Here is a 57,671-nt window from a genome sequence, read left to right on the forward strand (position 1 = left end):
CCTGACCAAACTTCCAAAATTGGGAGTGGATAGCGGTAGCATGACTGCCAATAGCAAAATACAGAGAATCGCTCCGGTCAAAAGTGGCCAATCTGTTTGAGGCTTCCTTTTTATAAATAAGAGTATTGAGAGAAAAATCAACACCGTAAGCACCAGATTTTCTGCTCTGTGAATCCAACCCCACGTAGGTGTCTCATCCATGATGCTCGGTCGAAATAATCCGGCATGCAGTGCTTTCGGAACCTCGTTCAGTACAGATGCCCAGGAATCATCTTCAATGACAATGTTGAGTTGACTGTCTTTGGATTGTTGATGGATAGCGCGATTGTTTTCATAAAGCGTCCAGGGTATCCTGTTTATCTTTAGATAGGGGTGGATGAATTGGGTAGACAGGCTGAATGTGGCTAAAACTACCAATGCAATTAACCACTTTCTATTCCCTTTGATGTTTTTTAGGATAAGCGATGCAGTAAGAATGCCCCCAAATATGAGCGAGGCAATCAATAAGTAGTGTTTGATCTTGAGAAGTAGAATCGCTGATAAGAGGAGTAGGAGGATATCTAAAATTGGAAGCCTGGTTGATTTGTAAAACTTCACAAAGAGGCTAATCAAAGTCATAGTCGCTGCAAAAGCGAGCGAATCCTTCATTATTCCTGAGGACCAAAAAACAATGGAAGGAAGGAATAAAAAGCACATTGCAATGGGGTATCTAATCCCATTAAACAACCGCGACAGTGTAATAACGGAAAACCAACTGGCTATAAAGCTGATGAATGAGAGCCATAAAGAGGTTATCCAGTAGGAGCCTCCTGTAGTCGCAACCAATGGGCGAAGTAGTGCTACAAAAAAATGCGTTCGAGGTGCACTTTTTAAATCTGCTGGATTTTTGTTTTTGGCAAACTCGAAAAATGAAATGGTATCTCCATGGCCATAATATTCGTAGAAGATGAGTCCAAGAATCATTCCGGCTGCAAGTTTAAGCACTAGGCCTGCCCAAAAAATAAATGCAGGGAAGTCACTTTTGAGGTGATGAAAAGCCAAGAAGGAGAGTAGTCCAAGTAGAGCTATATGTACAATCCAGTGCATCATTTGTTAAGAATTCCAACTCCTAAGTTACAATGAAGGCATCTCCTTTTCTGACAATATTGTGTTGTTAGTTGTATCAAGGCCTGGGAGTCAAAGGCAGATTTGGGGTTGACGTCCAATGGATTCCATTTTTTTGTAATGCGATTCCTTTCAGCAGGAAGCGATTCTAAAATTGCCACTGCTCGATCCATGTACTTTTGTTCGGAAGTATATTTTGCGTACGCGGCTAGTAGTGGTGCTACCGAGTTGATAAGTAGATTTTCAAATGAGCTAACGCCCATTTTCAAGCTTTGTTTTTTACGCCTTTTCCCAAAGTCGTAGTGGAGCTGCCAGTATTCGCTGACCTCCACCGCTAGTTTGTCCTTTATCTCTTTGATGCTTTCTGTTTTAACTAAAAAACCAAATAACTGAGGTTGGTTATGCAAGAGAGATGATAGTTGACTTAACCTGACACTTGGAAAATTTGCGGGCCTCAACTTGCCGAATTTCCAATGCATTTTTGAAAGTGATGGTTTGAGTTGAAACTTCTTGCTTAGGAACTCAAATTCAGATCTTAATGCTCGCTGATAATCGTCATTTTGGTCCTCAAGAAACCCGGACTGTCCGAATATTAGTGCTTCTGCTGCTTGCTGATTTTGCAGCGATTTTTTCAGTGTAGTAAAAGGTAATAGTTCGGTTAGCCGAATGAAAGATTCTTTATTGATGGAAAACCCAAAATTGGCCGCAATGGTACGGTATGTCACTTGCTCCCAGTCATTTGTGTAGAAGTCAAGCCAAGACAGTATTGATGCTGATTTTTCTTTCAATCGCTCGATTAAAACCCGATCCAACATGTTACTGAAATGGACAGGTGAAACAGAGTTTATTTGATTAGTGCATAGAATCTCATCAGTGGATTTAATGTACTTTTCATACTTTTCAGTTAGCAATGGATTTACTATTTGCTTTAGCTCAAGGGTAGGTATTGCTGTTTTATCAATGCAGATTTCTTTGTCATGATTCCAAACAACATGGAGAACGACACTTTCATAGGAAGGATCATTTTGATGCTTATGATGTAGCCAGTCAGAAGAATTGATGTGTATCTCAACTTGTCCTGCCCATTCTATCTCATCAATTTTAATGCGAGCCTCTTCAAAATCAGGGCCAGAATCGTGGTTGTGATTTCCAGTATTGAATACTTTAAGCACTTGCCCGTTGGTGAGTTGAAGTGCTTCTGATTCAAATTTTTGATACTTCCAGATGTAGTGAAGAAACTGCTCGTTCATAACGATAGGTTTCCAATATACGGTGCAGGCTATAATCGCTGAAGGATTTCAGCCATTTCTATCTGTATTTTTTGAGCTTGTATACCTGCTGATGACCCAAAATTTTCAGAAGAGTCTGAATATATAATACCTCTAGAGGAATTGACAAGCAATCCGCATTGTTCATTCATGCCATATTCGCATACTGCGTGGAGGTCTCCTCCCTGGGCTCCAACTCCGGGAATTAGTAGAAAGTGGTGTGGAACTATTTTCCGAATATCGGCAAGTGCTTCAGGTCTGGTTGCTCCTACTACATACATGAGGTTGTCCGCATCTCCCCATTTGGCACTTTCACGAATCACACGCTCGTAGAGCTTTTCTCCGTCGCTGGTAATTAAGTTTTGAAAGTCTAATCCGCCAGGATTACTTGTTGCAGCAAGTAGTATGACCCATTTGTTGTCGAATGCTAAAAAAGGTTTTACAGAATCTGAACCCATGTACGGAGCAACTGTCACAGAGTCAAAATTCATATTTTCGAAGAATGCACTAGCATACATGGAAGATGTATTGCCAATATCTGCACGCTTTGCATCAGCTATCGTAAAGATATCAGCGGGAATATATTCAAGAGTTTTCTGAAGCGAATCCCATCCCTTGGCTCCCTGAGCTTCGTAGAAAGCCGTATTGGGCTTGTAGGCTACAGCATATCGGTGCGTTGCATCGATGATCTGCTTGTTGAACTCGAAAACTGGATCTTTAGCTTGGAGTAGGTGATGAGGTATTTTTTTAACATCGGTATCCAATCCTACGCAGAGAAAGGACTCTTTTTCTTTGATCTTGTCAAAAAGCTGTTGACGTGTCATCAGTAGCGAGGATGATTTTAAGCTAAATTAAGAATAAAAACCTTTGGACATACCTTTTCCTATCCCCAAATAGGGACATGGTTCAAGCCATGAAAATTGAGATTATTTAAGCTCAGGAAGCTTATCATTTACGACTTTCCCTTTTTTCACTTCGCCATAGAAGTGGATGTCGTAAAGCTTTTCATACTTTTTGATGGATTGGTGTAATTCAGGAATCGTCTCACTTCTCAGTTTGATTCCTTTTCGCTCTCCTTTATGTCGAAGCTCTATGTAATATCCGTCTTTGAGTTTTACGGGAGTAGTTGCAGGTCTAGCCAAATCAATAAAATTTATATGTGCTTAACAATTATATAAAACAATGCTCGTGTAGAAAAGTTTCTACACGAGCAATTATATAAAATCAAAAACTTAGAATCTGTTTCTTGTGCTTACCCTCTAGGGTTTGCTTTCTTTACAACGATGGTTCTACCATCTAATTCTGTTTCGTTTAGGCTAGAAATAGCCTGGTTACCTTCGTCATCGTTTGGCATTTCAACAAAACCGAAACCTTTTGATCTCTGAGTGTCTCTGTCCATGATAACTTTAGCGGAATCTACTGTTCCGAATTCTTCAAATGCTTGTCTCAATGCGTCTTCTGAAGTTGCATAGTTAAGCTTAGCTACGAAAATGTTCATTAAAAAAAATAAAAAATTAAAAAGCGTCCAGACTTGTTCTGAACGGTGCAAAGGTATGCTATTTATTTGTTTTTAGCGATTATCTGAAATCTATGACTTCAACATCGGGATATTTAGACGTATCAAACGTGAAGTAACCGTCACTGAAAGGTGTTGGTGTAAAGGAGTTGATGGCGTACACATACTTATTTCCAGTCCGCTCGAAAACTTCAAATGATTTCAATTCATCTTTCACATTAATGGTCATTCTAATCTTGAAATAGCTTTTTTCTCTGCTTTCGGGATCAAGCTCTACCACACGATCACCATTGGTTTTGGTCTCTATTAATGCATATTTAAAACCCTTTTTATACAAGTCATAAACGTTGCTAAGTGTGATTTCAGATTCTTCAGCGTCATACGTGCTGATGGTCACCTCGTTAATTTCTTCATTATAGGTGTATACATCAGTGCCATTATTGAAGATTTTTTGTCCAATTACATCCAAAACGAATTTATCTCCTTTGACCGCTATATCTCCTGAGATGGTTTCGTCGAGACCGGCATTTTCATTCGTTAGTTTCTGAGAAAACGATGCTTTGAAAGATTCAACGTCTTTGTAATTACTACTCATAGCATCCAACACAGCTAAGGCAGACGGGTCGTACTGAGCATTGGTTTGCAACAGTATCAAAAGAGATAAAGATGCGATTATTAGCTTTTTCATTGGATGGATTTTCTTCTACTTAATATTTTATTTCAATTTCAGACAATAACTGTTCCAAACTATGTTCGTCAGGTATTAATACTTCTCGTGCTTTGCTCCCTTCAAAAGCTCCTACAACACCGGCCGCCTCTAACTGATCGATTAAGCGTCCTGCACGATTGTATCCCAGTTTCATTTTTCGCTGAATGAGTGAGGTAGAACCTTGCTGGTGCATGACAATGAGTCTTGCGGCATCTGCGAAAAGTGCATCTCTGTCTGATAAATCTACTTCTCCAATGCCAGTTTCACCTTCACCCACATATTCTGGTAATAGATAAGCATCATCATAGCCTCTCTGTTCGCCAATAAACTCACAAATCTTTTCTACTTCAGGTGTATCTACGAATGCACACTGCAATCGTGTCATGTCTGAGCCCATGGAAAGTAGCATATCTCCCATGCCAATCAATTGGTCGGCGCCTCCAGCATCCAGGATGGTTCTGGAGTCGATCTTGGAAGTAACTCTGAAAGAAAGCCGTGCAGGGAAGTTTGCTTTGATGATACCTGTGATGACATTGACGGAAGGCCGCTGGGTAGCGACAATCAAATGGATACCTATCGCTCGTGCCAATTGTGCAAGCCTTGCAATTGGTGTTTCTACTTCTTTCCCTGCTGTCATCATTAAATCCGCTAACTCATCAATGACGAGCACAATGTATGGGAGAAATCGGTGTCCTTTATTTGGATTAAGCTTTCGCTCGGTAAATTTCTTATTGTATTCCTTCAGATTTCTACACGCAGCACCCTTGAGTAAATCATAGCGATTATCCATTTCAATGCAGAGCGAATTAAGGGTATTCACCACTTTGGAGGTGTCAGTAATGATGGGCTCTTCACTGTCTGGGAGCTTGGCTAGAAAATGCTTCTCTACTTTGTTGAAAAGAGTTAGTTCCACTTTCTTGGGATCCACAAGTACCAATTTTAATTGGGATGGGTGTTTCTTATACAGAAGAGAAGTGAGAATAATGTTCAAGCCAACAGATTTACCTTGCCCTGTGGCACCAGCCATGAGCAAGTGAGGCATTTTGGCTAAATCTGTCACGAATACTTCGTTGGAAATGGTTTTTCCAAGCACCACAGGCAGATCCATCTTACTGTCCATGAACTTGCCAGTGGTAATTACTGAGCGTGCATCTACCATCTCTCGGTTCTTGTTTGGCACTTCGATACCGATTGTGCCTTTGCCGGGTATAGGAGCAATGATTCGAATGCCTAATGCAGCCAGACTCAATGCAATGTCATCCTCTAGATTTTTGATTTTGGAAATTTTGACTCCTGCATCGGGCACAATTTCGTAGAGCGTAACCGTTGGGCCAATGGTTGCTTTGATGCTGGAGATGCCTATTTTGAAATTGACAAGGGTTTCGATGATGCGATCTTTGTTCTGCTCCAATTCATCTTTAGTGACCGTCAACTCCTTCTCAGGGTATTCAATGAGCAGAGAAGGATTCGGAAACTTATACTTTGGCAGGTCGAGTGTCGGGTCATAATTGACGGACTCTTCTTTCACTTCTTCCTCAAATTCCTTTTGCTCTACCTCAAAGGACAAATCTTCCAGCTCTTCTTTTTTGGTGATTGGCTTTTCAATTTCTTCCTGCGGTGCTGCAACTGCTTCTGTTTCTTCCTTCTTGGCAAAAACCTTTTCCTCTACTTCTTTTGGAAGTGGTGGATCCACTTTAAACTCCGGTAAGTCTATCGTGAACTCAGGGTCTGTTTTTTCCTTTTTATTTGCTGGTTTTGGTGGGATTTTTTTCACCACCCATGTTTCAGATTCATCCTTGCTTGCATCTTCGTCTTCTACTTCCTTCTTGATTTGATCCAATACAGAAGAAATATCTGCGGTCTTGCCTTGCTTTTGTTTCTTCTCTGGAATCACCGCCTTTAGCTGATTAATTAAATTCTGGAAGGAGGGTCTGATTCCGCTAAATGCGGGTAAGCGTGTAATGTCAAAGAAAAACATGTTGAACACGACGAAGAGAAAAACCATAAATAGAATAGCGCCCCAGCCCATCAGGCTCTGGGCTATCATCGAGAGTTCATACCCGATTCCCCCACTAAGGAAACCCAACATTGATATTTCTTCCTGTGATAGTAAAAAATACCCCATTCCCATGCTGATCCAGATTAAGTAGAATACCACAAAGTTGAACGACTTGGTAATAGGCAAAAGAGCTTTATGCCAAATGATTTTATAAGCGACGATAAACAAAAAAGGAGGGATGAGAAGTGCGGCAATTCCAAACCATAAGAAAATGAAATAGTGAGCGGCCACAGCTCCAATGAGACCGAAAGCATTTTGAACTTCAATGCCTGACTCCTTGATATCTGTACGTAAGTATGCTTCAACCACACTTTGATCAGCTTGTCCGGTATTCAGATATGAGATGAATGAAACTCCCAGAGATATTGAAATCAACAACAGCGAAAGGCCAATGAATAGGTGGAATTTTCTATCGGAGATGAAATTGAATTTAAGGCTAGCTTTCTCCTTCTTTTCTGTCTTCTTCTTGTAGGTATTTTTTGCCATAGGTTATACTCCCAAAAATAATGGAGTTTTCAAGCTTGTTCAAATTCCATGTGATCAACGAATGCAAGTAATAGTAATTATTTATTCTTACCTGCTTTTATGCTAATAAATGAAAAGAAAGCATCTACTCTTATATTTTAAAATGGTTGAATTGGGTTGATGTATTATTGTTCCTAATTTAACGTAGATGCAACTTCAGATTGTAAATATCCTTCAAGTACTCCTTATTTTTCAAGGGGTTTTCTTTTGTTTTTTCCTACTTTCCTCCCCAAGAGCTAAGTATAGAAGCAATCGTTTTCTTGCTTCATTTTTAGGTCTTTTGTCTTTCCATATGACACTCAATTTGGTCTTTGAGACTTCTAGTCTTGACTTTCCAGACATTACACCAACTTTAGGGCTTCTGTATGGACCTTTGCTCTATTTATTTGTTATCTCTTTGATTCGAACAGATGGGCTGTCAACCCGCCTCTTAGCTGTACATGTTTCTCCTTGGATTGTATTCCTGCTACTGCATTTTATTTCTTTGGTAGAATTTCAAATGGTCACTGGCGCGGCAATTCTGTTCAGTATGGCTGGCTATATTTTTGGTAGTTTTCGAGCGATCGTAAAATATCAATCTGTCTTGAGTGATGTTCATTCCGAAACCAGTTCAATCAATCTTTCTTGGGTGATTCATTTGCTTTATTTATTAAGCTCCATTCTGATATTGGAGGCTATCCGCAATTTCCTTTTTGTGCCAGATTCAATTGGAGAGAAGATTGCTTATTCAGTAATGACGTTAGCACTTCTTGTTTTTGTAGTGACACTGGTCTATCGAGGATTGAAGCAGCCTAGCCTATTTGGTGGAATTTCGGTAGAGGACATTTCTATTTCAAAGGAAAAAGAAGAAAGGTATGCTTCTTCTACGATTACGGATAAGGAAATAATGGAGCACGCATCGAATCTTGAGAAGCTGATGAAAGAGAAAAAACCTTACATAAATCCGAGCTTGAAACTGAGTGAATTGGCAGAGACCATGGGGGTGAATCCTCGCCATCTATCACAAACAATAAATACTCATTTTAAAATGAATTTCTCAGAGTACGTGAATCAACATCGGATTGCGGATGCAAAAATACAACTAGCAGAATCTGTAGATTCAGGTAAGACGATTCTTGAAATTTTATATGAGACCGGGTTTAATACGAAATCCAATTTCAATCACACCTTTAAAGAACTGACCGGTAAAACACCCTCTGAATTCAAGAAAGGAGCTGAATTGGGATAAAAATGGGTCTTGAATCACGTTTCTGGTCGAAATAGCTTTTGTTACTTCTCATCATTGCCATAAAAAAATGATGAAACCAAAAAAGTTATTTGCCTGGGTTTTTAAACTCATATTCACTTTACTATTTATCACTGCACTTTCAATACCTCTTGGGGCATTTGATTTTGGGAAGAGCCCACTGACCTTGCAAAAGAAGAAGTATGCTTTTACTGGAGTTTCCATAATCACTTTGAATACATCTCCATTAGACTTTATTGCTGACACTACACTGGTGACTGAAACCTCCAGATTCGTTTCTGAAAAAAAGACTGTTCTTATTAACGATGGAAAAATTGTTTCCATCAATGATGTAGAAACTGAAATTGATGAAGGCTATGAAGTCATTGACGGGGAAGGGAAGTTTTTGATGGCTGGTCTCATGGATATGCATACCCATTTGTTCGATCGATCGGATCTACTTCTTTATTTGGCAAACGGGGTGACCACCGTGAGAAATATGATGGGCATGTCCATGCATCTTCGTTGGAGAGAGCAAGTAATAAATGGCGAATACCCAGGACCAACCATTTATACAGCGAGCCCTACGCTGAATAATGGTAAAAACACAGGCCCATTTCATAAGGTGGTAAAAACAGCAGAACAAGCGAAAAAGGCAGTTAGGAAGTATGCTGAGAAAGGCTATGATTTTATCAAGATATATGATGGTATTAATCATGAACAATTGATAGCAATAGCTGAGGAGGCTAATCGATTGGGACTTACGATAGCGGGGCATCCTTCATATGAAGTTGGCATTGATACGTTGGTCTCATCAGGGATGGTATCCATAGAGCATGCTGAAGAAGTATTGCAAGCTCTGCTGAATTATAAGTACAATGAAGGTAGGTCTCGTGAGATCGCTAGAAAAATCCGAGAGAACAATATTTATTTCACTCCAACACTCGCGGTTTATAAGCGCATTGTTGATGCGACCCTTAAAGGAGAAAAGATTTATGATGAAGATTCTTTGTACTTCATAAACCCATTGATGAGAACAATAGGTAAAAAGCAGTTGAAAGACTGGGTTGAGCTTGAAGACAACAGCAACGTACGCTTAAAGTATGATATCCTTCAGTGGATTGTTAGGGATTTTCGTGAAGAGGGCGTGTCCATATTGCTGGGAACAGATACAGGTCCAAACCTCACGATTCCAGGGTTTACGCTCCATGAGGAGATTGCACTTATGATCGAAAGTGGATTGACTACTTATGAAGTTCTATATAGTGGTACCGTTGCTTCAGCGAAAGCCCTTGGAATGGAGCATGCTAAAGGGGCTGTGGAGATAGGTATGGATGCTGATTTGATTTTACTGGAAAAGAACCCGTTGCTGGACGTCTCTACATTGAAGGTTCCGGCTGGGGTTATGAAGGATGGCGTATGGTATGATAAATCTTCGCTAACCATTCTTTTGGAAGAGGCTAAAGACCATGCAAGCGGCTTTAGAACCTTCGGAAGACTGCTGGGTCAAATCATTGGTAAATAACAGATTTCAATCTGTTGGAAGCGTATTCGCAAGGCCTGCATTGATTTTACGGATCAATGCGGGCCCTTCATATACTAATCCTGTATAAATCTGAACCAGTGTGGCTCCAGCTTGTATTTTATCAATAGCATCTTGAGCTGAATGTATACCACCCACTGCAATGATGGGAACATTCGGAAGGTGTTTTCTGATATATTTTAAAACCTCATTGGACTTTTTGAATACTGGCTTGCCACTTAGTCCACCGGCTCCAATTGCATCTATTTTCTCTGTGCTGGTTTTTAAATTTGACCGATCGATGGTGGTATTGGATACGATTAATCCATCGAGATTCACCTCATTCGTGATGGAAATGATATCATCAAGCTGAGATTCAGTTAGGTCTGGGGCAATTTTTAGTAGGAGTGGTTTAGGGGATTCCTTTTTGGCATTATCTTCCATCAGGGCCTTTAATAATTTCATTAAGGGCTCTTTTTCTTGTAATTCTCTCAGGCCGGGCGTGTTTGGAGAGCTTACATTTACGACAAAATAGTCGACGTAATCAAACAATTCTTCAAAACAAATGCGATAGTCATTTAACGCATTTTCATTGGGAGTGACTTTGTTCTTCCCGATGTTGCCGCCAACGATTATGTCTGACTTTCGATTCTTCAATCGCTGAACAGCGTCTTCAACGCCTTCATTATTGAAACCCATGCGATTGATTAATGCCTCATCCATAGGAAGTCGAAAAAGGCGAGGTTGAGGATTACCAGGCTGACCTTTTGGCGTAAGTGTGCCGATTTCAATGAAGCCAAATCCAAGATTTGAAAAGTCATCTATCAGTTCGGCATTTTTGTCAAAGCCTGCAGCCAGACCTACTGGATTCTTGAATTTTAACCCAAATACCTCCCGTTCTAAACGTTGGTCTTCAAAATTGAACATTCCTTTGATGAGAGACTTGCCTAACGGAAGTTTTAAAACAATGTGAAGTAAACCGGTTGTGATTTTGTGAGCCTTTTCAGGTGAAAAGAGGAAGAGTATTGGTTTCAAGAGGTTATACATCAGCTTCTCGGATGAAATTGGGTGATTACTTGTTTCAAATAATCCCGATCAAGGTGTGTGTAGATTTCCGTCGTGGTGATGGATTCATGTCCCAACATTTCTTGCACGGCACGTAAATCGGCACCTCCTTCGATCAGGTGAGTTGCAAAGCTATGACGAAATGTGTGTGGACTGATGTTTTTCTTCAAACCAATTTTAACGGCCAGATCTTTAATCACCATGAACACCATTACGCGACTGATCGCCTTCCCTCGTTTGGTTACGAATAAATGATCCTCAAAACCTTGTTTCACATCAATATGAACCCTTATTTCGTCCCTAAATATCTTGATGTGTTTCAAAGCCGAACGACCTATTGGTACGAGGCGCTCTTTGCTACCTTTTCCAATGACTCGTAAAAAACCAATATCCTCGTGAATGTTGCTGATTTTCAAGTTGATGAGCTCAGAAACACGTAAGCCGGAGCTGTAAAGTGTTTCTAGCATCGCCCGATTTCTTGTGCCTTCCGGTGTGGACATGTCAATAGCCTCGAATAGTTGTTCTATTTCTGGTAAGTCAAGTGTATCTGGGAGCTTACGTCCAAGTTTGGGAGCTTCAAGTAATTCTGAGGGGTCTTTCGTAATCACTTCTTCATATATGAGGAACCTAAAGAAAGACTTTAGCCCTGAAACCATACGAGCTTGTGTGTATGCTGACATTCCTAGCTCATTGATGAATTCCAGAAAATCGATGAGATCCTGCTGAATGACTTTAGTAGGAGAGGTGTCTCTTGCTTTTAGCTCAAAAAATTGCCTCAGCTTCGAAATATCGGCGATATAAGCGTCCACTGAGTTTTTTGCTAGCGAGCGTTCAAGCTTCAGATAATTTTTAAATTGCTTGGTATATAAATCCCAGGGCAAGTGATTATAATTTTTGCATCTAAATTAGCTCCTAATCCTTCATTTCAATGAAAATTCTGATCTTAAACGGACCAAACTTAAACCTACTTGGAAAACGAGAACCTGAAATCTATGGAAGTAAATCTTTCGAAGATTTTTTTGAGGAGCTTAAAAGCCAATTTGAAAGCCACTCAATGGAATATTTCCAATCCAATCATGAAGGTGCTTTGATCGATAAACTGCATGCGGTTGGTTTTAGCTATGATGGAATTGTGTTTAATCCCGGGGCTTACACACATACGAGCATTGCTTTGCGCGATGCGATTGCTGGAATTGATGCACCTGTTTTTGAAGTTCATATCTCCAACCTTGCAGCGCGTGAAGATTTTAGACAGACGAGCTATGTAAAAGATGTTTGTGCGGGATCAATCAATGGTATGGGACTTGAGGGGTATGTGGTAGCTATGGAAGAATTGATAAAAACAAAGCCGCATAATAGTTAAATACAATGCGACTTTGCTCATAGCTGGAAGTTTACAAGTCCTTGAATTCAATGATTTGTTCTAGTTTAATGTTTCCAGGGTCTCTTCCTCGTTCGTCACTGAATTTAAAATCACCGGTGTATTCGAAATGAAGATTGGCCTTTGACGCGTTTATATATTGTTTTGATTTCACATCGTATAAGGTCACTTCTACATTATAGTTGAGTGTTGGATTACCACCTCCATTGGGAATCACTTTTACTGATCCTCCGGTGATGCCGTACACAATATCTTCTTCGTTGATACTAACACTTCCATCGTTGTTGCCGTCGATAATGATGGCGCCTGAATGAATAAAAGCTATCCCAAGGACATCTTCTCTTCTAGTTGTTGCGGTATCTATATAAATGAATTCGCCAGGGTTAAATGAGAATAATCCCTTGGAGAAGAGCACACCGAATACACCAATCGTTCCGCCTGTGACTACAAAATTGCCAGTAGCTTCACTGAAGGAGTACTCACCATCAGCCAAAGCATAGGTTCTAGCGTAGTGGAATGCACTCACATTCGTGATACCTAATTCTCTTATAAGGCCATCTTTCATGGTGAAATTAGTTTCGGCAAGCTCGAAGGAAGCGTTTGGCTCATCTACATCTAAAATATCAATGGTGATGGGAGCTGAGGAAGTGAGTTTCGCAGGATCTTCAACCAAAATGGTAAGCGTATAGGAGTCTTTCGTTTCATGATCCAATTTCAACGTAGAGCCGAGCTTTAATTCACCATTACTCAAGGTGACCTGAAATAGGTCATCTGTATTGCCACTTAGAATCGTGTATTTCAAATTCCCCCCATTTGGATCAGTAGCTTGAATTGTCCCAATGCTTAGTCCGATTACCGCATCTTCGGCTACACTAAAAGTCTGTGCATCAATGATGGGTGGCCGATTACCTTCCTCAACATTGATTGTAATGATAGCTGCTGCTATTGCTTTTCCATCACTTACCTCAACACTCAATTGGTATTTGCTAGTTGTTTGAAAGTCAATGTTCGCATTTGAATTGATAGTTAGCTCACCTGTACTGGTGTTTAAAGCGAAGGTGTTGTCTAAGTTTCCCGAAATAATGGAATAGCTAAGTTGATCTCCATCCGGGTCGAATGCGGCCAATAAACCAACTCTGTCACCTGTTTGAATTTCTTCAGGTATCGAAAAAGTGCGGTCGCTAAATAGTGGAGTGTTGTTGGCTGGTCCATCTTCTCCACAGCTGGTGATCATTATCCAAAAAATAAAGTTTGCGAAAATAAAGTACTTATTCATGATGAGTTTTATTTCAAAATAAACCCGTGAATAAGCAATAGAGAAGCTATAATCGACGCAAGATGTTCAATTAAACTTTAGATGAACTTCCTTTTAGCTGAAGTGAACTTATGTATTCTTTAGGGAGCATTCCAGTCTCTTTTTTGAAGGCTTTAATGAATGTGGTTTTCGAATTAAAGCCCGCCTCTTCAGCAATGGTTTTAATCGTAAATTTTTTATCCTCTCCTTTTTCGAATCGATCAATGATATCTAATATTCTATGTTCGTTTATGAAATCGTAGTAGCTACGCTTAAAGTGTTCTTTAAGCACATGAGTTAAAGAGGTAGGGGATGTCTTGAGTTCAGCTGCTAGAATGGCAAGTGAAAGATCTGATTTCCGGAAAAGCTTCCCCGTTTGCATTAATTCTTTGAGACTACAGGCTAAATCCAAAGTTTTTGGAGATATGGGCTTCTTATCGGCAGCTATTATAGATACTGATTTAATTGGGTTTAGAATGAAATGATAAGCCAAGTAAAAGTTTAAGTATACCATCAATATCCATAATGGATAGAATGCTGTATCCGGAAGTTGAGAGGGGTATACAGCCAAATCAGCTAAAAAAGATCCTACCCATAAAAAATAGATCACTACGATTACGATAAACACATGTCTGAGACTTGAAATATTGGTGCTTTCCTTGAGAAATATTTTTATTGCTTTATAGACGAAGTACCCTGTATAAATAACGGCTAATGATTCATACACAAGGAGTGTAAGAACATCATATAGAATGTCATATTTGTCTGAAATGGAAAAGAAATAAATGTAGACCCAAACCAAAACGGTTATTAATACATCCAAATATCCAGCAATGAATATTTTATGCTTATTGATGCTTTTTGGGTTGCTACCAAATAGCGCATTGGAAAAAAGATAAATATAGGGACCTAAGAAGAACACAACTGGAAAACGATCCAGACAAATCCACTCAAAATTTTCCACCCAATATGGTAAAATTATCCAGCTAGCAAAATTGACCGATGATAAGAAAATAAACATCGCCAGGGCATGATTAACCTGACTGTTTCTTTTGGGGTTCAAGTAGATTAACCCAAGAAAGAAGACAGAGTTGATGAGACTGGTGAGCAGAATGATTTCAACAAATCCTAATTCCATAGCTATTCAATTAGATTGTTAGTTTGAATAAAGTTATAGGTTAATCGAAAGTGAATTGCTATATAGCTAGCAAATAGTAACTTTCCATCAAACTTCCGCCTCATGACTGATTTACAAAAGCAAAAAGTGCTTCATTTTTTCAATGTTCTTGATAACAATGGAAACGGCATTCTTGAAAAAGACGATTTTGAACTTGTCGGTGATAAGATTAGTGATATCATCGGTTTTAGCGATAATGCCCGGGAACGCCTCTTACTAAAATTGAAAGCGCATGGTCTTTTCTTGCAAATCCTGAAGGATATTGATAAAGAAGAGGCAGAGCTAGCACCTGAAGAATGGGTTCAATTTTTTGATAAGGTTGTACTGTCACAGCCAAATGATTATGTCAATCAATCATCAACTTATCTATTTTCATTGTTTGATCAGGATGGTGATGGTCACATAGATGAACGTGAATACATTGACATGTTCAAAGCGTATGGCCTATACATGTCGGTTGCTAAAAAAGCTTTTGATCAGCTGGATATCAATGGTGATGGACGCATCAGTGGAGGAGAGCTTGTGAAAGCTTTTGAAGATTTCTTCATGTCTGCAGATGAAAAGGCGCCAGGAAACTGGATATTCGGTGACTGGCGAAATGGTTAGTGCGCACTTCAAGTAGTTGAAGCACGCACTTAATCTGTGATTTTATTTACCAATCAATTCCAATACTGCTTGAAGTTCGGTGTCTACACCATTGGCTAGGTCTTCCCAATTTTTCTCAACATAAATGTGTGGTTTTATGCCTGCATCTTTCGCCTCTCCCGAAACGGGAGGAACATACATGTTGATGACGGGGATGTCTATTTCTATTCTAGAGTTTGGAAGCCTTAAGAAAAATATGAAACTGCCGTTGGTTCCAAGTTGATTGCCCCCTGTTTCCTGACCGACCAATGTTACATCATTCATTTGCTTTGCATAAGCTGCCATTAAATGTGTGGCGGAGCTGTTTGCAGCAGAAGTAAGGAGAAACACCTTTCCTTTATAGCCATTCTTTTTAGGCTTATATGTTTTTCCTGCCACAGAATACTTCTCTTTAAGCACATAACTGTCACCATCTATCGAATCAATTTTTCCATTGAAATCGTAAGGAAATTTTGCCCAGGTACTGATATACTTTTTGAATTGCTCAGGTATGGACAGATACCTAACCGACGACTTCATCGCTGGGGCTTTAAACGATGTTTTCATGATGCGTTCAAGAATGTATTCCCCTACTTCTCCCTGACCACCCTCGTTTTCCCGAATGTCTATTATTAAGTTAGGAATGGCCTTGTTATTCAATTCTTCAAAAGCCTCATCTATAAGCTGTTTCCAGTTGAATTCATTTCGCTGAACCGCAAATGAATTGATGGATAAGATTCCAGTCTTATCATTTAATATGCTAAAATTCCATCCATCGCGAAGACTGGTTTCAACATCTGGATATCTCTCACTTAGTTTTTTGGTTCTATTTGTTTTAGAAATGGCCTTTACTGTTTCCTGAAAAGCCTCTTTGGTTTGAAAACTTTTGAGTGTAAGCTGGAATTCATCGGTACTTCCAAATTCAATGGGATAGAAAATGTCAAAAAGAGAAAACTTCTCATTACCTGTTAGAGATAATCGTTCTAGTTTCTTTTCGTAGTTGTTTCCATCTGACGTAACATATTGGGCCAAGGTTGTCAGGATTACGTTTGTTTCCACACCATTGATGCTGAGGATTTCATCCCCTCGCATTACGCTGTTGTTTTCAGAGGCATTCTTGTCTATGAATAGCCTTTTTCCTATTCGCTTGAAGGTAAGCGGAAGTTTATCCGGTTGGTGAAAAATTGCTTGTTTAATATCCGGCCCTTGATTCCAGGGATTTGTAAATGTGTGGCTGCATTTAATTTTAGCAGCAAACTTTGAAACAGACTTGAACACATTCACAACATTCGGTTGAGCGATCATCTCTTTTTCCAGAACTTCAAAATCTTGTTGCAAATCAATTGAATCTCTGTATTTGTAGACTGCTGGATGAATGTATTCTATCGTTTTTCTGAGCACTTCAATATCTTCTTTGATCTGATTTTCGGTATATGCCAATCCACTGATTTGATCAGCTGAGTAATATTGAAATTCGTTGAATACGTATGCCTTTGAAACGATTTCATCTTTGAACCAAAGAATCCTTCGATCTGAACCTTCCAGCTCAATTTCATTGCCGTTTACAAATTTGAACCTAACATACCTTGCGGGTGTGTTAAAAGTGATTTCAGCCTCGTAGATTCCATCCTTATTCTCATCAGAAAGTGGAAAGACTTTGTCCGAGGAAAGAGGGCTGATACTTCCTTTGACTCCAACTGTGTTTACTTCAGTTACCTGATTCATGTCAACAGAGATTTTAATTGTTCTTTCCTGAGCAATCGCAGAATGAGTACCCAGTGTACTAGCTGCAATCAAGATAATCGACAGAACTTTTGGGATTGAAGGGGTAATTTGATCAATGGGAGTGTGAATGAGCCTTTTGCGTTGCACCACTTTAGCGATGATATAGTCGAATCCAAATCTACCAGAGCCCATCGCAAGGCTATGCATGCTGACCCATAGGAAGCCAGCGGCGGGTAACATATTCCACATACCATTACCCCATTGCTGAAGAAAAATAGCTCCAAACATTGTGCTCATGATGAGAAATGAAGCCACACGCGTTTTCAAACCAAGCGCAAGCATCAATCCACCGATGGTTTCACTTGCAGCTGCTATCCAGGCAAAGAAGTATGGAGTCAATGCGAAAATGCCACCAAAAGTGGCGACATCTTGAACAAACCATTCAGGGATTCCCAGAAATGGAAGATCATTAGAAGACCAGGGTACTCCAAATTTTGAAGATCCAAAATCAAAGGCAAGTAACAATCCACAGATAATTCTTGGAATAGCTACCATTGCATCTCCGAGTTTAGTCGATTGGAGTTTTGTTTTTACGAGAGTTTCAACAATTCGTATCATGAGTTTTTAGTTTTAAATGATGACTCAAAACTCAGCGTATGCAGAACGGAAATCGTCTCAGAAGATGTGAATGAGGATCAAATCATGAATTGAGACCTTATTTACTCAATTGATTGAGGTACTCGGAAGGGGATTGATTCTCTGACTTTTTAAATGCCCGGTTGAACGTAGCTTTACTATTGAAACCGGCTTCAAATGCAAGCCCCAAAAGCGATAGATTTTTATGCTTTCCCTCAGCAATGAGACGTTTGGTCTCTTGAATTCTATAGGAATTGATGAAGTCATTGAATCTGGATTCAAACCCCTGGTTGATTACATCCGATAATTCTTCACGTGACATGTCAAGTTTTTCTGACAAGCTAATAAGCGTAAGTTCAGGATCAAGAAATGGTTTATGTTCGGCAAAGTAACTACTAATGTCAGCTTGCCTCGCACTTAGTTTATCTTCGGAGATTCTTTTGATCAGCGTATGCTCCTTGTTTGCAGGAACAGCAAAAGATGCGAAATCAATACTACTAAGCTCAGTTACTTTGGTGAAATACCCCTTGATACCGACATAGATGATCGCTATGCCTGACGATAGATAAAACAACCATTCCTGAATCCAACTCAAGTCAACGATGAGCTCATTTACAACCGTTTGAATGCTATAGAATAAGTATAGAAATGAATATGCAGCTAAGAAATTTTGCAACCAATTGAGTTCAAGCTTATAGGTATTGGCAAAGTAGTGTTTAATCTTCTCTCTAAAATCAAAAAATATCTGGAATGAAAATGCCAGATATAGTAACATCTGAATTGTTCGGAAAAGAAAAAGAAACGGGTTGACATATTTCCATTCAAAGTTGATAACCATAGGTCCGTTTTGTACTTCATTAAATCCAGTTGATTGTAAGTCTGAAATGAGGATGAAGACTTTAATTAAGAAGTAGATAATTGCTGGAATGAAATGCCAGAGTCGAATTTCACTGAGTCTGAAATCAGGTTTGATGGTGGATTTAATGTAGAAAAAGAGGAGGGGGGCTAGCGCCAAGGAGAAATCGATGAGGTAATAGTTAACCTTGGTGGTTCTATAGGTATCATACCATTCCATGAAGCCAATGGTGTAAGTGGTCTGATGATAGCAGGTGATCAATAGGATCAAACCAAGAAGGAGGTCAGAGGCATTTCTCTGCTTATGGTAACGCTTGAGGAGTAGAAAGCTGAAAATAAGTCCCTGTATGGACAGAAGAAGCAAAGATGATCCGTAGATGTTAAATACGGGAAATACCAGAAGCATGTAGTCAATGATGATTAGGAACCAAATATATCTTTTTGATTCCTAATCACTGAAGTATTCGGCCGCTACTTCTGACACAATCTATTAACTCTTATGTTTGGATTGGGGAAGTGCCTCAAACTCTCTTCGCTTATCTTCAAGCCAAGCTTGCATCTTTTCTGGTGCTTGCATGAGTTCTTGTATTTCTCCCATGGCTTTTAAGTGGGCATCGTCTCCCTTTTGATACATTTCCATGCCGTGCTTTTTACTTTGCTCAGCCATGTCTTCAAATGTTTCTGCATGAAACTCGAGATCACAAACTCCTCCCAGTTGTTTACATGTCATTGTCTTCATTTTCTTTCTTATTTAGTTGTTGATATTTATGTATGATTTTCTTTGCTAGAAACTCTGCCAGTTGATTGAATACAGATCCCCATCCATTGTAAACACCCATTTTTTCTTGCTGGAGTTTATACTCCTCCGTAGGATGGATCACGTTGAAGGTGAAATCTGTCTGTTCGCCTTTTGCTGTTAACAAAACTTCCATAGTCACGCCTTCTGTCATAGGGAGGAAGTTGGCAGTTGTTATCAATTTACCTGGTTCGTCAATTTCCAGGTACTCGCCCTCTGCAATGAAATCTCTACCATTTGGCATGGCCATTATGTATTTCCATTTACCCCCGACTTTGAATTCATGGGTGACGATTTTCGTTGCTATTCCTTTTGGTCCCCACCATTTTACGATGTGCTCCGCATTTGTCCAAGCTTCCCATACCAATGCTATGGGTGCATCCAAAGTGCGCTGAATGGTAATCGTTCTATTTTGTGCGTCGTTTGTCCGTGGCATTTATTGATTGTTTTTCTTTTAATTCCATTAAATATTCTTCGAAAGAGTCGATGCGATCTTCCCATAGTTTACGATACTGCTCGATCCATAGAAATGCAGGAACAAGACTTGCAGGTTGAATTCGACAGAACCGTTCTCGCCCTTTTTGCGATACTTCTACCATGCCGCACTCCTCCAATACCTTGATTTGTTGAGAAACAGCGGGCCTGCTAATAGCGAAGTGATCTGCTAAAGCATTCAGATTCATTGGCTCTTCAGACAATAAATGAATGATCTCTCTTCGTGTTGGATCTGCAATCGCTTGAAATACATCTCTTCTTGCGTTCATTGTTGATACGTAAGTATTTGCTTACAAATATATATGTAAGCAAATACTTACGCAAATGAATTAAAAAAAAACCACCTGCTTGAGATGGTTTCTTAGAATGCTTTAGCTACTCCTTTCTTCCTTTTCTTTCTCTAGGTTTTTTAATGGTGAGAGGTGTCTCCACATTTGTATCACCTACAGTAATTCGAACAGTATACTCGCCAGCAGTTAGGTAGTACTCACCGTTTTCAGCTGCTTCATAGCCTTCTTTTTGAGCGTCTTCAAGTAGTTCTTTGAACGAAGCAGCTGTTTTTAAGCTTACTTCAATCAAATTGAGCCCCTTATCAGCTGATACTTCTTGCGAAGAGACCACTTGATCATTGTAGCTGATTTCTATTTTTCCATTGGCGGTGCTATTCGAGTAGAAGTTGACATCAATCGAAGGCTCTATTACATCGCCCCATGTGCCCGCCTTACGACCCCAACGTGTGCTGAATCTCACTTCTTCTAAGGAAAAAGCATGTAAGCCTTTGGCCAGAATATCCTTATTCAATTGCTGAATCAGCGACACATTTCCAATATAGATCCCGCGACCATGAGTGCCCAGTACCAAATCTTTCTCTCTGGGGTGTACGATTAAATCGTGTACAGGAGTGTTTGGTAATCCAGCAGCGAAAGCTTGGTAACTGTTGCCCCCGTCCAACGACACATATACTCCATGATCTGTACCCACGTAAATGATGTCTTCATTGTTTGGATCTTCTTTCACCACATTCACGGGTTCGCTTGGAAGGTTGCTGGAGATGTTTTTCCAGTTTTTGCCATAATTATCACTTCTGTAAACCATTGGTTCGAAATTGTCCCATCTGTATCCGTTAAAAGAAGCATAAACGCGTCCTTCGCTATGTGATGACGCGACAACCGTGCTCACCCAAAAATTGGCTGGAAGACCATCTGTGACTTTGGCCCAGGTGTCACCTACATCATCTGAGCGATGAATCAGTCCATCATCACTTCCAACATAAAGCAATCCAAATCGTGTGGGAGACTCAGAAATCGTGGTGAGCGTTCCATAGCTTACATCACCCTTCTTACCACCTTGTGTCAAATCCTCGCTTAGGGTTTCAAAGTTCTCGCCCATGTCCATGGAACGATGGAATCGATTGCTACCAAAGTACACGATATCCTGGTTGTGGCTAGAGAGTGTAATAGGTGCTTCCCAGTTCCATCGGTAAGGAGAATCCCCCAACTCATGTCGAGGCGTGATGTATTTTCTTTCTCCAGTTTCTGTATTGATTCTGAAATAATTACCAAATTGATAACCTGTGTACACGATTTTATTCTCTCGCGTATCCACCGCTACCTGCATCCCATCACCGCCCATTAATCTTTCATACGGATACCTGCCATTTTGGTACCAGCGGCGGGAATATTCATAAGTGCTCGGCCCTTTCCATACTCCGTTATCTTGGAGTCCTCCGTATACATTGTAGGGTTTAGCCATATCCACAGCGATGGAATAGAATTGACCAACTGATGGCGAATTACAGTTTATCCAGGTGGCTCCGGTATCATAACTCACGTACACACCACCGTCATTTCCAAGGATCAGATGTCTCGAATCAGACGGGTTGATCCATAGAGCATGATGATCCACATGCACATTGGCTTCATTGATGCTCTTGAATGTTTTACCGCCATCGTCAGATCTAACTATTGGGACACCCATGGTGTAGATCACATCAGGATTATTTGCGTCCACACGTACCTGACCAAAGTAGTAACCATAAGAATAGATCATACTTTCGATGTAATCTTCATGCGTTTTGCTCCACGTTTTTCCTGCATCAGTAGAACGGTACATTTCTCCTCCTTTCACCGGAGTATCAAAAAGTAAAGAGTTAGCATCTTCGGTGTAAATCACCAAATCCACTGGCTTGACTTTACCTGCTTCAACATCCTTTTTGATGTCTACCGCATTATACTTTCCAGGGAAGCCATAGTTGTCTAGAAATTTGTTGATTTCACTGTTTTCCAATGCAAGAAACTGCTGATTATTCATGGACCTTAGCTGATCTTTAGTAATGCCTTCACTTTGATCCTCATCTTCTTTGTCTCTTCTATCCTGATTATCCAAAATGGCATAAACGATATTCGGATCAGATGGGGCGAATGAAAGCCCTATTCTTCCCGTGCCATTTGTATCAGGAAATCCAGAATCATCCCCAATTTCTCTCCAAGTATCTCCACCGTCTTCAGAACGATACAAAGCAGTGCCAACTCCAGCTTCTTCGAAATTCCACGCTTTTCGATCTTTTTCCCATGCTGCTGCAATTAGCGTATTGGGATTGCTGGGATGAATAATCAGGTCCACTATGCCCGTTCGGTTACTTACGAATAATGTCTTGTTCCATGTCTGCCCTCCATCGGTAGATTTATATACTCCTCGTTCTGGATTTTCTGAATAGAGATGTCCCAAGGCACCAACCCAGAGCGTATTTGCATTGGAAGGGTCGATGAGAATCCGGCCAATGTGGTGCGTTTCTGTCAGCCCAATTCCTTCCCAGGTTGCACCATTGTCAGTTGATTTGAACATGCCATATCCTGAGTAAGAAGAGCGGCTCGAATTGTTTTCACCAGAGCCCACATAAATAATGTCATTTCTCCAGTCTATTGCGATATCCCCTATGGTCATGACTATTTGATTATCAAATAGTGGTTCGAATGAGGTTCCGTTATTTTTTGTCTCCCAAAGAGAACCTGACGCATAGGCCACATAGAAGTGTGAAGGATCTTCAGGGTCTACAGCTAAATCGACGACACGCCCACTCATCACTGTAGGTCCCACGTTTCTGAAAGGGACGTTTTTTACGAGGGAGCTTTGTTCAAGCTTTAAACGTTGCTGATAACCATTCCAGCGTTCTTGTGCTGTGGTCTTAGGGACATCATCGGTTTTTTTCTTTCGCTGAGCGGGAAGAATAATTGTAACGGCTAAAAAGAGAAGTAGGTAAATGATTCTCATGAGGTTAGATTTTTTAATAAGTTAGTAAGTATAAAACTTTAACTATCTCAAACCAACCTATAAATATATGAAGACGCATATCTGGATTTTAATGGTTATTGCTGTTGGATGCACGACAACAGTAAAGGTCGATAATGACCTTCCAAAAGACTTACCAAAACCTGACTATACGCTTACGTCAGATCAGACACACAATAAATGGAGTCGGACAATTGAGCCGGTACTATCGATTGAATCAGGAGACGTGGTGGAAATAAGTACCGCGGAGGCTACTGATGGCCAGCTGTCATTAGATTCCGATACTTCTGATTTAATGAACCTTAGTTTTGAGCCCATTCATCCTCTTACAGGTCCTATTTATATAAACAATGCTCAACCGGGTGATGTAATAGCAGTGACACTGCATAAAATTGAGATAGGAGAATGGGGTTGGACGGCAATACTTCCAGGTTTTGGATTTCTTGCAGATGAGTTTACAGAACCGCACCTGAAGACGTTTGAATTGGCTGGTAAAAACAATGTTCGTTTTGCGGAAGGTATTAATATTCCTTTAAACCCTTTTCCGGGTGTTTTAGGTGTTGCTCCAGATACGGATTCTTTACTTTCTACCATTCCTCCCCGAGCCAATGGGGGTAATATGGATGACCCTAATATTGTAGAAGGAACAACTGTTTACCTTCCTGTATTTGTCGATGGAGCCCTTTTCTCTATAGGCGATGCACATGCAGCTCAAGGGCTGGGTGAGGTATGTGGTACAGCCATAGAAGCGCCAATGAAGTTTTTGGTTGAGATTGAATTGCTCAAAGGGGCTAGTATTGAAGAGCCGCAATATGAAAACGAGGATGTGTATGCTGTTACAGCCTTCGGGGTTACAATAGATGAAGCTGCGAAGAAAGCCACAAAATACATGATTGAATATCTGAAAAAAGAATATGGTTTGAGCGCGAATGACGCTTATATGTTATGCTCCTTAGCGGGCGATTTAAAGATAGCGGAGGTTGTAGATGTACCTCATATGCTGGTTACAATGTCCATAAACAAAAAAGTATTAGCCAAATGATGACGATATATCATAATCCCAGGTGTAGTAAAAGCAGGCAAACGCTTAACCTCATTGAGGATAAAGGTCAGACTTTTGAAATCAAAGAATATTTGAAAGACCCACCATCGAAAGAAGAGTTAAAGAAAATCATTGCACTATTGGGCATAAAGCCTGAGCAACTCATTCGAAAAGGAGAGGCAGACTTCAAGGAGAATTTCAAAGGAAAGAACATGACTGATGATGAATGGATTGATGCCATGATTGCCTATCCGAAACTTATGGAACGACCCATAGTAGTCGATGGGGATAGAGCCGTGCTTGGTCGTCCGCCAGAAAACGTCCTTACCTTATTATGAAAGCAATTTTAGTAGAAGAACTTGGCGGGCCTGAAAAGTTAGTCTATCGAGATCATGAAATAGATCCACCCAGGTCAGGAGAGGTACGGATTGGGGTTAAGTATGCTGGAGTTAATTTTCCTGACACACTCATTATTCGTGGGAAATATCAATTTCAACCAGAACTACCATTTTCCCCAGGAGGGGAGGTCGCTGGGATCGTTACGGATGTAGGAGCAGATGTTACTGAATTTAAACCAGGCGACAGGGTGGTGGCTGGAACAACAGCCGGAGGTTTTGCAGAAGAAGTAAATGCCTTTGGGTTCAATACGCATAAGCTACCAGATGATGTATCCTTTAAAGATGCAGCCGCCATTTTGCTTACGCATGGCACCGCCATTCATGCGCTAAAAGACAGAACCAATCTCTCCGAGGGCGAGACGATGGTTGTTTTGGGAGCATCCGGCGGAGTAGGTACCGCTGCTATTCAGCTTGGCAAGCTCATGAAAGCCAAGGTGATTGCATGTGCTTCGACTGATGAAAAATTGGAATACTGTAAAAATGTAGGAGCAGACACGGTACTTAAGTACACTCCAGAAAACATAAAGTCTGCCATTAAGGACGTAACCGATGGGAAGGGAGCGGATGTGATTTTCGATCCCGTTGGCGGAGCATATTCCGAACAAGCTTTCAGAGCCATTGCTCCGATGGGAAGGTATTTAGTCGTTGGATTTGCTTCGGGAACAGTCCCGGCCATTCCATGGAATCTCCCACTTTTAAAAAGCGCCTCCATTGCAGGAGTTTTTTGGGGAAACTTCTTTCGGAAGTTTCCGGAAGAGAACAAGTCAAATATTCAGGAGCTTTTAAAATGGTTGTCTGCAGAAATGTTTACACCGCAAATTGACAACATATACCACTTGTCTTTAGCTGCCGAAGCCTTAAAAAAAATAGAAAACAGAAAAGTTATTGGTAAGATTATTTTAAAAATGGATACTTAAGTTCCTATAAACCAAATAATATTCTGCAGGGCGTATTTCTTTACAATCAATAATTGCATAAACAACTTCTTTAATCCATAGTTCCTTGCATTTGGTCGATTATTTCGTGATTTTTAACGACATGTTAAATTTTTTTTAAGTTAAAAAACTCTACTATGATGAAAAACTACTTAAAGAGAAAACTCTTGGTGTTAGCCTTATTGGCTCCCATTAGTTTTCTGATGGCCCAGGATGTTAGGGTCAGTGGAACGGTAACGGATGCCTCAAATGGGGAACCGATTCCGGGAGTAACAGTATTGGTAAAAGGGACTACAAATGGAGCTATTACTGGTATTAATGGAGAATATGAGTTGTCAGTTCCGTCTGACGCTACGCTTGTGTTTTCTTCCATTGGATATTCAAGCGTTGAGGTTGCAGCTTCGGAGGCTGGAGATGTTTCGATGCAGACCGATGTAACAAATCTGGATGAAGTTGTCGTTACAGGTTTGGCTACCTCGATTAAGCGTTCGAATCTGGCCAATAATATTTCAACGATCAACTCTGAAGCATTGACCGGAACGACTACAGGTGCAACATTGGATGGAGCCTTGTATGGAAAATTGACTGGAGTCAATATCAATGCAGCTGGAGGTGCTCCTGGAGGACAGACTGCTCTTAGATTAAGAGGAGTTTCTTCACTATCTGGAAATAACCAACCACTTTTTATAGTTGATGGGGTATACATAAGTAATACTCAGTTAACCACTGGATCATCTGTTGCTTCAGGTGCAAACGCAGGAAGAGAAGAGGGGGGATCCAATAGAGTATCTGATATTAACCCGGAAGATATTGCCAGTATTGAGGTTTTGAAAGGAGCTTCTGCTGCAGCAATCTATGGAACACGAGCGAATGCGGGAGTTGTTATCATTACAACCAAACGCGGACAAGATGGGAAGACTACTGTGAATTTTGAGCAGGATTTTGGATTTAATGAGATTCAGAATTACGCCGGAAGAAGATCCTTTACCAGAGAACAGGCACAGTCTTTATTTAGTGCTGGTGCACTATACGATGCAGCGGTAGCCGAAAATGGCGGGTTGTATAACTATGAAGAAGAGTTGTATGGTGAGAAAGGTTTTATCACGGATTCAAGACTTTCAATTTCCGGAGGTAACAACAAAACAAAATTCTATTTTAATGCGAGCAGAAGGGACGAAGATGGGATTATGTTGAATACCGGTTACACTAGAAATTCGTTTCGTTTAAACCTGGATCACAATATTACTGATCGATTGAAAATCGGCACTTCAACCAATTACATAAAAAGCAGCGCTGATAGAGGACCTGTTGGTAACGAAAACAGTGGGGGATACAGTGTTGGATATAACTTAGCTTTCGCTAAAGATTGGGAAGATTTTTTTCCTGATGAAAACGGAATATACGCTTCTGGAGGTTTTGGAGGCGTCAATGTAATTTACAATAGAGATAACATTATCAATTCCGAAGATGTTGATCGATTAATTCAAGGAGTAAACGCTGAGTATTTGGCGATACAAGAAAGTAATTACCAATTGAAGTTCCAATTCAATGGGGGAATAGATTTCTTCAACGCTAATACGTTGGTTTATATACCTGAGGATCATGAAGTTCAGGTAGGAACAACCCAGGGGTTTTTGTCAGCAACGAGCAATAAATCATTTCAATATAACTACAATGCTTTTGCAGTTTTTGATTATTTCACTGGAAATGACCTTAGCATAACTACCCAGGTGGGTATGTCATACTTGAGTTTTGAAAGCAATTTCTTAAACTCACAGACAACACAACTAATTCCCGGTTTAATTAACGCCGGAGATGGAGGATCGTATATTGTGGCACAAAGGCTTACAGAAGAAGAGGAATTTGGAATAATCGGTCAAAGTACCGCCAATTGGGGTGATAAAATAATTCTGACTGCAGGTGTTCGATTTGATAAGTCAAATCTAAATGGAGATGTAGATAAGTTTTTCGCGTTCCCAAGAGCTTCGGTCGCAGTAAATGTGGCAAATTTTGATTTCTGGAGCGTTAGTGCGATCAATCAGTTCAAGTTAAGAGTAGCTTACGGAGAAACAGGAAGTAGTGCAAGATTTGGCTCTAAATACACCTCTCTTGGTACAACCATTATTGGTGGTAGTACTGGACTTGCTTTAACGACCAATTCTCAACAGCTAGGAGCTGCTGGTATCGAGCCTGAGACCTCACAGGAATTGGAATTTGGAGCTGATTTTTCTTTCCTTGATGGAAAAATAGGTTTAGAAGCTACGTACTATGAACGTAAAGTCTTGAATCTGATTTACCCGTTTTCATCCATTCCACTCTCTTCCGGATTTGGAACTGAAATACGAAATGATTTTGATTTGAAAAATACGGGGATTGAACTTTCCTTGAATGCCAATATCATTACCAATGAGAACATTACTTGGAATTCAACCCTGAACTGGTGGAAAAACAAAGCAGAAGTTGAATCACTAGGTGTTGGAGAATTCCAACCTTCCGGCGAAGGATTCAATCTTCAGTTTGGTAGTGCTTACATCAGAGAAGGAGAGCCAGTTACATCACTTGCTGCTGCTCAAGGCACTGATATTGTAATAATAGGTGATGCAGCTCCTGATTTCGAGATGAGCTGGTTCAACCAGATTACTTTCCTCAAGGATTTTGATTTGACATTCCTGTGGCATATGAAAGAAGGTGGAGATAATCTAAACCTTACAAGACTATTGAGCGACTTTGGAGGTACTACTCCTGACCTGGATGATCCAAACCTTACAAGAAGTTTTGGAACTGATGGACCCGCTGGATACATCGAAGATGCTAGCTATATCAGATTGAGAGAAATAGGGTTATTCTATACATTACCTGTTGAAAGCTCAGTCTTCCAAAGAGTAAGAGTGGGAATATCTGGAAAGAACTTGCTGACAATTACAGATTACTCTGGGTATGATCCGGAAACATCTGCTTTCGGGCCTTCAGGTCTTTCACAAGGAATTGAGGTTGCCCCATTCCCAAGTGCTAAGCAGTTCTATTTTCACCTTGGTTTAAGATTTTAAATGAATATAAAAATGATTATTTCAAGTAAAAAACTATATCTGCCGTTGATAGCATTGTTATTTTCGGCTTGTTCACTGGAAGATCTTCCAGATCCGAACGGACCCAGCTTGTCTGGGACATTGAGTAATGCCAATCAACAGACCATGAATTTTTTGGTTACTGGATTGGAAGCGGAAATTCGAAATGGAAGAGCAGGATTCATAACGGCAACTGGGACAATTGCGAGGGAGTTGTATGATTTTAACTCTTCAGATCCTGCTACGCTAGTAAATTTATTAGGTAAGGAAGGGACCCAATTAACTGGAAGTGAGCCACAATTGACAGGAACCATTTTTGCTCGATATCAAGCGGTAAAAAGTGCGGATTTTATTTTGCAAGCAGTAGAAGATGCTACAGTAACTGAAGCTCAGAAGAGAGGTTATCGTGCATTTGCTTATACGATGCGAGGTTATGCACTCATTGATGTTCTAATGTTGTTAGATGATAATGGTGTTCGGGTAGATATATCAGACCCAGATAACTTAGGGCCTTGGTTGGATCGATCTGCAGGCTTTGCAGCCATTAGACAAATGCTGGATGACGGATTTGATCAATTGACTGGGGCAGAATTCAGTTTTGCACTTTCAAGTGGTTTTGATGGATTCGACTCACCAGCTTCTTTTGGTGAGCTTAATAGAGCCATTGCTGCTAGAGCTGCGCTTTATGATGGAGATCATGCGGCAGCACTAACCTTGTTAGGTGATTCATTCCTTTCGCTGAATGCTGCTGACTTAACAACTGGGGCTAGGAGGTTTTATGCGCAAACGGAGATACTTAATCCAATTTTTAAAACCCCTCAGCAAAGTACCGATCAGTATGTTGTGCATAATAGATTAGTCACTGACATCAGGCCTACAGATACACGAATCTCTAAGTTTAGAGTTCGAGATGTTGCTTCACCGAGAGATGGTGTAAATGGGACGCACGAAATGGCTATTTACGCTACTTCCACGGATCCTATTGATCATATCAGAAATGAAGAATTGATCCTTATTTATGCTGAAGCAAACATCAATGCTACTACACCAGATTTTCAGGCAGCTGAAGACGCACTTAACATATTGAATGGTGCGTATGGTCTGGCAAATTATGCTGGTGCGCAGAACGTTGCTGAGTTGACAGATGAATTAATTTATCATCGCACCTACTCACTATGGGGTGAAGGACATGCAATGTTTGATCTAAGAAGGAATGGACGTTTGAATTCTACCAATCTACCACTTGATAGAGCTGGTGATCTCGTTCATACACATTTCCCGATTCCTCCTTTTGATCGATAAATAAATGGTATTAAAAAAACCCACTCATTTGAGTGGGTTTTTTTTTGCTCAAAACTCAATCGTAAGTCATAGGCACTTCAATAAACAGTAACTTAGAATCTGCAATCGCCATCACCTCAGCACTATCTGTATCAGATATACCTATTGCATCTCTTTTTCGCAAAACCTCTCCTTCAACTTCAATTTGACCATCAATTACAAAGCAATAGAGACCATTGCCTTCACCGTGAAGCGTATAGGTAATGGATTTTTCGGCGTCCAAATCGCTTAGCGAGAGCCAGGCATTTTGATTGATCCACAGACTTTTAGCTTCATCAGGTGATACCACTGTTTGAACTGCATTCTTTCGTTCCTCTGAGTTAAATACCTTTTGATCATAGCGAGGTTTGATGTTTTCTTCTCTTGGTAGTATCCAAATCTGGAGAAAGTTTACCTCCTCTGTTTTGCTGGCATTATACTCGGAATGGGTGAGTCCACTACCCGCACTCATGATTTGAACCTCTCCCGTATTTATGACTTTTTCAGTACCTGTACTGTCCCTGTGCGCAAGTGCTCCACTCAAAGGAATAGAGATGATCTCCATGTTGCTATGTGGGTGAGTTGGAAAACCAGCTCCGCCGATAACAATATCGTCGTTAAGTACTCTTAGAACACCAAAGCTCATACGCTCCGAGTTGTGGTAATGACCGAAGCTAAACGTATGTTTGCTGTTCAACCATCCAAAATTTGCCTGACCCCGACTACTTCCTGTATGCACTATTTTTTCCATGATTTTCCTTTCTTAATTTTTCTATTGAAATTATATACGTATATACATTATATGTAGTTACATATAAATTATAATTGCTCAAAAAAAACTTTATAAATTTCTTACCTTTGCATGATTACTTATAAGAAAAGAAGAAATGAAAGCTAAAGCTAACGACAAGGTAAAGGTGCATTATACAGGAAAACTCACATCTGGAGAAGTATTCGATTCTTCGGAGGGGCGCGAACCTCTTGAGTTTACACTTGGTGGCGGGCAAATGATTAAAGGGTTTGATGAGGCCGTAAATGGGATGGAGATAGATGAGAAAAAAACAGTAGAGATTCCATCTGCGGAAGCCTATGGAGAGCGTAGGGAAGAATTGATTCAGGAAGTACCTAAGGATCAGCTACCAGATGATATGAAGCCTGAAGTTGGCCAAAAACTAGTAGCAACGAATGATTTAGGACATCAGACATACGTGAATGTAACTGCGGTTTCTGATGAAGTCATTACCGTAGATGCGAATCATGATCTTGCTGGCAAAGACCTGGTGTTTGATATCCAATTGGTGGAAATCGGATAACGAAAGAGTTATTTTAGAAATACAAGGAGGCTCGGTAACAGAGCCTCTTTTTTTATGCCATTTTTGTTGTAAATTCAATTAAGCCTTTTTCTGTTAGCTCTGTGTTTTCGCAAATGATTTCAATGAAAAAAATATCTATCCTTGTTTTGTCGCTATTGACTTTTCATGTTGCTTCTGCTCAAGTACAGAGTGATAGTGTCGATAAGGCCATGGAGCAAAAGCTTAGTGTCTTGAGTCAGCAACTGGAAACGTACCAAAGATTACTTGACCAGAGTGATTTAAAGCGCAAGGAAGATTCATTGGTAAGAGCGAATTTAATGGAGCGATTGCAACTCCTCCAAGCGACTGCCAATGACGAATCGTTGAGTGAACGCGCAAAATACGATTCGATACAAGAAGCAGAACAAAAACAGCGTACCCTTGAGCTGAGAGGCGACACTAAAGGCTTCAATGTTAATCCAATTGATGATTCACTTTTTGTTATCTACACAAGGCTTGGACATGTAAAACCAGAAGAAAGGGCAGCCAATGTGAGCGAGAAAATTGAAATACTTGTAAAAAGTGATTTCTTTTTTCCTGATTCCCTTTATATCAAGGATCATGATAGCACTTTGGATATCATGTACAAAGGCCTCATTGTTACTAGTATCTCAGACTGGGATGCTTTTTGGGTGCAAGGAGAGGACAAACATTCACTTGCTCGTATTTACAAAGATCAGATTTCTGATTTTGTGATACGTACGCGAAATCAGAGCACTATCGAGAATCTAGCCGCAAGAATTGGGCTTGTTTTTCTTATTATCGGAGGAGTGGTGTTGATCTTATATTTCATCAGAAAACTTGCTAGTGGAATCCAAGGCTGGATGGTGATTAGTAAGAACAAATACTTCACTGGTTTCAAAATTCGAAATTTCGAGCTTCTCCCACCTTCACTGCATCTGGATGCAAGTATCCGTGCTATTTCTATTGTAAAATGGGGTCTTTATGTACTCGTTTTCTATTTATCTCTTCCGTTGATTTTTGGTCTCTTCCCCTTTACCAGAGGTTGGGCTCAAAACTTAATGGATTGGATCTTAGATCCGGCTAAAAACATTTGGTTTGGTTTTTGGAATTATATACCCAATGTTTTCACGATTGCCGTCATTTATCTCATTACCAGATACCTGGTGAAGTTTTTAAGATTCATTGCAGAAGGGGTAGAGAATGGAACGCTAAACCTTTCTGGTTTTTACACAGATTGGGCCATGCCCACGTACAGGCTCGCGAAGATTTTGATTTATGTGTTTATGGTGGTGATGATTTACCCATACCTCCCGGGATCTGATTCCGACATTTTTAAAGGTGTTTCTATCTTTCTTGGACTCCTCATTGCTTTCGGATCAACTTCTGCTGTCTCGAATGTGGTAGCGGGACTTGCCATTACCTACATACGCCCTTTTCGTGTTGGCGATCGGGTGAAAATAGGTGAAGTAACGGGTGAAATTATGTCTAAAGCTTTGCTGGTAACACGCGTGCGCACAACCAAGAATGAAGACATCACCGTCCCAAACTCTTCGATACTTACAGGCCATACAGTGAACTATACCAGCAGTAGCAAAGAACTGGGACTGATACTTAATACGGCCATAACAATAGGCTATGATGTTCCATGGAGGAAAGTACACGAGCAGTTAATAGAGGCAGCAGTTGTAACTGATGGTGTAAATGTGAGTAAAGAGCCTTTTGTGCTTCAAACAAGCCTGGATGATTGGTATGTTTCTTACCAACTCAATGCCTATACAGATACGCCAGAGCAAATGCCAAAAATTTATTCAGCCCTTCACTCCAATATCCAAGATAAATTTAAAGAGGCTGGTATAGAGATAATGTCACCTCACTACCGAGCAGTAAGAGATGGAAATGAAACAACCATCCCTAAGTCGATCAATTGAAAAAAATCGTCAAAAGGAGAAGATAAAAAAAGACCGAGCCGTCACTGACGGCTCGGCTCGTCCAAAGCTTATCGAATTTGTAGAAACCAATTTTACTAATTACAAATAGCTTATGAGGATGTTACAATTCTAATGTCTATTGATGCATGATTAGTAACAGAATTGCCGCAAAAAGAGATTGTCTACTTTTTGTATACTTCTCAGGAATACCCTTTATCCTCTTTGCACGACGAAAATGAATATTCAATTTCCATGCCACTTAAAGCTGATTTTTGTTAAAATACATGAATGGTTAACAGGTAAATTTTAATGGCATGCTGTTAATTGCAGCAAGGAAATGTCTTAATACGTATCTCTGTTCAGTGTGTTCCTAAATAGGAAAAAAATACTAGTTTTTGATCGGGAGCGACACACGAAAAGTCGATCCATTCCCTGGGTCTGACGTGGCGACGATACTGCCGCGATGGTCTGAAACAATCTTAGAAGAGATGGCCAATCCCAGCCCTGTTCCTTCTCCTGGATCTTTTGTAGTGAAAAAGGGATCGAAAATTTTGTCCAGTACTTCTGGCGACATACCTATTCCATTGTCGTCTATGACAATGTGAATGAAACTCGCATCTTTTTGAACAGTGATATGAATCATCCCTTGTTTTGGTATCGCCTGGATGGCATTGCCTATTAGGTTAAGAAAAACCTGATGAAGCTTACCCGAGTTGCCAATCACCACTTTTTGATTACAGTAGTCTGTTCTAATTTGAATACGCCCCTTGGATTTGTGTTCCAGAATATTCAGACAGTTATCGATCAATTCGGAGATATCGCATGTCTGATTATGGTCTTGCGATTGATGACTGAAATGACTCAGGCTATTTACAATTTTGTTTAATCGATTCAGCCCCTCGCCCATGATTTCGAAAAAAGTCGCATTTTCTTTCTGAGTGTTTTCATCCATGTTTTGTTTCATGGTTTCTAAGCCACCTTGAATGAAATTGAGTGGATTCCTAATCTCATGATTGATGCCGGCACTCATCTGTCCAAGGGAAGCCATTTTTTCAGAATTGACCAATTGACTTTGCGTCTGCCTTAACTCTTCAAGTGTATTTTCCAGTTTTCTTTTTTCGGACAACAAACTCTTGTGCGCATGATCTTTATTTCGAATGACCACAATCAGCAAGGTGCCAGTGACACATAGAGAGACAATGACATGTATTTGATCACTCAGGTGAGCAAGAGAGTCGGATACTTCTATCTGATAGAGAAGATGTCTTGGTAGCAGAACGCTCAGTAAGATCATCAGTAGTGTAAAAGAAAAAGAAACGAAGAAGTACTTTCTTTCTGCGCTGAAATCAAAAAAGAAAACATACCCTAGAAGTACCGGAAAAAAGGTAGTGAGTATGGCATCTCCCAATGTGTAAACGTGATAGGTGAAGAAGATGCTAAAAGAAGTGATGGCCATCAATAATATCTTAGCAATACCGAGCTTTCCATTAACATTTAGTACATACGAAAGGAGACTTACCAGCATGAATATCAGGGAGATTAGAACGGTTCTTGAACCATCTACATAGATACCATAAACAGCATAGTAGAGATATAAAAAGCCAACTATCAGTGAAACACTATTCGTGATTACGATATTTTGATTGACTTCCAGCGGGTAAGATTCGCTGGTTCCTTTTCGAATAAGTTTTTTAATAGGATTCAAATCTGTAGCGACAGATAATTTATGACTTCAATTTACATAGAATGAACTGGATTTATCAATTGATAACATTAAACATCGGTAATGATTTTTTCTAAAATGAATGTTACCTGGCAACTGCACGGATCATCTCTTTCGATTCGTCTTCTAAATTTACGTAATTGATCTTTTCCATTTTATCTACCTCTAGGCTGTGAAATTCAAATTCTTCCACCACCTTGCCTGTAAGCTTGTAAACACCTCTGCCTCTAAACGGATATCGTGCAGCTGAAGGGGGGAAGTGTACTGTATCAATGAACTGCCCTTTCAGGTCAATGAATGTTCCAAAGCACATACGTTTGCCATTCGATGTGCCTGTGTTTTTGATGGTCACCAGATAACCGAGCATTTCTACACGTCGATTTATGTGATTGGCTAATTCTTCCGATAAAATGCCTTTTCTTCCTTCTTCAACCAAGTCAAATGGTGAGCAAAGAGGGAAGCCAAGTAGATCCATTTCGTCCAGTGCATCTTCTCGCTTATCATGATGAAGAGGAGGAAGCGTCCATTGTTTAATTGGCACTTTGAACAGCCCATTTTTTGCACGACTCACGCCAGCTCCCATTGTGAAATGTACTTGCCACAAAATATCTTTCTTTTCACCAAAATCCCGCAGTGCACCTATTCGCACCAGCAGCTTGATTTGTTCTAGTGATACAGCTATTCGATTTGTGAAATCATCTAAGTCCAGGAATTTTCCATTTTTTTCTCTCTCTGCAATAATCATTTCAATGGTGACATGGTTTAAGTCTTTCACCATACCTAATCCCAAATAAATGGTCTTTCCAAAAATTACTGCCAGCCCTTCGCTATTATTGACACAAGGAGCTTCTATTTCAGCACCGTACATACGTGCTTCGTGTACGTAAAATTCGGTACGATAAAAACCACCCCCATTATTAATCACAGCTACCATATATTCCAGGGGGTAATATGTTTTTAGGTATAGTGCCTGGTAGCTTTCTACGGCATAGGATGCAGAGTGACCTTTCGCAAATGCGTAACCAGCAAAACTTTCAATCTGTCGCCAGATGTCTGCGGAGAGCTCGTAAGAATGGCCCATATCTTTGCAATTTTGAAAAAACTTATCCTTTACTTTTAAAAACTCATCTCTGGAGCGGTATTTACCAGACATCCCTCTTCGCAGCATGTCTGCTTCGCCAAGATCAAGCTTGGCAAATAGGTGTGCTACTTTGATTACATCCTCTTGATAGACCATCACACCATAGGTGTCAGGCATGATATCTTGCAATATGGGATGAGCATCTTTTCGGCGATCAGGGTAGCGATATCGTAAGATATACTCACGCATCATGCCAGACTTGGCAACCCCTGGACGGATGATAGAACTGGCCGCTACTAACCCCAGGTATTCATTTACCTGTAGTTTTTTCATGAGCATCCGCATGGCCGGCGACTCGATGTAGAAGCACCCGATGGCATCCGCATTTTGCAGCTTATTGTTCAGCTTAGCGTCGTTTTTAAACACTTTGAAGTTATGGATGTCTACTTCGGGATCATCAGGACAGTTTTGCTTGATCACTTCTATGCAGTCTCTGATTTTCCCTAATCCTCGTTGACTCAGAATGTCGAATTTGAAGAGCCCCACATCTTCTGCGATAATCATATCGAAATGAGTGACGGGGTATCCTTTGGGAGGAAGTGAAGTAGCGGTAAAATAGTGAATGGGCCGATCTGCAATGAGGATTCCTCCTGCATGAATGCTTAGGTGACTGGGGAAGTTTGTTAGCCTTGCACCATATCTTCGAATCAGACGCCCGATATGATCCAGGTCTTTCTCTTCAGCTTGCCCGACTTTTTCAATTTCGTGTGGGGGTAAACCAAAGACTTTGCCCAATTCGCGAATAATTGCACGACTCTGAAATGTGCTATATGTTGCTAAGAGGGATACCTGCCCATTCTCACCAAACCGCTCAAATATGTATCTGGTAATATCATCTCGGTCCTTCCAGGAAAAATCAATATCGAAATCAGGCGGGTTTTGTCTGAAAAGATTAATAAACCGCTCAAAGTAGAGATCTAACTCAACCGGATCAACATCTGTAATTCGCAGTAGATAAGCTACAATGCTATTGGCACCACTTCCACGACCTACATAATAGTATCCTTTTTTTCGCGCATACTTTAAGATATCCCAGTTGATTAGGAAATAGGATACAAACCCCTTTGACTGGATCATTTGAAGCTCCATGTTCAACCGATCGATAATCTGTGACTTGGGATTTTCTCCATACCTGTATGGCAACCCCTCATGGCAAAGCCTGGCGATCATCTGAATGTCTTCTTCTTCTGATCCGGCATATATTTTTAAGTTTTGATGATTAAGCGGATCGTTGAATTGGAATTTGATGGAACATTGCTCAAGTAATTTTTTTGTGTTGAGAATTATTTCCGGATAGTTTTTATAGGCTTCAAACAGTTTTCCAACAGGATGCATCACATCATTGGCGTCACCTTCTTCTGTTTTGGGTAATCTGCTGAGCAGCATGTTGTTGTCGATGCTACGGAGTAGCCGATGCATGTTGAATTGAACCTTATTGTCTTCACCACCTTTGAATGAAACTGTTTGTAGAATCACCAACTTGTCCAGGTGATTTACCCATTTAGTCAGCGACAGTTTTATGATGTCTCGTGGGCGGATACCTAAGCGTTCGTTTTTGCGAAGTTTCTTGTTGAATGAAAAATGGAAGGGATAGATTGTGAAAGCATTCTTAAATTTTGGAGCACACTCAGGGAATTCTTTTTTCTTATGCAGATGCTCGGAAAGGTATTCGTTCAGTTCTTGAAAGCCTTGGTTGTTTTTAGCTATCCCGATAAACTTTTGCTGTGCTCCATTTCTAAAATCGATACCCAAAATAGGTTGGATATCAAATTTGGTAGCTAATCGAACAAAATTCAGACTGCCGGCGGTGGAGTTGATGTCTGTGAGTGCCAGTGATCCAATTCCGCATTGTTGAGCAGTGGCGAGTAGTTCTTCTTCAGATAGCGTGCCGTACTTGAAACTGTAGTATGTGTGCGTATTGAGATACATCTCATTTTGCTTTTGATATCCTTGTATCACCCTTGAAAGGATTGAATGTGCGAATGGCATTCATACCCAATGCTTTAGCACGGACAATGGATCGATCGCCGTGCTTATGCCTGAGCCAGTCCATTTCCTGATATAGATTGATGACTTCACCAGAATCCTCAAATAGATTGATTTGGTAATTGCCGTGTACCAGGCTGCTAAATCTTACGCCTATTAGCCTGACTAGGAGTCGTCTATCATAAAGTTTTTCAAATAGCGAAATCACTTTGGGAATTAAAATGTGATCGGCTGAAGTATAAGGGATTCGTATCTGCTGTGTATAAGTATTGAAATCAGAATAACGAACTTTGACAGCAACACACGCAGTTAATTTACTTTCCTGCCGCAGTTGATATGCCAGGTGCTCGGTCATTGCCAATATGATATTTTTTAGACGAGTAATGTCAGTAGTATCCTTATTGAATGTTTGCTCGGTCGAGATGGATTTTCGCTCTGAATATGGGATGACAGGGGAGTGATCTATGCCGTTTGCTTTTTCCCACATGACGGCACCATTTTTTCCAAAGATTTGCACGAGCATGTCCTTTGGCATTTCCTGCAATGTGTGTACTTTCCGTACACCGAGTCCTCTTAAAGTTTGCTGGGTTTTGTTCCCAATCATAGGGATTTTCTTTACAGATAGAGGTGCCAGAAAGGATTTTTCAAGTCCGGATTGGACCCAGATTTTGTTGTTGGGCTTGGCTTCTCCTGTTGCAACTTTCGATACTGTTTTATTGATAGAAAGTCCGAAGGAAATAGGGAGACTTGTTTCCGCGATCACCTTATCTCTGAGTTCAGTAGCCATTTTATAGCATCCGAAGAAACGATCCATTCCGGTCAGATCGGCATAGAACTCATCGATAGATGTTTTTTCAAAGACAGGAACTTTTTCCCGAATGATCTCTGATACGTCCATGGAAAACTTAGTGTAATCCGTATGGCTGCCTTTTATCACGATTGCTTCCGAGCAAAGCTGCATTGCCAGCCGCATAGGCATGGCTGAATGGATGCCAAATTTTCTCGCCTCATAGCTACAAGCGGCAACTACACCTCGATCACCGGAACCTCCAATGAGGATGGGCTTTCCTTTCAATCGGCTGTCTCGTAACCGCTCCACAGATACAAAAAAGGTGTCCAAGTCCAAGTGTAAAATGAAGGAGTTAATCATGCGATAAAATTACTAATATTTTTAGTAAAATATACTTCTTAATTAATTAGCTATTCGTCTATTCAACCCCAAGACTTATCTAATTGCTTGTATGAACCCATTTAAAATACCTATATTTCCTGCTGTCACCAGTCCTATAATGCAGTATATAAAAGGGATAATATTATTTTATATAACGTTTTTGTTATGTCATTTCGTTGAGGCTCAGACTGATCGTCAGAAGCAGATGGTTACCTATACATATTCTTTTATCAAGAATATCGAGTGGCCAGAGAAAGAAACACCTTTCAAAATTCACATAATTACCACGGATAATGGACTGAAAGATCATTTTAGAGCTACCAGCCAGAAGGAAGTATTAGCAGGCAGATCCGTAGAGGTTAGTTTTACAAGCTACGTGATCATACCACAAGATGCCGATGTAATTTTTGTGACTAATCGATATAATCCAACCATTCCTTCCTTACTAGATCAGATAAGCGGTAAATCAATTCTTTTCATCTCGGATCATTTTGATAAGCAACGTGATGTGATGATCAATTTTTTATCATCTAATACAGGAGAGTTGACATTTGAGTACAACCGAGCAAACATTGTATATCAAAATCTGGAAGTCAAACCAGGTATGCGAGAGCTAGGAGGTAGCGAAGTAGATTTGGCAAAAATATTTAAGCAGGCACGTGATTCCATTAGGTCAATGGAGCTTAGAGCACTTCAGCTAAAGGCCAGATTTGATTCAATGAGTTTTGACGTGGCGGCTGCAGTGGGAATTTACCGCCAACAACAATCTCTTATCCAAGAACGTGATTTAGAAATTGCTTTAAGACAGAATCAAATAAAGAGGCAAGGAGAAGTTCTGGATAGCCTGTCTGCGGAATTCGCAGAGTCAGAGAAAAGGCTGATTGATTTAACCCAAACATTGGACTTGCGAGAAGCAGAACTCCTTACGCTGGGTGATGAAATTGATCAGCAAAAAGAAAATGTAGCAGAAGGAAACAGAACGCTGGATGAACAATCAAAAAGGATAGCTGAGCAAAATGATGAAATAGCGCAAAGGGAAGAGCGTTTGAATGAAATGTCCAATGTGGTCAATTCGCAGCAGAGCGCACTGGTATTTCTTGTATTATTTCTTGTGGTTTTGGTAGGGCTTTCATTTCTCATCTTTACGGCATATCGGGCCAGGAAGCGAGCAGCCAGGAAGCTAGCAGAGCAAAAAGAAGATCTTGCTCACTTACTCGACGAACTTCAGGAAACTCAATCTCAACTGGTGCAGTCAGAAAAAATGGCGTCCCTTGGTACACTTACCGCAGGCATAGCGCATGAAATTAATAATGCGATCAACTTTGTCTATTCTGGTATTCATGTTCTGAGTGATAAATTCACTGAAATAAGACCGGTAATTTCTCAAGTGACCGAATTAAAACAAGATGATAAGGACTTGAAAAAGTCCATTGAGAAGTTGGTGAAAGATCGAGAGGAAGTTGACTATGATGGCGCACAAGGTGTCATTGATCAAATGATCAATAGCATAAAGGTAGGAGCAGAGCGTACCACTGAGATTGTAAAAGGATTGCGAATCTTTTCACGGTCTGAGACAGAGCAAAAGACAAAAATCGATATTCATAGTGACATTGATGTCGCCTTGCTACTACTCAATAGTAGACATAAGGACGCCATTAGTATCAACAGGAAGTTATCTGATCAGCACATGGAAGTAGATGGCTATAAAGGCCAACTGAGTCAAGCTTTCCTAAATATCATTAGTAATTCTATTGATGCGGTAGCACCAAAAGGAAAGGAAGGAAAAATTGATATCGAAACGTCATTCGACGGTAAAAGGGCTGAGGTGAAAATCACGGATAATGGGGTTGGTATGTCTGAAGATGATATACAAAAGATTTTTGATCCTTTTTTTACTACCAAAAAAGTAGGAGCTGGGACGGGTCTGGGGCTATCCATTACATATGGGATCGTTGAACGTCACGGAGGCACCATTGCGGTAAACTCTCAAATTGATCAGGGAACAGAATTTATAATTAAACTACCTTTAGCGAGCTAAAATGAGCGAAACAAAACCATCTCTTATTTATTTGGACGATGAGGAAATCAACCTTATTCTCTTTCGGGAAATGTTTAAAAAAGATTTTGAAATTTTCACCACCACGTCACCCGATGATGCCATAGAGTATGTGAAAGGCCATAACCTGGATTATATTCTTACAGATCAGCTGATGCCAATAATGACAGGCGTAGAGTATTTGAAGGAATTAAAAGAACTGGGAGTTTCAGATAACTCGATGAAAGTAATTATATCTGGTTTTACACAGGAAGGTGAAGTAGATGCAGCGCTTGAAACAAAATTGATCGACAGTTTTGTGAGTAAGCCATGGTCTTATCAGAACTTGAAAGAACTATTGCTCAGTAGACGCGGTTAATTCATCGAAATCAATTTGTTGTTTTACGAACTAGATCATTATTCAATTAAATTTGTTCCATAACGACATATCTATTTAGAAACATATGAGTGAGAGTAAGCCAGCGGTAATATATCTAGATGATGAAGAGATCAATCTTCTTCTTTTCAAGGAAATGTTTAAAAAGGATTTTGAAGTTTTCACCACTACTTACCCTGAGGAAGCACTCGAGTATCTAAAGAGCCACGATGTAGAATATGTGTTTACAGATCAGCGCATGCCGATCATGTCAGGTGTCGAGTTTTTACGAGAGTTGGAGGAAATGCAAGTCACGGTTGCTCCCAAAAAAGTAATGATTTCAGGTTACGCAGCAGAAGGAGAAGTAAGTGAGGCAATAGAGCAAAAACTCATCGATCGTTTTGTTGATAAACCTTGGACATACAGCGGTCTGAAAGAAGTTATTAGTGCCATTTGAGTTTAGCCTAGACTTGTTCACCCTTATGGGAGAATGGATAGTGCCCATGTAAATGCCATTTGCAGCGGCTTTTTAGAATAGTTATTCAATCAAATGCTGATTGGTGATGTGCTCGACTACATCGTCGATAAATTTCTTTTTGGTTTCCATGTTTTCTGCGGGATTATGAATGAGGCTAGATGCTCGCCAGATCACCGTTTCCTCGTTTTCTTCATGTTTCTCCTTTAGATCATAAAGCGTTGCTATCATGAAATACTTTTCCGGTCGTTCGTAGTAATTCGAGTTGTAGGTATGAAAAGACCTTCTCCTGAAATACATCTTCTTGAATCTGTTATAGTCTTCAGGCATCATGTACGTTTCATCGTTTTCATGCAATATTTTGATCACCAGTACAGCATCTACTTTGTTGACAACAATGAGGTTTGAGATACTATCTTGGTTATGATCTAGCTCGGTCACTTCTTGAGGGAAAATTTCAATGCCCTCAATGGCATGGAAACCGGACTTCTCCAATTGAGTGACGGCCTCTTTCTCATAAAATTTTCGTTGATCAACCTCGTGCGAGAGGCCAACTACTACAAGTTTGTTGAAATGTGCGCCCTCATATGGTTCACGTTTCCATTCATTATCAAAATCAGAGGAGCAAGCACACAATAAGATAAAAGAGAGCAGAAATAAGTGCCTGTGATTCATGTTATGTAAAATAAGAAACGTTTCGCTTATTGGGCTTGCAAACGGACTAAATCAGTATGCAAAATGTGTACAGGTAGGAAATGTGTTTGAAAAACGTCCAATAGATCATAATTTAACTGAATGAAACGGGTACTTACATTCGGCATTGGTTTTTTCGTTTTGACCTATTGCAATTCGCAGAACTTGCTTGACTCAGAAGAGTGGAGCGCATTCTTCACAGAACGACCTTACTTAGATAAAGCTCAGAGTATCAACGATAATACTTTTTGGGAAGTTGATGCCAGCTATACGTATTACACTTCTTATCCTGTGTTGCTCGTATATCAGGATGGTGGAGCAGTTGAAATCAATTGGTCTTACAGCGGGCTGGCCACTTTAATAGATAAGAAGACGGCATTGGAGGATATGGATTTCGATCGATATGAAAAAGAGAATTTAGTATACATCGTTTTTGACGGATACCTTTTTAAAAACCCAATGGTAGGAAATGCCATCGAAGGCGATTTCATGATTGTGTATGAAGAAGGCCCTATTAGTATTTATCGTGAATATTATACCTCACCAATCACCAGAGATAATATTTCTTCTGCATTTGCTATTTACAAAGAGAGCCAGTTGGATGATAGCTTCTATTTAGGAAAATTCGAAAAAAAAGCTGCAAAATTGGTCAGCGATTATCCTAAGCTAGCTGATAAAATCAAAGATAGAATTCTAGGTTATCGCAATGAGGAGGATGATATCATCCGTATTGCGCGAGAATACAACGCACTTGTCCAAGAAAACAATCCTTATCGATATGAGGATCATTACCTGAAGTTTTGGCAGAGTAGATTTTAAGAGATTAGTCCCATACAAATTTCCAAGAACCATCTTCTTGACGTTTCCATACTGTATGGAAAACTCCCGTATTGCTTTGCATAGTTCCAAGCGAGTCTCTCTTTGAAAACACGTATTTTCCGTAAGTGTACGCCATATCTCCAGATTGCGAGACGTCAATAAAATCTGGTGCCCACGTAAGTGAAACATCAGGATTCACTCCTAAGTCATCATACTCTTCAAAAAGTGCTTTTTTTCCAATCACCAATTTATTTCTTCTCTTAAGCGCGACTTCTTCTGCAGCGTAGGCTCTGAATGCATTCGAAATTCCATCTTGAGCTGCCATCTGTGCAAAATCTGTTTCTGCCTGCATTATTTCCTGTTTCCACTCTTCGATCGCAGGCTCAGCTGAGCTTGATTGGCATCCTGCAAAAAGGATCAGCAAAATGCCGAAAATGAATGGTTTAACTCTTTTATGTGGGTTCATACGTTTGTTAATGAGCTGTTAATTTCAATTTACGGAATCTTATTTGAATTAAATAGTTTGATATTGGACCAAATTCAACAAAATGTACAAGACACTATTTACAATTTGCCTGTTTTTGCTATTTGGCAACCTCTTTGCCCAAGAGGATATTGTCGTTGGCAAAACGTACGATATTTATTCCGAGAGCCTGACTCAGCAGATCAAGTTGCAAGTCTATCTCCCAAATGCCTATGACGAGGTAGAGGAAGACTATCCCACACTATACATACTGGACGGTCAATGGTTTTTCACCAATGGAGTGACGATTCAGGAATCGCTGCGTGGTGACAGATTTATGCCTAAAATGATTGTAGTGGGGATCAATATGGTGGATAGACCCTATCGTTCGAAATTGTTTAACCAATGGGACAACCTCATCGCATTTATTGAATCTGAATTGGTGCCGTTTGTCAATGAATCATTTAGAGCTTCTGATCAAAGGATTGTTTTTGGTTGGGAAAATAGTGGTTTTCTGGCGAGTGAGCTTGTCTTAAGAGAAAACAGCCCCTTTGACTGTGCCATCGCTTCAAATGGAGCCTATATCAATGAAGACTTGCTTGGATCGCTGGAGCTTCAAGAAGAACGATTTTTCTTCATTGGGGGCTCAAAGAAAGACATCTACTCAATTAGTGATACAGATGAGGCAGCAGAAGTCTTAGCGTCAAGTGATTTGGAGAATCTAAATTGGAAATATCAACTCTTCAATGAAGAAGTTCATGAATCTCTGACCTACACTTCGCTATATCACGGTTTGAAATTTTTCTATCACAATTACAGCTCTTTAGTCTTTAGCTCCATGGATGAATTTTATGATAAAGGAGGAATGCCTTACCTCAGACAATATTTCAAAGAACGTGGTGGGCGATTTGGGTTTTCCACCGAAATAGATGCATCTACGAAAAACAGCCTGATTTGGCTGGCTTGGAAAAGGGATAAGTTTGAGTCATTTGACCTGTTTATGACCGAGTTTGAAGATGTACTTTCCACCAGGAGGTATGCCAATGCCTATTGGCAAAACAGGCTGGCACAGTTCTACTTGAAGTATGGATCTTATGACAAAGCAATTTCCTTTTTCAATCGGGGTATTGAAGCATATTCGGAGGAGGAATATACCGCTGAGATGCACGCTGGACGCGGCTTAGCCTACCATGGAAAAGGAAACAAAAAACTAGCAAAAAGCAATCTGAAAAAAAGCGTTGAGATTGCTAGCTCTCAGGATGATCCAAGGCTGAAGGAATATCAGGAGCAACTCAAACGAGTAAGAAACTAGCTTCTTACTCGTATTTCAATGTTTCCACGGGATTGGCATTTGCTGCTTTCAATGACTGGCTGCCTACCGCAATGAGTACCATTATAAGCGATGTGATACCAGCCACAACGAATACAATTGGTCCTATATTGATGCGATAGGCAAAGTCCTGAAGCCATTGATCAGCTAAATAATATCCTGCTGGGATTGAAAGGATAAATGATATCCCAATGAGTAATAGGAAACGATTGCTTATCAAAATGAAGATGGATCGGATAGACGCTCCAAGTACCTTGCGCACTCCAATTTCTTTAGTGCGCTGCTGAACGGAAAAAGAAGCTAAGCCAAATAAACCCGAGCAAGCGATGAAAATGGCTAATAGGGTAAAGTAGCGGGTCGCACTAGCCAGTCGCTCTTCCTTAAGGTACTGATCCTGAATTTTCTCGTCTAGAAAGGCAATTTCAAATGGCCAATCCGGAATGGCTAGCTCCCATGCAGATTCAATATGATCGAACGTTTTGAGTAGATCATCAGTGTTCGCTAATTTCAAACTCACCTCACTTCCAACATTATTTTGCATCATGCGAAAAACACTTGGGATCACAGGATTGTACAGACTTTCAAAGTTGGCATCAGCGAGAATACCAACCACCTTAATATTTTGAGGTACGCTATTACCACCTGGAAGAAAACTTAAGGTTTTACCGATGCTTTCGTTTAAGGTCCAACCCAGTGCTTTTGCAGCTGAGGCATTGATCAAAATGCCTGATTCAATATCACTGGAGATGTTTCTATCCAAGGCTCTTCCATGGATTACATCCAGGTTAAACATGTCTATGAAGCCATCACCAATCCACTTAATGCCAAGCAAATAAGTTTCTTCATCGTCACTGCCCACAATCTTAAATGTATTGGTGTAAGCAGAAGTCCCGGCGATATACCCACGGTGGATGTTCCGTACAGCTGGGATCGATTGTATTTCATTTTCAAAAACTTCGTATTGATCCTGAGATAAATTTCTTCCGTGTCGCAAGATTACCATCTCGTCTTTGTCGAATCCTAAGTCTTTGTTTCTAAGGAAATCCAACTGGTCGTTCACAATCAAAATTCCGATAAATAGGAGGTTGCAAACTACAAACTGTCCGATAATCATCATCCGGTTAAAGCGCTGCTTCGATTTATTAAGATCAAACTTTTGTACAGCATTGACCCGAATAACCGAAAGTGAAGGTTTTAAAATGGATAACATGGCAATTCCCAGTGCAATACCGATGGCACTCGCTATGAAGGGCGCATCATTATAGTTGATAGATAAGGACTTATTCATAAACTCATTGAAGAATGGAAGGGTGGACCATGAAATGATGAGGGCCAGTGTTGATGCAATGGAAATTAAAATAAATGCTTCAGTGAGAAATTGAGAGACCAACTGATGCTTAGCAGCACCCATAATTTTTCTCAAGCCAAGCTCCTTCAATCGTTCATTTGCCTGGGCGGAGGTTAGATTAATGAAATTGATGCACGCGATAAATAGGATGAGTACTGCAACGGCGGCAAAAGCATAAATCTGAGTCATACTCCCATTGGCTCTAGCCTCCGTAGACTTATTGGATTTTAGATGGATATCATACAAAGGTTGTATTTCAAGAGAGAAACCTTCTTGCTTATCAGTGTTTAGATATTCATCTGCTATTGCTTGAATTTTCTTTTCAAAAGCATCTCGATCAGTTTGCGGCGGGATGTATGCATAAATCCATGCAGCAGCCCAGTTCCAATCCTTTTCGAGATCATAGGTGTATTTGCCCCAACCCATCCATCGTTGACGCTGCAACTCGATGGGTAAAAGTATATCAAAGGTGATGTGTGAATTATCAGGAACATCTTTCATGACGCCTGTTACTATCAGATCATCCTCGTTTTTGTATCGCATCACCTTTCCCATAGGATCTTCATTTCCGAAGTATTTTTTTACCATTTTTTCTGTCAATACAATACTTCTTGGATCCTCTAGCGCAGATTTTGGATTCCCTGCCAGAAACTCAAAATCAAAGAGATTGAAGACATCAGTCTCGGCAAAATAGACGCCCTCTTCGGTGTACTTTTTGTTATCGTATGAAAGCAGAGGAGTATCTCCACCCCAGTAGTAAAATCGTGCTACTTTGGTTACCTCTGGGTAATCAGCTTCTAAAACAGCCTTTATCGGGAAAGGAAGCTTTGCAGCCCTTCGTGTAGAGTTTGGTGTTCCCAATTGATAGGAAAGCCGGATAATATCTTCTCCTTTGGTGTGGAAACGATCATAAGAAAGCTCGTCCTTTATGAATAGCGCTATAAGAATCACCGCTGAAAGCCCGATGGCTAGTCCAATGATATTGATGGACGAGTACGTGAGATGTCTTCGCATAATGCGAAATCCGATTTTGAAATGGTTGATAAACATATTGGAGGAGTTTGCGAATGGATTTAGTTTCCCTTTGCGGATGGCAAACGGTTGAAAAAATGAAAGTACACTTATTAAGTACCAGAGATTGGCACGAGTGCTGGATGTATGCGCTCTACGCTGAGCGTATCCAACCAGTAGGTCTCCTTCAATTGCTTCGCAAAGATCTTCTCTGCAAAACCATCGGAATAGGTTTGTCATCCATTTAGGAGGGTAGGGCTGGCTCATGATTTACCTCCTTCCCATACTACCTGAGGAACGTTGTTCCACATCTTGTTGCGCAGTTCTTTAGAAAGCGAGAGCGCCTTCTTTCCTGCAGCGGTCATTTCATAAAGTCGCTTTCGGCGACCACCTCTTTCGGAAGTAGCACCTCCCATTTGGGAGGTGAGGTAGCCTTTGTCTTCCAGACGCACGAGTACTTTATGGACTGAGCTGATCATTGGCTGACGCCCACTTTGATTTTCCAGCTCCTTCTGTATCGCCAGCGAATGTGCATCGTCGTTGAGTATGCCTACAGTAAGAAGAATGAGTTCTTCAAATTCACCTAGGTATGTTCCTTTCATGTCGTTATTAGTTTCACCTTTGTCTATAAACTGGATGAAAAAAATAAGGTTACGTGAAATGAACAATTTCTTTCACCTTTGTCTAAAGCTAAATTAGATTCTTATGCAAATCATTGATAGCGTCAAGTCTCGTTGGACCATACCCCCTGAGGATTTCAAAACCCGCATAGTCAATTAAACTGGCAGTATACTCATCGTTATAAAATTCAAATTTTAAATGATTGAGTTTGTCTTCACACAATGTAAGGTTTTGTGGTTCTTGTATGTCTTTCATGATTTTTTGGTTACAGAGATGAGATTATAAGTGTGATCATTAGGATTAGTATGGCCAGACTTAAGACTTGAACTATCAGAAACAACAATCTTTCGATAGTTAACTTTTTGAGTAACTGATAAAGTCTTTTTATTAGTCCTGACATCTTGTTAGTCCCGGTAATTGTGTTAATCCCTGTCCACATATAGTATATGGACAGGGATTTTGATTAAAATTCAATTTTGTAGCTAAGGTTTGGAATCATGATGGTTGACTCCTTCTCAATCATGGCGTTCTGCTGATAGTTATATGCATAGCCATCAAACTCTGGAGACCCTACCATGTTTTTCATTTGCAAAGACCAAACTGAGGAGAATTTTGGTCGATTCTTTCGGTATGAAATGGTCATATCCAGATTGTAAACTGCCGGTTCACGAGACTCAAAAGCTCTATTTTCGTCTCTCGTATCTTCTTGTGCTAGCAAGGATGCTTCTGTATCTAGTGGACTAAATTTCTTGCCCCCCATCAAGGTAAGCCCAAGGTTTACACTCAGCCATTTGTTGCCTGACGCTCCCATTTGCCATTCTTTACCCCCAAGGATATTAAAGGCATAGTTGCGATTGTATCGTGTATCTCGCCATACCTTGTCGCCACCCAGGTATTCGGATTGGAAAATGGATCCACTAACGAGATAGTAGAAATTCTGAGAAAGAAAACGCTCGAAAGTAATGTCAACTCCATAGTTTCTTCCCTTTCCTGAATTTTCCAATTCCTTATCAAAAAACCAATCTTGCTCAAAGTTGACCATAGAGAACGAACTATCAGCTACCACAGGTACATCGTACAAATGCTGATAGTATGGTTCTACTTTCAACCGCAAGTTTTCATTGATGGACCAATCGTAGCTTAGCACCAAATGATGTGCTCTTGACAGCTTTAAATTGTTGTTCAATAGGTTGCCCGAAGCATCTTGAACAAAGTAAATTTTTGCTTCTTCAATCTGACTGTGGTTACCATAGCCAAGGTTTATTGACTTGTAAGTACTTAGATTCCATTTTACGCTAGCTCTTGGCTCTAAAGTAAGTTGGTCATTGAGATCAAAGTATTGACTATGTATCCCCGCATTAATTTCAAATGAATGACTAATCCTGAATTTCGTTTGTGTGAATCCCTGCCATCTATGGCTTGTGCCGTCCTGATTAATAATGGTGGTTAGCGGGTCTCCGGATTGATCAGCCTCACGTATCTTCAGATCGTAGAATTGCCTATGAAGTTTCATCCCGCTTCTATTGATGATCTTTCTAGAAAATTTATGATTAAGAGTAGTTGCTATTGAATAAGTACCTGTTAAACTCTCTACGCGTGACTTGGGAAGCAATCGAGATTGCTCATCGAGCTTATCTACGTCCCAGTAAGCGTTGTTTGCGGAAGCTGCAATACTTGTTTTAAGAAGCGTCTTTTTAGAAAAATTGATTTTATGGCTAATGCCGGTCGCCCCAACATCGAATCCAAACTCCTCATCCAGCATATCTTCTTCTTCTTCCCACTCGTCAGGGTCCATTACCAATTCCTTATTTTTCTTGCCAAAATCATGTCCTCCTATTCCCCAAAAAGAGAATTCACCTGCTTGTGTTGGGAAATTGAGTTTGAATGACAGATCCTGATACCTTACTGTATTGGCATCATCGGGGAGTATTGGTTCAATCAACCCAAGCGTAGAATAGCGGTAGTTGAATAGATAAGATGAATTCTTATTGCCAGATAGAGGTCCTTCAGAAGCAAAGTCAATACCTAACAAACCTGCTTTGAATGCATGCTCATAATCTTGATTATTTCCTCGCCTTAAGTTCATATCGAAAACGCCTGCAAGTGCATTTCCGTATTCAGCTGGAAAAGCTCCAGTCAGAAAATCCGAATTGTCCAGGACGTGATTACTTAATAAAGTAACTAATCCACCACCTGAAATAGATGATCCTGCAAAATGACTGGGATTTGGAATCTCTATGCCTTCTACTTTCCATTGCACTCCTTTGGGAGCGTTACCTCGAATGACAATGGCATTTTGTCCGGTATTTGAATTGGTTACGCCAGCGAAGGCAGTAGCCATCCTTGCTGGGTCATCCAAACCTGCAGCGTATCGTTCAGTTTCTTCTACTGTGAAAGTACGCGCACTCACATTGGCCATTTCGTTTATGGGCAGATCTTTGGGTCTTTCACCTTGTACTACCACCTCTTCTAGTTTTTCAAATGCTTCCTTTAGTCTGATACTAAGGAAATTAGATTTTCCGGTGTGAACCAGCACATTGGGAATCGTCATTGATTCGTAACCAACATAGGTTATTTGAATCGAATATCTACCAACAGGCACATTGGGTATTGTGAATTCACCGGTTATATCTGTTATCTGCCCGATGATTGGGTCTGTATCCAAAAGGCGAACAGTTGCCCCAATTAAAGCAATCTCCGAAGTTTCATCAATTACTTTTCCGCGTATCGTTTGTGTCAACTCCTGTGCGATTAGTTCTAAACTAAAGGCACTAAGTATGAGTGAAATTGTGATTAGTCTTTTCATTTCAGTTTTTGTTTTGAGTTCTTAAGTTCAAAGCAAAACTGATGTGGCATGAGCCTGCAATCGCCCGATCCTGAAAGTCTGGACGTTGGATGAGTCCATCCCTGAAAGTCTGGACGTTTTAGCTAATAGCTTCTTTTTGGTATTGGGAAGGCGTCAAGCCAGTGAATTTCTTGAATACTTCGTTGAATGACGACTTGGAACTAAAGCCACTGTCATAGGCATGAGCTAGCAGAGTAAATTTTTTTGTGGTGTCTTCAGTCAATCTTTTTTTAAACTCCTCCACTCGATACTGATTAATAAAGTCATAAAAATTCACTTTCAACTGCTCGTTTATGATCTGAGAGAGGTGATTGGGATGTACGCCTAATCTTTCAGAAATATCCTTCAAAGTGATTTTGGTTTCCAGGTAAGGCTTTTCCTCTTCAATGAGTTTTTGGAGTGCATCCAGGTATTGACGACTCTGATCAGAGGTGAGGGAAGATTTTCGGTATTTATCAGCGTCACTTTTAGAAATGTTTGTGACTGCTGAATTATCGGTAAATATGGCACCCTGACGAGATCCGAAATAGCCAATAAGAAAAACAAAAGCCGTGGCGGCTATATAAATATAATCGTCTAGTTGAACAATCAATACTACTGCCCAGATCACCGCCATCCCAATAATTAATTTGACCAGCCAGTCTAGGTTGATTTTCTCAATGTAAGAGAAATTGTTAGCAATGTTTTTTCGATGCTTCTTGAGAATGATTAACGACCAGACAACATATACTGCTCCTGAAATTTGGTTAAGTATCATAAAAATTCCCCAATAAAGTGGTGGATCGGTTTGAAGCGTTTCAAAGGCAAATTTTAATAATTCAGGTCCGGTAGTAAGAAAAGCGTCAGGAAATATTAAAATGTAGAACAGTAGCGGGGGTATAAAATGCAACAAGTGTGTTTTGCTAATTCTAGCATTCGGGTAGATCAAGGCTTGTATATACAATAACAGCAAAGGCCCATGAAGCATGGGTACTGGCTGTGCAACTCCCATAAAGTGTGGGAATATATTGTAATACTCTATGTAAAAAAGGTAGTAGAGGAATATATGAACTCCCAATACGAACATCCAAATAGCTAGTATCTTATCGGCAAGTCCTTTCTTTTTCTTATTCAAGAGCAAAAACTCTATGAAGAAAGCTTGAACGGTGCCGATGATATAGATGATGCCCAATTAGGTGATTTTCCCTCTAAGGTAACTAAATGAACAATGGTATTATTAAGTCAAAAGCTGCTTGAAACTCACTTCAAATTGTCTTGAAAGAAAGCTATGGTACGACTCCACGCTAGCTTAGCCGCTTCCTCATCATACCGAGCTGTAGTGTCATTATGAAAACCGTGATTGGCGTTGAGATATATATGAGCGGTATATGTCTTTCCATTTTCTTTTAATGCTTTTTCATAGTCAGGCCATCCTGAATTTACACGAGTATCGAGCTCACCAAAGTGAAGCAGGAGAGGTGCTTGAATACCAGGCACCATCTCATCAGCTGGCTGGCCTCCGTAAAAAGGCACTGCTGCTTTTAGATCGGGTACTTTCACAGCCATCATGTTGGAGATCCAGCCGCCAAAGCAAAAACCCACCACTCCTACATTTCCGGTGCACTCTTCATGGTTTTTCAAGAAATCAAATGCGGCAATAAAGTCCTCAAGCATCTCATTCCTATCGCGCTTGCGCTGCATAGTACGACCATCGTCATCATTGCCAGGGTAGCCGCCAAGTGGAGTCAGCGCATCGGGAGAGATCGAGATGAAACCAGCCAAAGCAGCTCTTCTGCCCACATCAGCAATGTGAGGATTGAGCCCTCTATTTTCATGTACTACTACAATTCCTGGAAGCTTGCCTTTCGCATCTTTGGGACGAGAAAGTTGAGCTTTAATTGAGCCACCTCCTTTAGATGAGCTGTATTCGATCGTTTCCGTTTTGAGCTTTGGATTATCCTGTGCTACTTGAATGGCCTCATAGTTGGGCATAATGGAGCTCATGAGAGAAGTAAGTGTCAATCCACCTACGGCGTATAGCGATAGCTTTTCGATGAATTCTCTACGCTCCATACGATTATGGGCATAGTCATCGTAGAGCTTGAATACTTCTGGAGCAATGTCTTTAGTATCGATCTTTTTCATGGCCGAGCTGTATTTTAAGGGAGTTATTTACCTAAAGATACGGTCATTGCATAATTATCTCGCCTGAATGAAGCTATGTTTTCTCCAAACTTAATCCGAGTCGATTCTGAACATAATCGATCTCGTCCTGAGTAAGTCGAGCGGATCGTTTTTTGATAACAGAATTAACCTTGGCCAGATCTTCATAATATGCCGCTTCAAATCCGTACTCTTCTTTCTTAAGTACAAAGTCGTATGGTCCTCTTTGCGATATAATCTTCACAAAGATGGGTGCTGTTTCCACAGCAAGAAATAATAGCATGATGAACCAATGAGCGGCCCAGATTGCACTACTTTTCTTAGTCAGTCGATCCAGCGCTTCAATGCGGGAAGCCAGGCCTGTGAGTTGACTTTCTTTCATTTCTCCAAATGCAGATTTTTCTTGTATGTCCAGCTGAGCGAGTGCATTTTCTTTTTCATTGATCTGTTCATTGTTGGTCGCTACAAGCGTCTGTAACTCTGCTTCAACACGATCAGCATCTGCTTTTTTGATTTGGTAAATAGGCCCTGCATTGCGCTGCTTTGAACCTCCGGTTCCATCCGCTTCTTCTTGTGCAATTTTTCGCAACTCATCTCTTTTGCTCGCCTTTTCGCTAATTTCATTTTTCAATGACAATATCTCTTCATTGAGTCGTGTTCTCGTTTCATTAAATCGCTGTTTAACTGTTTGCTCTTGAGCGGCAAGGTCTTCTTGAATCATGTGAGAGATCTCAGCTTCTACTTCTTTTTCAAAAATCTTTAACTCAAGCGGCTTGGCAATAACTATAGAAATGATAATAGCCAATACTAGTCGAGGTAGTGCACTAAGCCATTCCTGTCTTGGCTCACCATTTTTGCGCATACTTGAGACAATGAACCGGTCGAGGTTGAAGATCATCAGCCCCCAAATAACTCCAAAGATTGCAGCCACCCAGTAGCTATCGAAAATGGTATAAAGTGCATAGCCACCGGCGAGCGCTGCGAAGACACCCGTAAAGAAAATGGTAGCTCCTATGCCAACATATTTGCTTGATTCGGATGGGCATTTATTGAGAATGTCGTTGTTTACTCCAGCACAAAGCCAGAAAAATTCTTTTAAGCGATTCATGAAAATTCAACGCTAAGGCTGAATGATTGTTATATGGCCAGATTAAAATACAAACCTGGCCATAGTCATCACTTGTAGGAATAGAGGGGTTCAGTCATTTTTCTTGGCGTTCAGTACCTGCAGAATCAACCTCATGCTTTCTTGAGGTTTTACCCTAGTGCCGATCCATTCTCTGATGATACTACCAGGATCAGCACGAAATACGATCACCATATTTTCATTAGGAAGAAGCGCGATGTATTGTCCACTTTTTCCTCTTGCCATAAACATGTTGTTTCTTGTATCTACCCACCATAGATAGCCATAATCGTAATACCATGCTTCACCAGTAGTCGCCTGTAGGCTCAGGCTTTTGTTAATCCACTCTTCTGAAAGAAGCGATTCATCGTTCCATTTTCCTTTGTTTAAATACAATAAGCCAAAGCGTGCATCATCCCTGGCTGATGTTTTGAAGGTGTATGCGGGATGTTTGCTGGAACTTCCATTTTCATACTTGGTATTTTTAACGCTGAAGTCTTGCATGCCTATTTTTTCGGCTATATTGGCTCTGAATGCCTCAAATAGGTCATTTCCACTTTCTTGCATATAGATAGATCCGAGAGCGTTGAAGTCCCAGTTGTTGTAGTAAAAGAAATCGCCTGGCTTATGACTACCTCGAGGAGGTCGATCATTTTTCTGACGGCTGGATTCATGATTGGCTGGATGATAAACACCAGAGGAGGCTCTGAGGAGTTGCTCTATAGTAGCATTTTTTTCCATAGAAGTTAGATTTTCACGGTCGTCCATTCCAAGCGATGTGAGTGAGGCCTTGAGATTCAAGTTGCCTTTGTCATACTCCATTCCTAGAAGACTATTTAGAAAGGATTTCCTGATGGAAAAATTTGGGATGGGAACCTCTACGTCCCCAAATGAGGCAATGACATAGCCATTCTTTACGACTATCATGGCTTCTCCTCCAATAGCTTCGAATTTTTTCTTGACACCTTTAAACGCTTCGATCGAGTAACCAAAGTTTTCGGGAGAAGAGTAGGTCCAATGCTCATCAGGATAGACGATTGTTTCACCCGGATCTCTTTCTATTTTCTCATAGAATTGACTTTCTCCTTTTTGTGAAATACTTGAGCGGCATGAGCAAATAAGTACAAATGACGCGATTGTGATTTTGAACAAATTCATAATGGTATTTTTGAGTTTTGTTCAAAACTCTCTGCTGACAGGTTCGAAGACAAGTTGACTTTGTCTCTTTAAGGGAATATGGACAACTACTTGACGGAATTCACAAATTCCATAGGTGTTTGCTTGGTGAGTTTTCTGAAAGACTTATAGAAGGAGGCCCGGGAATGAAACCCTGACTCATGAGCAATGCCTTCTATGGTAAATTTTGGATATGCTTTAAGCAGCAGCAACTTGGCATCTTCGATTCTGAAGGTATTTACAAACTCATGGAAGGAGCCGGCTCGTGCGTTGATAATTTGAGATATCTGGTATTCAGGTTTTGTGATTCTTTGGGCAATATCAATAAGCCTTAGATCTTTCTTTTTGAACAATTGTTCAGTTATCATCAACGTTGAAATTTGACTGAACAGATCATCAATTTCTTTCGATGAAAGATGCGACTTAGTGTACTTTTCGTGAAGCCATTTTTTTTCGAGTGATTGTAAATACATCAGCCGAACTACCAACACTGCCAAAATGATAGCAAACATTTCATAGAGGTAGTAATTGTAACTTCCTGTTAATCCGGTCATCCTTAGCCCCAATGCGAATACCAGGTAGAGGCCCCCAATGATCGGCACAAAGTAAATCCATTTTAGTCCGGAGGAGGGACGTTTTATATTTCCGGAGTGCTTTTTTATGACTAAGAAAGTAAAAGCAAGATAAAGCCCCGAATAGGTGAACTGAAAGTAAACATACCAAGAAGGCATGATGCCAATGGTGTTTACCAACTCACCATTTAGTACCGCTAGTTTATAGTTATCTGATTGAAGATAGAAGGGAAGTAAGTAAGTGACTACCATAAGGAAGGGAACAAACTGAATCATGTGGTGCCATGTGATTTTTTTAGTTTTTTCTAGCAAGAATGAAACAAAAAGATAGATCATAAGTGGCCTAAGCAATCCAGCTGGAAAATTCACTTTGAACCAGTGCGGGTGGGACATGATTTGCCCTGTCGCATACAGAAACTTGACTATGAAAACCGTTGAACTTGCTACGAAAAAAAGCGACAGCCATAAATTGGAGAGATGCTGCCGTGTTTTGATTCCAAATACAATTGTGAGGCAGATGGATAAAAAAATACCTATAACGATGAGTAAATCATCATAACCAACTACAATATTTAGCAGTATTCCCAGCTTCATATTCTAGTAAATATACAGTTAGGTCTATCTATTGATTGAAAAGAGGAAAGGGTAAATGAATCTTGAGACTCATTTATCCTTAAATGTTGCTTGAATCAATTCGGTCTACTTTCATAATTCTTAGTCGCCAACTTTGATGGCGATAGTTCGAAGTATTCTTTGACTGCATTATAATCTGAATAGTCTATCCGTCCGGAAAACTGCCCAGGTATCACTACCACTCTTGCAATCCAATTATCAGTAGAGTTGGCTCCCAATCCGTTGAAATTGACCGTTCCGTCTAGGAAGACACTCACGTCAAATTTTGTGAAATCGTAGTTATACACCAGCACTCCATCGTTGAAGTAAAGAGTTTGTGGTAGTGCTCTCCACACCTCTACGTTATCTTCTGTCACCTCCCACAAAAAATAGACAAGCGCTACATCAGAGTCGAGCATGGTGAAGTCATTAGGCAGATTCAATAATGCACTGTAATCAGGAGCGGTAAAGCTGAATTCATATTCAAATACGAAGCTTTCTTCTCCGTTTACCCCATCAATACCATCTCTACCATCGTAACCTCTCGGGCCACGTGTGCCATCATCAAAGTAGCATCCCGACAGTCCTAAAGTAACCAGTACTAAGAGTATATGTAACCTTTTCATAAGCAGTTCATTTAGTGAAACATTTGACCTTTTGGTAGAGGTGTATTTCAAAATGAGTGCCAAAAATGAAAATGGACTTGTTATATCATGGAGGATGTGGCCTCTACAATGA

Annotated in this window: 49 protein-coding genes (1 of these 49 only partly in view); 16 read left to right on the forward strand and 33 right to left on the reverse strand. The window is 40.3% G+C overall.

Annotated features, from left to right (window positions below; all coding sequences use genetic code 11):
* The 7 genes from ABJF57_RS16480 to ABJF57_RS16510 form a co-directional block, all read right to left on the reverse strand.
* On the reverse strand, positions 1–1,089 hold the 5' portion of the coding sequence (locus ABJF57_RS16480; RefSeq protein ID WP_462232432.1) for a hypothetical protein. It extends 84 nt beyond the left edge of the window; the window shows 1,089 of its 1,173 coding nt (coding positions 1–1,089); the start codon lies at positions 1,087–1,089; the stop codon falls past the left edge of the window.
* Positions 1,086–2,354: a DUF2851 family protein gene (locus ABJF57_RS16485; RefSeq protein WP_462232433.1), complete on the reverse strand. Its 1,269-nt coding sequence runs from the start codon at positions 2,352–2,354 to the stop codon at positions 1,086–1,088. Before ABJF57_RS16485 ends, ABJF57_RS16480 begins: the two co-directional genes overlap by 4 nt.
* Before the next feature lie 29 nt (positions 2,355–2,383).
* A complete protein-coding gene (gene pyrF / locus ABJF57_RS16490) occupies positions 2,384–3,196 on the reverse strand; it encodes an orotidine-5'-phosphate decarboxylase (protein WP_462232434.1) in 813 nt (270 codons plus the stop codon).
* A gap of 102 nt (positions 3,197–3,298) precedes the next feature.
* Positions 3,299–3,514, reverse strand: coding sequence for a hypothetical protein (locus tag ABJF57_RS16495; RefSeq protein WP_350221002.1), 216 nt, complete (start codon positions 3,512–3,514; stop codon positions 3,299–3,301).
* A 110-nt stretch (positions 3,515–3,624) separates the two neighbouring features.
* Positions 3,625–3,870 (reverse strand): RNA recognition motif domain-containing protein, encoded by a 246-nt coding sequence (locus ABJF57_RS16500; RefSeq protein ID WP_348279054.1) that lies wholly within the window; start codon positions 3,868–3,870, stop codon positions 3,625–3,627.
* A 79-nt stretch (positions 3,871–3,949) separates the two neighbouring features.
* Positions 3,950–4,576 (reverse strand): LolA family protein, encoded by a 627-nt coding sequence (locus ABJF57_RS16505; protein WP_462232435.1) that lies wholly within the window; start codon positions 4,574–4,576, stop codon positions 3,950–3,952.
* 19 nt (positions 4,577–4,595) lie between these two features.
* Positions 4,596–7,142 (reverse strand): FtsK/SpoIIIE family DNA translocase, encoded by a 2,547-nt coding sequence (locus tag ABJF57_RS16510; RefSeq protein ID WP_462232436.1) that lies wholly within the window; start codon positions 7,140–7,142, stop codon positions 4,596–4,598.
* A 187-nt stretch (positions 7,143–7,329) separates the two neighbouring features.
* On the opposite strand from ABJF57_RS16510, the gene ABJF57_RS16515 reads away from it, so the two are divergent.
* Both ABJF57_RS16515 and ABJF57_RS16520 read left to right on the forward strand, forming a co-directional pair.
* Positions 7,330–8,409, forward strand: coding sequence for an AraC family transcriptional regulator (locus ABJF57_RS16515; RefSeq protein WP_462232437.1), 1,080 nt, complete (start codon positions 7,330–7,332; stop codon positions 8,407–8,409).
* Between the two features lie 67 nt (positions 8,410–8,476).
* The gene (locus tag ABJF57_RS16520; protein WP_462232438.1) at positions 8,477–9,931 is read left to right on the forward strand and encodes an amidohydrolase family protein; all 1,455 of its coding nucleotides are present in this window, start codon (positions 8,477–8,479) and stop codon (positions 9,929–9,931) included.
* A 6-nt stretch (positions 9,932–9,937) separates the two neighbouring features.
* Here the strand turns inward: ABJF57_RS16520 and ABJF57_RS16525 are convergent, their stop codons facing one another.
* Together ABJF57_RS16525 and xerD are read right to left on the reverse strand one after the other, a co-directional pair.
* Complete coding sequence (locus tag ABJF57_RS16525; protein WP_462232439.1) at positions 9,938–10,975, reverse strand: quinone-dependent dihydroorotate dehydrogenase; 1,038 nt, start codon at positions 10,973–10,975, stop codon at positions 9,938–9,940.
* The gene (gene xerD, locus ABJF57_RS16530) at positions 10,975–11,874 is read right to left on the reverse strand and encodes a site-specific tyrosine recombinase XerD (protein ID WP_462232440.1); all 900 of its coding nucleotides are present in this window, start codon (positions 11,872–11,874) and stop codon (positions 10,975–10,977) included. The genes ABJF57_RS16525 and xerD overlap by 1 nt, the downstream gene beginning before the upstream one ends.
* A 47-nt stretch (positions 11,875–11,921) precedes the next feature.
* Here xerD and aroQ point away from each other — a divergent pair, with 47 nt between their 5' ends.
* Positions 11,922–12,356 carry a type II 3-dehydroquinate dehydratase gene (gene aroQ / locus ABJF57_RS16535; RefSeq protein ID WP_462232441.1) on the forward strand — a complete coding sequence of 145 codons (435 nt, stop codon included), beginning with the start codon at positions 11,922–11,924 and terminating at the stop codon, positions 12,354–12,356.
* A 31-nt stretch (positions 12,357–12,387) separates the two neighbouring features.
* Here aroQ and ABJF57_RS16540 read toward each other — a convergent pair whose 3' ends face one another.
* Together ABJF57_RS16540 and ABJF57_RS16545 are read right to left on the reverse strand one after the other, a co-directional pair.
* Positions 12,388–13,650, reverse strand: coding sequence for a cadherin repeat domain-containing protein (locus ABJF57_RS16540; protein WP_462232442.1), 1,263 nt, complete (start codon positions 13,648–13,650; stop codon positions 12,388–12,390).
* 70 nt (positions 13,651–13,720) lie between these two features.
* Positions 13,721–14,806, reverse strand: a complete 1,086-nt coding sequence (locus ABJF57_RS16545; RefSeq protein WP_462232443.1) for a helix-turn-helix domain-containing protein — start codon at positions 14,804–14,806, stop codon at positions 13,721–13,723.
* Between the two features lie 102 nt (positions 14,807–14,908).
* Between ABJF57_RS16545 and ABJF57_RS16550 the strand changes: the two genes are divergently transcribed.
* Positions 14,909–15,451 (forward strand): EF-hand domain-containing protein, encoded by a 543-nt coding sequence (locus tag ABJF57_RS16550; protein ID WP_462232444.1) that lies wholly within the window; start codon positions 14,909–14,911, stop codon positions 15,449–15,451.
* A 42-nt stretch (positions 15,452–15,493) separates the two neighbouring features.
* On the opposite strand, the gene ABJF57_RS16555 is transcribed toward ABJF57_RS16550, so the two are convergent.
* The 6 genes from ABJF57_RS16555 to ABJF57_RS16580 all read right to left on the reverse strand — a co-directional run bounded on the left by ABJF57_RS16555 (position 15,494) and on the right by ABJF57_RS16580 (position 23,246).
* The gene (locus ABJF57_RS16555; RefSeq protein WP_462232445.1) at positions 15,494–17,812 is read right to left on the reverse strand and encodes a S41 family peptidase; all 2,319 of its coding nucleotides are present in this window, start codon (positions 17,810–17,812) and stop codon (positions 15,494–15,496) included.
* 97 nt (positions 17,813–17,909) lie between these two features.
* Positions 17,910–19,091 carry a helix-turn-helix domain-containing protein gene (locus ABJF57_RS16560; RefSeq protein WP_462232446.1) on the reverse strand — a complete coding sequence of 394 codons (1,182 nt, stop codon included), beginning with the start codon at positions 19,089–19,091 and terminating at the stop codon, positions 17,910–17,912.
* Between the two features lie 84 nt (positions 19,092–19,175).
* Entirely contained in the window at positions 19,176–19,424 is a 249-nt protein-coding gene (locus ABJF57_RS16565) for a DUF1059 domain-containing protein (protein WP_462232447.1), read from the reverse strand.
* A complete protein-coding gene (locus tag ABJF57_RS16570) occupies positions 19,405–19,917 on the reverse strand; it encodes an SRPBCC family protein (protein WP_462232448.1) in 513 nt (170 codons plus the stop codon). The genes ABJF57_RS16565 and ABJF57_RS16570 overlap by 20 nt, the downstream gene beginning before the upstream one ends.
* Entirely contained in the window at positions 19,889–20,245 is a 357-nt protein-coding gene (locus tag ABJF57_RS16575; protein ID WP_462232449.1) for an ArsR/SmtB family transcription factor, read from the reverse strand. The genes ABJF57_RS16570 and ABJF57_RS16575 overlap by 29 nt, the downstream gene beginning before the upstream one ends.
* 106 nt (positions 20,246–20,351) lie before the next feature.
* Positions 20,352–23,246, reverse strand: coding sequence for a WD40/YVTN/BNR-like repeat-containing protein (locus ABJF57_RS16580; protein ID WP_462232450.1), 2,895 nt, complete (start codon positions 23,244–23,246; stop codon positions 20,352–20,354).
* Positions 23,247–23,313: 67 nt separating this feature from the next.
* On the opposite strand from ABJF57_RS16580, the gene ABJF57_RS16585 reads away from it, so the two are divergent.
* The 5 genes from ABJF57_RS16585 to ABJF57_RS16605 all read left to right on the forward strand — a co-directional run bounded on the left by ABJF57_RS16585 (position 23,314) and on the right by ABJF57_RS16605 (position 30,006).
* A complete protein-coding gene (locus ABJF57_RS16585) occupies positions 23,314–24,306 on the forward strand; it encodes an acetamidase/formamidase family protein (RefSeq protein WP_462232451.1) in 993 nt (330 codons plus the stop codon).
* Entirely contained in the window at positions 24,303–24,644 is a 342-nt protein-coding gene (gene arsC / locus ABJF57_RS16590) for an arsenate reductase (glutaredoxin) (protein WP_462232452.1), read from the forward strand. The genes ABJF57_RS16585 and arsC overlap by 4 nt, the downstream gene beginning before the upstream one ends.
* The gene (locus ABJF57_RS16595; protein ID WP_462232453.1) at positions 24,641–25,621 is read left to right on the forward strand and encodes an NADPH:quinone oxidoreductase family protein; all 981 of its coding nucleotides are present in this window, start codon (positions 24,641–24,643) and stop codon (positions 25,619–25,621) included. The genes arsC and ABJF57_RS16595 overlap by 4 nt, the downstream gene beginning before the upstream one ends.
* A 155-nt stretch (positions 25,622–25,776) precedes the next feature.
* Positions 25,777–28,686, forward strand: coding sequence for a SusC/RagA family TonB-linked outer membrane protein (locus ABJF57_RS16600; protein WP_462232454.1), 2,910 nt, complete (start codon positions 25,777–25,779; stop codon positions 28,684–28,686).
* A gap of 12 nt (positions 28,687–28,698) precedes the next feature.
* On the forward strand, positions 28,699–30,006 hold the full coding sequence (locus tag ABJF57_RS16605) for a RagB/SusD family nutrient uptake outer membrane protein (protein ID WP_462232455.1): 1,308 nt from the start codon (positions 28,699–28,701) through the stop codon (positions 30,004–30,006).
* Between the two features lie 55 nt (positions 30,007–30,061).
* Here ABJF57_RS16605 and ABJF57_RS16610 read toward each other — a convergent pair whose 3' ends face one another.
* A complete protein-coding gene (locus tag ABJF57_RS16610; protein ID WP_462232456.1) occupies positions 30,062–30,775 on the reverse strand; it encodes a pirin family protein in 714 nt (237 codons plus the stop codon).
* Positions 30,776–30,911: 136 nt separating this feature from the next.
* On the opposite strand from ABJF57_RS16610, the gene ABJF57_RS16615 reads away from it, so the two are divergent.
* Positions 30,912–31,337: an FKBP-type peptidyl-prolyl cis-trans isomerase gene (locus tag ABJF57_RS16615; protein WP_462232457.1), complete on the forward strand. Its 426-nt coding sequence runs from the start codon at positions 30,912–30,914 to the stop codon at positions 31,335–31,337.
* A gap of 122 nt (positions 31,338–31,459) precedes the next feature.
* On the forward strand, positions 31,460–33,268 hold the full coding sequence (locus tag ABJF57_RS16620; RefSeq protein ID WP_462232458.1) for a mechanosensitive ion channel family protein: 1,809 nt from the start codon (positions 31,460–31,462) through the stop codon (positions 33,266–33,268).
* A 388-nt stretch (positions 33,269–33,656) separates the two neighbouring features.
* Here ABJF57_RS16620 and ABJF57_RS16625 read toward each other — a convergent pair whose 3' ends face one another.
* The 3 genes from ABJF57_RS16625 to dinB form a co-directional block, all read right to left on the reverse strand.
* Entirely contained in the window at positions 33,657–34,973 is a 1,317-nt protein-coding gene (locus tag ABJF57_RS16625; protein ID WP_462232459.1) for a sensor histidine kinase, read from the reverse strand.
* Positions 34,974–35,076: 103 nt separating this feature from the next.
* Entirely contained in the window at positions 35,077–38,121 is a 3,045-nt protein-coding gene (locus tag ABJF57_RS16630; protein WP_462232460.1) for a DNA polymerase III subunit alpha, read from the reverse strand.
* On the reverse strand, positions 38,063–39,268 hold the full coding sequence (gene dinB, locus ABJF57_RS16635) for a DNA polymerase IV (RefSeq protein WP_462232461.1): 1,206 nt from the start codon (positions 39,266–39,268) through the stop codon (positions 38,063–38,065). The genes ABJF57_RS16630 and dinB overlap by 59 nt, the downstream gene beginning before the upstream one ends.
* 226 nt (positions 39,269–39,494) lie before the next feature.
* Here dinB and ABJF57_RS16640 point away from each other — a divergent pair, with 226 nt between their 5' ends.
* From ABJF57_RS16640 to ABJF57_RS16650, 3 genes are all read left to right on the forward strand, one after another.
* On the forward strand, positions 39,495–41,327 hold the full coding sequence (locus ABJF57_RS16640; RefSeq protein WP_462232462.1) for a YfiR/HmsC family protein: 1,833 nt from the start codon (positions 39,495–39,497) through the stop codon (positions 41,325–41,327).
* Position 41,328: 1 nt separating this feature from the next.
* Positions 41,329–41,703: a response regulator gene (locus tag ABJF57_RS16645; protein ID WP_462232463.1), complete on the forward strand. Its 375-nt coding sequence runs from the start codon at positions 41,329–41,331 to the stop codon at positions 41,701–41,703.
* A gap of 85 nt (positions 41,704–41,788) precedes the next feature.
* On the forward strand, positions 41,789–42,157 hold the full coding sequence (locus ABJF57_RS16650; RefSeq protein WP_462232464.1) for a response regulator: 369 nt from the start codon (positions 41,789–41,791) through the stop codon (positions 42,155–42,157).
* Positions 42,158–42,238: 81 nt separating this feature from the next.
* On the opposite strand, the gene ABJF57_RS16655 is transcribed toward ABJF57_RS16650, so the two are convergent.
* Positions 42,239–42,850, reverse strand: a complete 612-nt coding sequence (locus ABJF57_RS16655) for a hypothetical protein (RefSeq protein ID WP_462232465.1) — start codon at positions 42,848–42,850, stop codon at positions 42,239–42,241.
* Positions 42,851–42,970: 120 nt separating this feature from the next.
* Between ABJF57_RS16655 and ABJF57_RS16660 the strand changes: the two genes are divergently transcribed.
* The gene (locus ABJF57_RS16660) at positions 42,971–43,687 is read left to right on the forward strand and encodes a hypothetical protein (RefSeq protein ID WP_462232466.1); all 717 of its coding nucleotides are present in this window, start codon (positions 42,971–42,973) and stop codon (positions 43,685–43,687) included.
* Between the two features lie 4 nt (positions 43,688–43,691).
* On the opposite strand, the gene ABJF57_RS16665 is transcribed toward ABJF57_RS16660, so the two are convergent.
* Positions 43,692–44,153: a YybH family protein gene (locus ABJF57_RS16665; protein ID WP_462232467.1), complete on the reverse strand. Its 462-nt coding sequence runs from the start codon at positions 44,151–44,153 to the stop codon at positions 43,692–43,694.
* Between the two features lie 82 nt (positions 44,154–44,235).
* Here ABJF57_RS16665 and ABJF57_RS16670 point away from each other — a divergent pair, with 82 nt between their 5' ends.
* Positions 44,236–45,462: an alpha/beta hydrolase-fold protein gene (locus ABJF57_RS16670; protein ID WP_462232468.1), complete on the forward strand. Its 1,227-nt coding sequence runs from the start codon at positions 44,236–44,238 to the stop codon at positions 45,460–45,462.
* Between the two features lie 4 nt (positions 45,463–45,466).
* Here ABJF57_RS16670 and ABJF57_RS16675 read toward each other — a convergent pair whose 3' ends face one another.
* From ABJF57_RS16675 to ABJF57_RS16720, 10 genes are all read right to left on the reverse strand, one after another.
* A complete protein-coding gene (locus ABJF57_RS16675) occupies positions 45,467–48,079 on the reverse strand; it encodes an ABC transporter permease (RefSeq protein ID WP_462232469.1) in 2,613 nt (870 codons plus the stop codon).
* A 23-nt stretch (positions 48,080–48,102) separates the two neighbouring features.
* Positions 48,103–48,441, reverse strand: a complete 339-nt coding sequence (locus tag ABJF57_RS16680; RefSeq protein WP_462232470.1) for a PadR family transcriptional regulator — start codon at positions 48,439–48,441, stop codon at positions 48,103–48,105.
* An 88-nt stretch (positions 48,442–48,529) separates the two neighbouring features.
* A complete protein-coding gene (locus ABJF57_RS16685; RefSeq protein WP_462232471.1) occupies positions 48,530–48,715 on the reverse strand; it encodes a hypothetical protein in 186 nt (61 codons plus the stop codon).
* A 208-nt stretch (positions 48,716–48,923) separates the two neighbouring features.
* Positions 48,924–51,266, reverse strand: a complete 2,343-nt coding sequence (locus ABJF57_RS16690) for a TonB-dependent receptor (RefSeq protein ID WP_462232472.1) — start codon at positions 51,264–51,266, stop codon at positions 48,924–48,926.
* 118 nt (positions 51,267–51,384) lie between these two features.
* Positions 51,385–52,476 carry a helix-turn-helix domain-containing protein gene (locus ABJF57_RS16695; protein ID WP_462232473.1) on the reverse strand — a complete coding sequence of 364 codons (1,092 nt, stop codon included), beginning with the start codon at positions 52,474–52,476 and terminating at the stop codon, positions 51,385–51,387.
* Positions 52,477–52,544: 68 nt separating this feature from the next.
* Positions 52,545–53,429 (reverse strand): dienelactone hydrolase family protein, encoded by an 885-nt coding sequence (locus ABJF57_RS16700; RefSeq protein WP_462232474.1) that lies wholly within the window; start codon positions 53,427–53,429, stop codon positions 52,545–52,547.
* Between the two features lie 73 nt (positions 53,430–53,502).
* Complete coding sequence (locus ABJF57_RS16705) at positions 53,503–54,555, reverse strand: DUF4407 domain-containing protein (protein ID WP_462232475.1); 1,053 nt, start codon at positions 54,553–54,555, stop codon at positions 53,503–53,505.
* Between the two features lie 90 nt (positions 54,556–54,645).
* A complete protein-coding gene (locus ABJF57_RS16710; RefSeq protein WP_462232476.1) occupies positions 54,646–55,731 on the reverse strand; it encodes a serine hydrolase domain-containing protein in 1,086 nt (361 codons plus the stop codon).
* Positions 55,732–55,817: 86 nt separating this feature from the next.
* The gene (locus tag ABJF57_RS16715; RefSeq protein ID WP_462232477.1) at positions 55,818–56,915 is read right to left on the reverse strand and encodes an AraC family transcriptional regulator; all 1,098 of its coding nucleotides are present in this window, start codon (positions 56,913–56,915) and stop codon (positions 55,818–55,820) included.
* A 95-nt stretch (positions 56,916–57,010) separates the two neighbouring features.
* The gene (locus ABJF57_RS16720) at positions 57,011–57,559 is read right to left on the reverse strand and encodes a hypothetical protein (RefSeq protein ID WP_462232478.1); all 549 of its coding nucleotides are present in this window, start codon (positions 57,557–57,559) and stop codon (positions 57,011–57,013) included.
* Positions 57,560–57,671 lie beyond the last annotated feature (112 nt).

It is taken from the genome of Ekhidna sp. (assembly GCF_039940915.1).
GTDB lineage: Bacteria > Bacteroidota > Bacteroidia > Cytophagales > Cyclobacteriaceae > Ekhidna.

Excerpts from the sequence above, each read along its gene's own strand:
- ABJF57_RS16665 (WP_462232467.1), bottom strand. The coding sequence starts at position 44,153 with ATGAACCCACATAAAAGAGTTAAACCATTCATTTTCGGCATTTTGCTG.
- ABJF57_RS16655 (WP_462232465.1), bottom strand. The coding sequence starts at position 42,850 with ATGAATCACAGGCACTTATTTCTGCTCTCTTTTATCTTATTGTGTGCT.
- ABJF57_RS16680 (WP_462232470.1), bottom strand. The coding sequence starts at position 48,441 with ATGAAAGGAACATACCTAGGTGAATTTGAAGAACTCATTCTTCTTACT.
- ABJF57_RS16550 (WP_462232444.1), top strand. The coding sequence starts at position 14,909 with ATGACTGATTTACAAAAGCAAAAAGTGCTTCATTTTTTCAATGTTCTT.
- ABJF57_RS16555 (WP_462232445.1), bottom strand. The coding sequence starts at position 17,812 with ATGATACGAATTGTTGAAACTCTCGTAAAAACAAAACTCCAATCGACT.
- ABJF57_RS16620 (WP_462232458.1), top strand. The coding sequence starts at position 31,460 with ATGAAAAAAATATCTATCCTTGTTTTGTCGCTATTGACTTTTCATGTT.
- dinB (WP_462232461.1), bottom strand. The coding sequence starts at position 39,268 with ATGATTAACTCCTTCATTTTACACTTGGACTTGGACACCTTTTTTGTA.
- ABJF57_RS16690 (WP_462232472.1), bottom strand. The coding sequence starts at position 51,266 with ATGAAAAGACTAATCACAATTTCACTCATACTTAGTGCCTTTAGTTTA.
- ABJF57_RS16515 (WP_462232437.1), top strand. The coding sequence starts at position 7,330 with ATGCAACTTCAGATTGTAAATATCCTTCAAGTACTCCTTATTTTTCAA.
- ABJF57_RS16670 (WP_462232468.1), top strand. The coding sequence starts at position 44,236 with ATGTACAAGACACTATTTACAATTTGCCTGTTTTTGCTATTTGGCAAC.
- ABJF57_RS16710 (WP_462232476.1), bottom strand. The coding sequence starts at position 55,731 with ATGAATTTGTTCAAAATCACAATCGCGTCATTTGTACTTATTTGCTCA.
- ABJF57_RS16505 (WP_462232435.1), bottom strand. The coding sequence starts at position 4,576 with ATGAAAAAGCTAATAATCGCATCTTTATCTCTTTTGATACTGTTGCAA.
- arsC (WP_462232452.1), top strand. The coding sequence starts at position 24,303 with ATGATGACGATATATCATAATCCCAGGTGTAGTAAAAGCAGGCAAACG.
- ABJF57_RS16600 (WP_462232454.1), top strand. The coding sequence starts at position 25,777 with ATGATGAAAAACTACTTAAAGAGAAAACTCTTGGTGTTAGCCTTATTG.
- ABJF57_RS16570 (WP_462232448.1), bottom strand. The coding sequence starts at position 19,917 with ATGCCACGGACAAACGACGCACAAAATAGAACGATTACCATTCAGCGC.
- ABJF57_RS16560 (WP_462232446.1), bottom strand. The coding sequence starts at position 19,091 with ATGCTTCTGGTATTTCCCGTATTTAACATCTACGGATCATCTTTGCTT.
- ABJF57_RS16585 (WP_462232451.1), top strand. The coding sequence starts at position 23,314 with ATGAAGACGCATATCTGGATTTTAATGGTTATTGCTGTTGGATGCACG.
- ABJF57_RS16630 (WP_462232460.1), bottom strand. The coding sequence starts at position 38,121 with ATGCCATTCGCACATTCAATCCTTTCAAGGGTGATACAAGGATATCAA.
- ABJF57_RS16520 (WP_462232438.1), top strand. The coding sequence starts at position 8,477 with ATGATGAAACCAAAAAAGTTATTTGCCTGGGTTTTTAAACTCATATTC.
- ABJF57_RS16700 (WP_462232474.1), bottom strand. The coding sequence starts at position 53,429 with ATGAAAAAGATCGATACTAAAGACATTGCTCCAGAAGTATTCAAGCTC.
- ABJF57_RS16575 (WP_462232449.1), bottom strand. The coding sequence starts at position 20,245 with ATGAACGCAAGAAGAGATGTATTTCAAGCGATTGCAGATCCAACACGA.
- ABJF57_RS16525 (WP_462232439.1), bottom strand. The coding sequence starts at position 10,975 with ATGTATAACCTCTTGAAACCAATACTCTTCCTCTTTTCACCTGAAAAG.
- ABJF57_RS16660 (WP_462232466.1), top strand. The coding sequence starts at position 42,971 with ATGAAACGGGTACTTACATTCGGCATTGGTTTTTTCGTTTTGACCTAT.
- ABJF57_RS16595 (WP_462232453.1), top strand. The coding sequence starts at position 24,641 with ATGAAAGCAATTTTAGTAGAAGAACTTGGCGGGCCTGAAAAGTTAGTC.
- ABJF57_RS16650 (WP_462232464.1), top strand. The coding sequence starts at position 41,789 with ATGAGTGAGAGTAAGCCAGCGGTAATATATCTAGATGATGAAGAGATC.
- ABJF57_RS16685 (WP_462232471.1), bottom strand. The coding sequence starts at position 48,715 with ATGAAAGACATACAAGAACCACAAAACCTTACATTGTGTGAAGACAAA.
- pyrF (WP_462232434.1), bottom strand. The coding sequence starts at position 3,196 with ATGACACGTCAACAGCTTTTTGACAAGATCAAAGAAAAAGAGTCCTTT.
- ABJF57_RS16565 (WP_462232447.1), bottom strand. The coding sequence starts at position 19,424 with ATGAAGACAATGACATGTAAACAACTGGGAGGAGTTTGTGATCTCGAG.
- ABJF57_RS16485 (WP_462232433.1), bottom strand. The coding sequence starts at position 2,354 with ATGAACGAGCAGTTTCTTCACTACATCTGGAAGTATCAAAAATTTGAA.
- ABJF57_RS16605 (WP_462232455.1), top strand. The coding sequence starts at position 28,699 with ATGATTATTTCAAGTAAAAAACTATATCTGCCGTTGATAGCATTGTTA.
- ABJF57_RS16540 (WP_462232442.1), bottom strand. The coding sequence starts at position 13,650 with ATGAATAAGTACTTTATTTTCGCAAACTTTATTTTTTGGATAATGATC.
- ABJF57_RS16640 (WP_462232462.1), top strand. The coding sequence starts at position 39,495 with ATGGTTACCTATACATATTCTTTTATCAAGAATATCGAGTGGCCAGAG.
- ABJF57_RS16705 (WP_462232475.1), bottom strand. The coding sequence starts at position 54,555 with ATGAATCGCTTAAAAGAATTTTTCTGGCTTTGTGCTGGAGTAAACAAC.
- ABJF57_RS16615 (WP_462232457.1), top strand. The coding sequence starts at position 30,912 with ATGAAAGCTAAAGCTAACGACAAGGTAAAGGTGCATTATACAGGAAAA.
- ABJF57_RS16675 (WP_462232469.1), bottom strand. The coding sequence starts at position 48,079 with ATGACAAACCTATTCCGATGGTTTTGCAGAGAAGATCTTTGCGAAGCA.
- ABJF57_RS16580 (WP_462232450.1), bottom strand. The coding sequence starts at position 23,246 with ATGAGAATCATTTACCTACTTCTCTTTTTAGCCGTTACAATTATTCTT.
- ABJF57_RS16715 (WP_462232477.1), bottom strand. The coding sequence starts at position 56,915 with ATGAAGCTGGGAATACTGCTAAATATTGTAGTTGGTTATGATGATTTA.
- ABJF57_RS16645 (WP_462232463.1), top strand. The coding sequence starts at position 41,329 with ATGAGCGAAACAAAACCATCTCTTATTTATTTGGACGATGAGGAAATC.
- ABJF57_RS16720 (WP_462232478.1), bottom strand. The coding sequence starts at position 57,559 with ATGAAAAGGTTACATATACTCTTAGTACTGGTTACTTTAGGACTGTCG.
- ABJF57_RS16500 (WP_348279054.1), bottom strand. The coding sequence starts at position 3,870 with ATGAACATTTTCGTAGCTAAGCTTAACTATGCAACTTCAGAAGACGCA.
- ABJF57_RS16545 (WP_462232443.1), bottom strand. The coding sequence starts at position 14,806 with ATGGAATTAGGATTTGTTGAAATCATTCTGCTCACCAGTCTCATCAAC.
- ABJF57_RS16610 (WP_462232456.1), bottom strand. The coding sequence starts at position 30,775 with ATGGAAAAAATAGTGCATACAGGAAGTAGTCGGGGTCAGGCAAATTTT.
- aroQ (WP_462232441.1), top strand. The coding sequence starts at position 11,922 with ATGAAAATTCTGATCTTAAACGGACCAAACTTAAACCTACTTGGAAAA.
- ABJF57_RS16510 (WP_462232436.1), bottom strand. The coding sequence starts at position 7,142 with ATGGCAAAAAATACCTACAAGAAGAAGACAGAAAAGAAGGAGAAAGCT.